General features: G+C 72.6%; 53 protein-coding genes and 1 tRNA gene (1 of these 54 running past the window's edge). 42 read left to right on the plus strand and 12 right to left on the minus strand.

Going from position 1 to position 56,852, the window contains the following annotated elements; all coding sequences use genetic code 11:
• Positions 1-122: 122 nt before the first annotated feature.
• From VK501_RS17950 to VK501_RS17960, 3 genes are all read right to left on the minus strand, one after another.
• Positions 123-195: transfer RNA gene (locus VK501_RS17950), tRNA-Ala, on the minus strand.
• Between the two features lie 29 nt (positions 196-224).
• Positions 225-1,019 (minus strand): hypothetical protein, encoded by a 795-nt coding sequence (locus tag VK501_RS17955; RefSeq protein ID WP_324339749.1) that lies wholly within the window; start codon positions 1,017-1,019, stop codon positions 225-227.
• Between the two features lie 101 nt (positions 1,020-1,120).
• Entirely contained in the window at positions 1,121-1,456 is a 336-nt protein-coding gene (locus VK501_RS17960; RefSeq protein ID WP_324339751.1) for a hypothetical protein, read from the minus strand.
• A gap of 77 nt (positions 1,457-1,533) precedes the next feature.
• Between VK501_RS17960 and leuS the strand changes: the two genes are divergently transcribed.
• Genes leuS through holA form a run of 5 tightly spaced genes read left to right on the plus strand, consistent with a single transcriptional unit; the run spans position 1,534 to position 8,560 of the window.
• The gene (leuS, locus tag VK501_RS17965; protein WP_324339752.1) at positions 1,534-4,008 is read left to right on the plus strand and encodes a leucine--tRNA ligase; all 2,475 of its coding nucleotides are present in this window, start codon (positions 1,534-1,536) and stop codon (positions 4,006-4,008) included.
• 7 nt (positions 4,009-4,015) lie between these two features.
• Entirely contained in the window at positions 4,016-4,483 is a 468-nt protein-coding gene (locus VK501_RS17970) for a TIGR00725 family protein (RefSeq protein WP_324339753.1), read from the plus strand.
• A gap of 45 nt (positions 4,484-4,528) precedes the next feature.
• On the plus strand, positions 4,529-5,203 hold the full coding sequence (locus VK501_RS17975) for a ComEA family DNA-binding protein (protein ID WP_324339754.1): 675 nt from the start codon (positions 4,529-4,531) through the stop codon (positions 5,201-5,203).
• 26 nt (positions 5,204-5,229) lie between these two features.
• Entirely contained in the window at positions 5,230-7,563 is a 2,334-nt protein-coding gene (locus VK501_RS17980) for a ComEC/Rec2 family competence protein (RefSeq protein WP_324339755.1), read from the plus strand.
• A 22-nt stretch (positions 7,564-7,585) separates the two neighbouring features.
• Complete coding sequence (gene holA / locus VK501_RS17985; protein WP_324339756.1) at positions 7,586-8,560, plus strand: DNA polymerase III subunit delta; 975 nt, start codon at positions 7,586-7,588, stop codon at positions 8,558-8,560.
• Positions 8,561-8,748: 188 nt separating this feature from the next.
• Here the strand turns inward: holA and rpsT are convergent, their stop codons facing one another.
• On the minus strand, positions 8,749-9,021 hold the full coding sequence (rpsT, locus tag VK501_RS17990) for a 30S ribosomal protein S20 (protein WP_324339757.1): 273 nt from the start codon (positions 9,019-9,021) through the stop codon (positions 8,749-8,751).
• An 82-nt stretch (positions 9,022-9,103) separates the two neighbouring features.
• Here rpsT and murJ point away from each other — a divergent pair, with 82 nt between their 5' ends.
• From murJ to VK501_RS18010, 4 genes are all read left to right on the plus strand, one after another.
• Positions 9,104-10,753 carry a murein biosynthesis integral membrane protein MurJ gene (gene murJ / locus VK501_RS17995; protein ID WP_324339759.1) on the plus strand — a complete coding sequence of 550 codons (1,650 nt, stop codon included), beginning with the start codon at positions 9,104-9,106 and terminating at the stop codon, positions 10,751-10,753.
• An 82-nt stretch (positions 10,754-10,835) separates the two neighbouring features.
• Positions 10,836-12,791: a hypothetical protein gene (locus tag VK501_RS18000; protein WP_324339761.1), complete on the plus strand. Its 1,956-nt coding sequence runs from the start codon at positions 10,836-10,838 to the stop codon at positions 12,789-12,791.
• Positions 12,792-12,836: 45 nt separating this feature from the next.
• Entirely contained in the window at positions 12,837-14,654 is a 1,818-nt protein-coding gene (lepA, locus tag VK501_RS18005; protein ID WP_324339763.1) for a translation elongation factor 4, read from the plus strand.
• Between the two features lie 96 nt (positions 14,655-14,750).
• Positions 14,751-15,533 carry an SDR family NAD(P)-dependent oxidoreductase gene (locus VK501_RS18010; protein WP_324339765.1) on the plus strand — a complete coding sequence of 261 codons (783 nt, stop codon included), beginning with the start codon at positions 14,751-14,753 and terminating at the stop codon, positions 15,531-15,533.
• A gap of 166 nt (positions 15,534-15,699) precedes the next feature.
• Here the strand turns inward: VK501_RS18010 and VK501_RS18015 are convergent, their stop codons facing one another.
• On the minus strand, positions 15,700-16,320 hold the full coding sequence (locus VK501_RS18015) for a hypothetical protein (RefSeq protein WP_324339767.1): 621 nt from the start codon (positions 16,318-16,320) through the stop codon (positions 15,700-15,702).
• Positions 16,321-16,324: 4 nt separating this feature from the next.
• The gene (locus VK501_RS18020; RefSeq protein ID WP_324339770.1) at positions 16,325-17,755 is read right to left on the minus strand and encodes a PLP-dependent aminotransferase family protein; all 1,431 of its coding nucleotides are present in this window, start codon (positions 17,753-17,755) and stop codon (positions 16,325-16,327) included.
• Between VK501_RS18020 and VK501_RS18025 the strand changes: the two genes are divergently transcribed.
• From VK501_RS18025 to VK501_RS18060, 8 genes are all read left to right on the plus strand, one after another.
• Positions 17,754-18,716, plus strand: coding sequence for a DMT family transporter (locus VK501_RS18025; RefSeq protein WP_324339772.1), 963 nt, complete (start codon positions 17,754-17,756; stop codon positions 18,714-18,716). The two genes, VK501_RS18020 and VK501_RS18025, sit on opposite strands and share 2 nt — an antisense overlap.
• Positions 18,717-18,806: 90 nt before the next feature.
• Entirely contained in the window at positions 18,807-19,247 is a 441-nt protein-coding gene (locus VK501_RS18030) for an FAS1-like dehydratase domain-containing protein (protein ID WP_324339774.1), read from the plus strand.
• 3 nt (positions 19,248-19,250) lie between these two features.
• A complete protein-coding gene (locus VK501_RS18035) occupies positions 19,251-19,640 on the plus strand; it encodes a MaoC/PaaZ C-terminal domain-containing protein (RefSeq protein WP_324339776.1) in 390 nt (129 codons plus the stop codon).
• 38 nt (positions 19,641-19,678) lie between these two features.
• Positions 19,679-20,701: a heat-inducible transcriptional repressor HrcA gene (gene hrcA / locus VK501_RS18040; protein WP_324339778.1), complete on the plus strand. Its 1,023-nt coding sequence runs from the start codon at positions 19,679-19,681 to the stop codon at positions 20,699-20,701.
• The gene (locus VK501_RS18045) at positions 20,698-21,837 is read left to right on the plus strand and encodes a J domain-containing protein (protein WP_324339780.1); all 1,140 of its coding nucleotides are present in this window, start codon (positions 20,698-20,700) and stop codon (positions 21,835-21,837) included. The genes hrcA and VK501_RS18045 overlap by 4 nt, the downstream gene beginning before the upstream one ends.
• A gap of 97 nt (positions 21,838-21,934) precedes the next feature.
• Positions 21,935-22,738, plus strand: coding sequence for a 50S ribosomal protein L11 methyltransferase (locus VK501_RS18050; RefSeq protein WP_324339783.1), 804 nt, complete (start codon positions 21,935-21,937; stop codon positions 22,736-22,738).
• Positions 22,739-22,785: 47 nt separating this feature from the next.
• On the plus strand, positions 22,786-25,005 hold the full coding sequence (locus VK501_RS18055; RefSeq protein WP_324339784.1) for a HAMP domain-containing methyl-accepting chemotaxis protein: 2,220 nt from the start codon (positions 22,786-22,788) through the stop codon (positions 25,003-25,005).
• 62 nt (positions 25,006-25,067) lie between these two features.
• Positions 25,068-26,423: an NAD(P)/FAD-dependent oxidoreductase gene (locus VK501_RS18060; protein WP_324339786.1), complete on the plus strand. Its 1,356-nt coding sequence runs from the start codon at positions 25,068-25,070 to the stop codon at positions 26,421-26,423.
• On the opposite strand, the gene VK501_RS18065 is transcribed toward VK501_RS18060, so the two are convergent.
• Positions 26,398-27,414: a C40 family peptidase gene (locus VK501_RS18065; protein WP_324339788.1), complete on the minus strand. Its 1,017-nt coding sequence runs from the start codon at positions 27,412-27,414 to the stop codon at positions 26,398-26,400. The genes VK501_RS18060 and VK501_RS18065 overlap by 26 nt on opposite strands.
• Positions 27,415-27,490: 76 nt before the next feature.
• Between VK501_RS18065 and VK501_RS18070 the strand changes: the two genes are divergently transcribed.
• The 5 genes from VK501_RS18070 to VK501_RS18090 all read left to right on the plus strand — a co-directional run bounded on the left by VK501_RS18070 (position 27,491) and on the right by VK501_RS18090 (position 31,020).
• Positions 27,491-27,919 (plus strand): GatB/YqeY domain-containing protein, encoded by a 429-nt coding sequence (locus VK501_RS18070; protein ID WP_324339790.1) that lies wholly within the window; start codon positions 27,491-27,493, stop codon positions 27,917-27,919.
• A 2-nt stretch (positions 27,920-27,921) separates the two neighbouring features.
• Positions 27,922-28,905, plus strand: coding sequence for a PhoH family protein (locus tag VK501_RS18075; protein WP_324339791.1), 984 nt, complete (start codon positions 27,922-27,924; stop codon positions 28,903-28,905).
• Positions 28,905-29,312, plus strand: coding sequence for an rRNA maturation RNase YbeY (gene ybeY / locus VK501_RS18080; RefSeq protein ID WP_324339792.1), 408 nt, complete (start codon positions 28,905-28,907; stop codon positions 29,310-29,312). Before VK501_RS18075 ends, ybeY begins: the two co-directional genes overlap by 1 nt.
• Positions 29,306-30,196, plus strand: a complete 891-nt coding sequence (gene era / locus VK501_RS18085) for a GTPase Era (RefSeq protein WP_324339794.1) — start codon at positions 29,306-29,308, stop codon at positions 30,194-30,196. The genes ybeY and era overlap by 7 nt, the downstream gene beginning before the upstream one ends.
• Before the next feature lie 485 nt (positions 30,197-30,681).
• Entirely contained in the window at positions 30,682-31,020 is a 339-nt protein-coding gene (locus VK501_RS18090; protein ID WP_324339796.1) for a hypothetical protein, read from the plus strand.
• Here the strand turns inward: VK501_RS18090 and VK501_RS18095 are convergent.
• The 3 genes from VK501_RS18095 to VK501_RS18105 form a co-directional block, all read right to left on the minus strand.
• Positions 31,017-31,823 carry an ABC transporter permease gene (locus VK501_RS18095; RefSeq protein WP_324339798.1) on the minus strand — a complete coding sequence of 269 codons (807 nt, stop codon included), beginning with the start codon at positions 31,821-31,823 and terminating at the stop codon, positions 31,017-31,019. The two genes, VK501_RS18090 and VK501_RS18095, sit on opposite strands and share 4 nt — an antisense overlap.
• The gene (locus VK501_RS18100; protein WP_324339800.1) at positions 31,823-32,725 is read right to left on the minus strand and encodes an ABC transporter ATP-binding protein; all 903 of its coding nucleotides are present in this window, start codon (positions 32,723-32,725) and stop codon (positions 31,823-31,825) included. Before VK501_RS18100 ends, VK501_RS18095 begins: the two co-directional genes overlap by 1 nt.
• Before the next feature lie 308 nt (positions 32,726-33,033).
• Entirely contained in the window at positions 33,034-33,951 is a 918-nt protein-coding gene (locus tag VK501_RS18105; protein ID WP_324339803.1) for an ArsA-related P-loop ATPase, read from the minus strand.
• An 81-nt stretch (positions 33,952-34,032) separates the two neighbouring features.
• Here VK501_RS18105 and VK501_RS18110 point away from each other — a divergent pair, with 81 nt between their 5' ends.
• From VK501_RS18110 to VK501_RS18205, 20 genes are all read left to right on the plus strand, one after another.
• The gene (locus VK501_RS18110) at positions 34,033-34,797 is read left to right on the plus strand and encodes a phytoene/squalene synthase family protein (protein WP_324339805.1); all 765 of its coding nucleotides are present in this window, start codon (positions 34,033-34,035) and stop codon (positions 34,795-34,797) included.
• Positions 34,794-35,966 (plus strand): NAD(P)/FAD-dependent oxidoreductase, encoded by a 1,173-nt coding sequence (locus VK501_RS18115; protein ID WP_324339807.1) that lies wholly within the window; start codon positions 34,794-34,796, stop codon positions 35,964-35,966. Before VK501_RS18110 ends, VK501_RS18115 begins: the two co-directional genes overlap by 4 nt.
• The gene (locus VK501_RS18120; RefSeq protein ID WP_324339809.1) at positions 35,929-38,436 is read left to right on the plus strand and encodes a sensor domain-containing protein; all 2,508 of its coding nucleotides are present in this window, start codon (positions 35,929-35,931) and stop codon (positions 38,434-38,436) included. Before VK501_RS18115 ends, VK501_RS18120 begins: the two co-directional genes overlap by 38 nt.
• 10 nt (positions 38,437-38,446) lie before the next feature.
• On the plus strand, positions 38,447-39,043 hold the full coding sequence (gene hisIE / locus VK501_RS18125) for a bifunctional phosphoribosyl-AMP cyclohydrolase/phosphoribosyl-ATP diphosphatase HisIE (RefSeq protein ID WP_324339811.1): 597 nt from the start codon (positions 38,447-38,449) through the stop codon (positions 39,041-39,043).
• On the plus strand, positions 39,027-40,505 hold the full coding sequence (locus tag VK501_RS18130; RefSeq protein WP_324339813.1) for an anthranilate synthase component I family protein: 1,479 nt from the start codon (positions 39,027-39,029) through the stop codon (positions 40,503-40,505). Before hisIE ends, VK501_RS18130 begins: the two co-directional genes overlap by 17 nt.
• Before the next feature lie 4 nt (positions 40,506-40,509).
• Positions 40,510-41,076, plus strand: coding sequence for an aminodeoxychorismate/anthranilate synthase component II (locus VK501_RS18135; RefSeq protein WP_324339815.1), 567 nt, complete (start codon positions 40,510-40,512; stop codon positions 41,074-41,076).
• A gap of 54 nt (positions 41,077-41,130) precedes the next feature.
• Complete coding sequence (locus VK501_RS18140) at positions 41,131-43,395, plus strand: SGNH/GDSL hydrolase family protein (protein WP_324339817.1); 2,265 nt, start codon at positions 41,131-41,133, stop codon at positions 43,393-43,395.
• A 33-nt stretch (positions 43,396-43,428) separates the two neighbouring features.
• On the plus strand, positions 43,429-44,466 hold the full coding sequence (gene trpD / locus VK501_RS18145) for an anthranilate phosphoribosyltransferase (RefSeq protein WP_324339819.1): 1,038 nt from the start codon (positions 43,429-43,431) through the stop codon (positions 44,464-44,466).
• A complete protein-coding gene (gene trpC, locus VK501_RS18150) occupies positions 44,463-45,272 on the plus strand; it encodes an indole-3-glycerol phosphate synthase TrpC (protein ID WP_324339821.1) in 810 nt (269 codons plus the stop codon). Before trpD ends, trpC begins: the two co-directional genes overlap by 4 nt.
• A gap of 92 nt (positions 45,273-45,364) precedes the next feature.
• Positions 45,365-46,594, plus strand: a complete 1,230-nt coding sequence (locus tag VK501_RS18155) for a S1C family serine protease (protein WP_324339823.1) — start codon at positions 45,365-45,367, stop codon at positions 46,592-46,594.
• Between the two features lie 97 nt (positions 46,595-46,691).
• A complete protein-coding gene (locus VK501_RS18160) occupies positions 46,692-47,456 on the plus strand; it encodes a phosphoribosylanthranilate isomerase (protein WP_324339825.1) in 765 nt (254 codons plus the stop codon).
• 148 nt (positions 47,457-47,604) lie between these two features.
• Positions 47,605-48,771, plus strand: coding sequence for a tryptophan synthase subunit beta (gene trpB, locus VK501_RS18165; RefSeq protein ID WP_324339827.1), 1,167 nt, complete (start codon positions 47,605-47,607; stop codon positions 48,769-48,771).
• 37 nt (positions 48,772-48,808) lie between these two features.
• The gene (trpA, locus tag VK501_RS18170) at positions 48,809-49,597 is read left to right on the plus strand and encodes a tryptophan synthase subunit alpha (protein ID WP_324339829.1); all 789 of its coding nucleotides are present in this window, start codon (positions 48,809-48,811) and stop codon (positions 49,595-49,597) included.
• A 13-nt stretch (positions 49,598-49,610) separates the two neighbouring features.
• The gene (locus VK501_RS18175) at positions 49,611-49,775 is read left to right on the plus strand and encodes a hypothetical protein (protein WP_324339831.1); all 165 of its coding nucleotides are present in this window, start codon (positions 49,611-49,613) and stop codon (positions 49,773-49,775) included.
• Between the two features lie 424 nt (positions 49,776-50,199).
• Entirely contained in the window at positions 50,200-51,327 is a 1,128-nt protein-coding gene (locus VK501_RS18180) for a branched-chain amino acid ABC transporter substrate-binding protein (RefSeq protein ID WP_324339833.1), read from the plus strand.
• A 75-nt stretch (positions 51,328-51,402) separates the two neighbouring features.
• The gene (locus tag VK501_RS18185; RefSeq protein WP_324339834.1) at positions 51,403-52,461 is read left to right on the plus strand and encodes a branched-chain amino acid ABC transporter permease; all 1,059 of its coding nucleotides are present in this window, start codon (positions 51,403-51,405) and stop codon (positions 52,459-52,461) included.
• Entirely contained in the window at positions 52,458-53,690 is a 1,233-nt protein-coding gene (locus tag VK501_RS18190) for a branched-chain amino acid ABC transporter permease (RefSeq protein ID WP_324339835.1), read from the plus strand. The genes VK501_RS18185 and VK501_RS18190 overlap by 4 nt, the downstream gene beginning before the upstream one ends.
• 65 nt (positions 53,691-53,755) lie before the next feature.
• Entirely contained in the window at positions 53,756-54,508 is a 753-nt protein-coding gene (locus VK501_RS18195; protein ID WP_349261032.1) for an ABC transporter ATP-binding protein, read from the plus strand.
• Positions 54,508-55,275 carry an ABC transporter ATP-binding protein gene (locus VK501_RS18200; protein ID WP_324339838.1) on the plus strand — a complete coding sequence of 256 codons (768 nt, stop codon included), beginning with the start codon at positions 54,508-54,510 and terminating at the stop codon, positions 55,273-55,275. Before VK501_RS18195 ends, VK501_RS18200 begins: the two co-directional genes overlap by 1 nt.
• A 1-nt stretch (position 55,276) precedes the next feature.
• Complete coding sequence (locus tag VK501_RS18205) at positions 55,277-55,531, plus strand: hypothetical protein (protein ID WP_324339840.1); 255 nt, start codon at positions 55,277-55,279, stop codon at positions 55,529-55,531.
• Between the two features lie 103 nt (positions 55,532-55,634).
• Here VK501_RS18205 and VK501_RS18210 read toward each other — a convergent pair whose 3' ends face one another.
• The gene (locus tag VK501_RS18210) at positions 55,635-56,540 is read right to left on the minus strand and encodes a TIGR01777 family oxidoreductase (protein ID WP_324339841.1); all 906 of its coding nucleotides are present in this window, start codon (positions 56,538-56,540) and stop codon (positions 55,635-55,637) included.
• Positions 56,541-56,673: 133 nt separating this feature from the next.
• Positions 56,674-56,852: the end of an NAD-dependent malic enzyme gene (locus tag VK501_RS18215; RefSeq protein WP_324339843.1), read on the minus strand. Its footprint extends 1,288 nt past the window's final position; the window shows 179 of its 1,467 coding nt (coding positions 1,289-1,467); its start codon lies off the right edge, out of view; its stop codon occupies positions 56,674-56,676.

A 56,852-nucleotide genomic window follows, 5' to 3' on the forward strand; every position in this document is an offset into this window, starting at 1 on the left:
ACCGATCGCTGCTGCGTGCGTACCCACGCGCGGTACACACCGGAACCCAGCCACCGGTTTTGGCGCCGGTTCACACCCTCCCGGACGACGAAAGGCCCGCAAATGCGGGCCTTCCGTACCGATGGAGCTAGTCGGGCTCGAACCGACGACCTCCTGCATGCCATGCAGGCGCTCTCCCAGCTGAGCTATAGCCCCAGGTCGAGACGCATCTTAACACTCATGGCTCAGCGACGACCTGGCAGGAACTCGGGGACCTCGAACGGGTCGTCCGGGCGGCGGCGGGGCGGGGTGGGCGGTGGGCTCTGCCCCGATGGTCCGCGGGAGGCGCGGGGCGCGGAATCGGCGGCGCCGGCGGGTGTGGCCTGGTCGAGGTCTGCGGTCAGGCGGGCGTGGGCGAGCTTGACGTCCTTGAGGAGGCGCTCGGCGTTGCGATTCAGCGAGTTGCTGAGCTCCTGGAGGTGGCCGGAGAGCGTCGAGCCCTCGTGCAGGACACCGCGGGCGGCGTCGTGGGCCTCGGCGATGATGTCGCGGGCGTCGGCCTTGGCGCTGCGCTTGGTGTCCTCGGCGTACGCGTCGGCGTCGGCCTTCACGCGCGTGGCCTCGTCCTCGGCCTCCTGGACGGCGGCGACCTTGCGACGCTCGCCCTCCTCGCGGGCCTGGCTCGCGCGCTCGTGGATCAGGCGCACCCCTTCCTTGGCCTCGGCCTCGGCGGCGGCGGCCTGGCGGCGGGCGGTGTCGAGGATCTCGCGAGCCTCCGACTCGGCGGCCTCGACGCGCAGGTCGGCGGCACGATCAGCCTCCGCGATGCGCTCGCGGGCCTTCTCCTCGGTCTTCAGCCGCAGGTCCTCGGCCGCGCGCTCGGCGGCCTCGACGATCGCAGCGACCTTCGCCGACGCCACCGAGATCTCGCTCATGGGCCGTGTGCCGAAGGACGACACCAGCTCGTCGAGCCCGTCGTCGGTCGTCGCGCCCGGCGCGAGATCCTCGTGGTAGAGGGGATCTTCTGGACGATCCTCCATGGGCCCATGGTAGGTCGCCAACGCAGGCCCATCCGCAAGAACGCAACCATCGTGGAGGGTGCCGCCGCCCCCGCTGAGGCACAGATCCCACCGCGTGTGAGTTACTCGACTTCGACGCGCAGGCGCGGCTCGGCGACGTCCTCGGGCCAGACGTCGTAGCCCTCGAGGTCACGCAGGTTGCGCAGCGCCTCCTCGAGCGTGTGACCGAGCTCCTCCTCGGCGACCTCGCGCGCGGGCCGGCCGGGCTCGCGCCAGACCAGGGAGTGGATGAACTCGTGGTCGTGGCCGTCGCCGACGGCGATCCGGACCTCGAACCACAGGGGCTGCCAGCCGCGGTCGGCCAGTCGACCTGACCCGGGGTTGCGCTCCAGGCCCTCGGTGACCTCAGCGGTGGTCGGATCGCGCAGCAGCGCATCGACGGAGACGGAGTCGCCCACGGGCCAGATCCTAGGGCCACTTGGCACGGCTCTCCCCGTCGATCGGCGATCCGAGCCGCCGCTGTAGCCTGCGGGTCGTGGCCGAGCATCGCTATGACCCGAAGGAGATCGAGCCTCGCTGGCAGCGGGTTTGGGCTGACGAGCACACGTGGCAGGTGTCGAACGACGAAGTCGCCGACGCCGGTGACAACTCCTACGTCCTCGAGATGCTGCCCTATCCGAGCGGCGAGCCGCACATCGGGCACCTCAAGGTCTACTCGGTCGGTGATGCGGTCGCGCACTTCCACCGTCGCACCGGCCGTCGCGTGCTGCATCCGATGGGCTACGACGCCTTCGGCCTGCCCGCCGAGAACCATGCCATCCGGACGGGCCAGCACCCGCGCGAGTCGACCGAGGAGGCCATCCGCTCGTTCCAGAAGCAGTTCCGCGAGTGGGGCATCTCCATCGACTGGTCGCGCGAGCTGTCGACTCATACGCCCGAGTACTACCGCTGGACGCAGTGGATCTTCCTGCAGCTCTTCGAGCGCGGGCTGGCCTACCGCAAGGACGCCGCCGTCAAGTGGTGTCCCAACGACGCGACGGTGCTCGCCAACGAGCAGGTCATCGACGGGCGCTGCGAGCGCTGCGGCCACGAGGTCGAGGTCCGGCAGCTCGAGCAGTGGTTCTTCCGCATCACCGACTACGCCGACCAGCTCGTCGAGGACCTCGACACGATCGCGTGGCCCGAGCACGTCAAGACCATGCAGCGCAACTGGATCGGGCGCTCCGAAGGCGCCGAGGTCACATTCCGCTGCGAGGACGTCGACCCCACCCACCCGATCGACTACCCCGTCTTCACGACCCGCCCGGACACGCTCTTCGGTGCCACCTTCTTCGTCATGGCGCCGGAGCATCCCGACATCGAGCGCTTGATCGCGGGCACCGGACGCGAGCAGCAGGTCCGCGACTACGTCAACCATGCGGCGGGCGAGTCGCTGGAGGAGCGCAGCGACGTCGACAAGCCCAAGACGGGTGTCTTCCTGGGCCGCCACGTCATCAACCCGGTCAACGGCGAGGCGCTGCCGATGTACGTCGCCGACTACGTCCTGATGGAGTACGGCACAGGCGCCATCATGGCGGTCCCGGCCCATGACGCGCGCGACTACGCGTTCGCCAAGGCCCATGACCTGGCGATCCGGCGGGTCGTGGCCGACCCCGAAGGCGGCGACGAGCTGCCGTACACGGGCGACGGGCCGCTGGTCAACTCCAACCCGGACTTCGACGGCCTGCACAACCGCGAGGCGCTGGACAGGATCGTCGACTGGCTGGACCGCGAGGGCAAGGGCCACCGCTCGGTCAACTACCGCCTGCGCGACTGGCTGGTCTCCCGCCAGCGCTACTGGGGCACGCCGATCCCGATCATCCACTGCGAGCGCGACGGCATGGTCCCGGTCCCCGACGACCAGCTGCCGGTCGTGCTGCCCGACATCACCGACTACAAGCCCAAGGGCAAGTCGCCCCTCGCCGCGGCCGAGGATTGGGTCAACGTCACCTGTCCCGTCTGCGGTGGCCCGGCCCGTCGCGAGACCGACACGATGGACACGTTCGTCGACTCGTCCTGGTACTTCCTGCGCTACACCGACGCGCACAACGACGAGCGCGCCTGGGATCCCGAGATCGCCGACCGCTGGATGCCCGTCGACCAGTACATCGGTGGCGTCGAGCACGCGATCCTGCACCTGCTCTACGCCCGGTTCTTCACCAAGGCGCTGGCGGACATGGGGTACCTCTCGGCGCGCGAGCCGTTCGAGCGGCTCTTCACGCAGGGGATGATCACCAAGGACGGGGCGAAGATGTCCAAGTCCAAGGGCAACGTCGTCTCGCCGGCGCCGCTCGTCGAGCGCTTCGGGGTCGACACCACACGCGCCTACGCGCTGTTCATCGGTCCGCCCGACCAGGACGCCGACTGGTCCGACACCGGGGTCGAGGGCATGCACCGCTTCCTGTCTCGTCTGTGGCGCTTCTCGGCGACGGCGGCCGACGAGCTGCCCGACGTGCCGGTTCCCGACGACCTCGGCGGCGACGCGCTGCGCATCGTGCGCAAGGCGCACTGGGCCATCGACAAGGTCACCAACGACATGGACCAGCGCTTCGCCTTCAACACGGCGATCTCCGCGGTCATGGAGTTGATCAACGAGGTACGCCCTGAACGTCGCGGCGAGGCCGACCCCGGCAGCGTGCGCTTCGCGCTGGCGACGGCCTCGTCGCTGCTGTTCCCGTTCGCACCGCACGTCGCCACCGACGCCTACCACCTGCTCACCCGCCGCCGCGTGTGGGAGGAGCCGTGGCCTGCGGCCGAGCCGCAGTTCCTCGAGGCGGACACCTTCGAGCTGGTCGTCCAGGTCAACGGCAAGCTGCGCGACCGCGTCCAGGCGCCGGCCGACGCGTCGCAGGACACGCTCTTGGACCTCGCCCGGTCGCTGCCCAACGTCCAGGCCCACGTCGACGGCCAGCAGGTCGTCAAGGAGATCGTGGTCCCGGGCAAGTTGGTCAACATCGTCGTCCGCGGCTAGCGCGCTCGTGCCCGCCACGCGATACGTCGCGGTCGTGGGCCCCGGCGCAGCCGACGAGCAGCAGAGGTGGCTGGCCGAGGAGGTCGGCGCAGCGCTCGCGGAGGCCGGCGCGGTCGTCGTGACCGGCGGGCTGGGCGGCGTGATGGAGGCGGCCTGCCGCGGCGCGAAGTCGCGCCGCGGGCGTACGCTGGGCCTGTTGCCCGGCGACGATCGAACGGCGGCCAACGGCTGGGTCGACATCGCCGTGGCGACCGGGCTCGGCGAGCTGCGCAACGGGCTGGTCGTGCGCTGCAGCGATGTGGTCATCGCCGTCGGCGGCGGCCACGGGACGCTGTCGGAGATCGCGCTGGCGTTGAAGGCGGGAACGCCGGTCGTGGGGCTGGGCGGGTGGGACATCGAGGGCATGGTGCAGGCGGCGGACCCCCGGGAGGCCGTGGCGCGCGCGATGCGTCACAGCTCCTCCGCAGGTTCGTAACGAAGCGCGCGTCCCGTGCAACACGCCTCGGCCTAGGTTGGCCGAGTGCCCGATCTCAGCCGCTCCGAGCTTGCCGCCTACGCGGCCTGCGCCGTGCTCGTTGCGCTGCTGGGCTGGCGCGCGCTGAAGTCCGACGGCGGCGCGGGCGGGACAGAGACCGCCGCGGCGTCGGGAGGCCGGACGGTCGCGAGCACCAGCACGAAGGGCAGCAGCGATCCGTCGTCGGTGACGGTCGGGGCGGCGGGTGGCGGTCTCGCGACCGTCCACGTCGTCGGCGCGGTCCGCCACCCGGGCGTCTATCGGCTGCGGGTCGGGCTGCGGGTGCAGGACGCGATCCGGCGGGCCGGCGGAGTGCGGTCGGGCGCCGATCTGCAGGCCATCAACCTCGCGGCGAAGCTCGCCGACGCGCAGCAGGTGGTGGTGCCGCGGCGGGTGACGAGCGCGGGAGCGAGCACGGCGGGTGCGGGCGCTGCGGTGGCGAGTGCCGGCGGCGTCGTGGGGAGCGCGGGCGCGCCAGGCGCGGCGGGGCCGCCCGTCAACCTCAACTCGGCGACCGCTGAGCAGCTCGACACGCTCGACGGCGTCGGCCCGGCCACGGCCCAGAAGATCCTCGAGTACCGCGCGCAGCACGGGGGTTTTCGCAGCGTTGAGGATCTCGGCCAGGTCTCCGGCATCGGGCCGAAGCGCCTGGAGGCGCTGCGTGCGCGGGTGGTGGTCTGACGGTGAGGGCTCCTGCTCGGTGGCGCATGGGCCTCGCGGAGGTCGCCGGCCGGCACGTCCGGCACGTGGTCCTCGCCACGATCGTGGCCGGGCTGGCCCTGGGTCCGTGGGCGCCCGCGTCGGTCATCGCCGTCGTGGCGTTGGGCGTGGCCGTGGGCGCCATCACCGTCCCGCTGGTGCGCTCGCCGGTGGTGGCCGTCGCGCTGGCGGCCGTGCTGATCGCGGCCGCGATGGCCGCCGAGGCGCGGACCGCAACGCTCGAGCGCACGGCGCTGACGCCGGACTTCGGGCACGCCGTGACGGGCGACGCGACGGTGCTGACCCCTTCCCGCGCGGAAGCGTTCGGCGGGCGCCGTGCGCTCGTGCGATGGCGAGGCGAGCCCGTGCTGCTGCGGATGCCCGCGTGGAGCGCGAGCGCGAGCGCGACGCCGGCCGTCGGCGAGGTCGTGCGCGTGCGCGGCTCGCTGCGGGCGCCCGATCCCACCGCCCGGATCGTCCACGCCCACGCGACCCTTCGGGCGACGCACGTCGTGGACACCGGACGGCGGCGGGGTGGGGCGCTGGGTGTGGTCGATGGCGTCCGTCGTCGCGCCGAGGCCTCGCTGCGAGGGCATCTGCCCGCGCCCGAAGCTGCGCTTCTGCGCGGCATGGTGCTGGGCGACGACTCGGCGCTGCCCGAGGACCTGCGCGACGCCTTCCAGGCGGCGTCGCTCACGCACCTGACGGCCGCCTCGGGCCAGAACATCATGCTCCTCGCGGCGCTCGCGCTCGGGCTGTCGATGGTCGTCGGCCTCGGTGTTCGCGCTCGCTGGCTGCTCGTGCTGGCGCTCATCGCGCTCTACGTTCCGCTCGCGGGCGGTGGACCCTCGATCCAGCGCGCTGGGATCATGGGGGCGGCGACGATCGCGGCCGCGCTCGCGGGGCGGCCGGCATCGCGCTGGTACGCGCTGCTCCTCGCGGCGGCCGTGACGCTGGCGCTCGACCCGCGCGCGCTCGCCGAGCCCGGCTGGCAGCTGAGCTTCGCGGCCGTCGTCGGCATCGTCGTGCTCGCCCCGGCGACGCGCGCGCGACTCGTGCGGGCGCGCATGCCGGCGCCGGTGGCCGAGGCCGTCGCGGTGACGCTCGCCGCAACGCTGGCGACGGCGCCGCTGATCGCCGCGCGCTTCGACCGCGCGTCGCTCGTCGCGCTGCCCGCCAACGTGCTCGCGACGCCCGCCGTCGCGCCCGTGATGTGGCTCGGCATGGCCGCGGCGGCGATCGGGCAGGTGGTGCCCGGCCTCGCGGGACCGCTCGTGATGGTCGCCGGTCTCCCGGTCGGCTACCTCGTCGCCCTCGGGCGCACGGCCGCCGCCTTCCCGGGCGCGCAGGTCGCGCTGCCGCTGGCGGTCGTCGTGATCCTCTCGGCCTTGGCCGCCGTGCTCGTGACCGCGCCGCCGGCGCGTGAGCGCCTGGCCGGACCGCGAAACGCACGTCGCCGCCGCCTCGGCGTCGTGGCCGCCACGGGGCTGGCGCTCGCCGCGGCGATCGGCCCGATGCTGATCGGACGCCGAGCCGTCGCGCCGCCGCCCGCGGGCGACCTGCGCATCACCGCGCTCAACGTCGGGCAGGGCGACGCCACCCTCCTCCAGGCCGGTGGGCGGGCGATCCTGGTGGACGCCGGCCCGGCCGGTGCGGGCGTCGTGCGGGAGTTGCGGGCCGCGGGCGTCTCACGGTTGGACGTGCTCGTGGTGACCCATCCCCAGGCCGACCACGACGGCGGCGCCCCTGCCGTGCTCTCGGCGCTTCCGGTGGACGTGCTGCTCGACGGTCGCGGCGAGGACCGGTCGCCGACCTCGGTCGCGCTGGACGCGCCGCTCCGACGCCGGGCGACGCGCGTGGTGGCGGCCGCCGCCGGTCAGGTGCTGCGCGTCGGACCGCTCACGCTGCGCGTGCTCTGGCCGCCGGCGGGCCCGGCCGCGCCCGGGGGCGATCCCAACGAGCGGGCGATCGTCGGGCTGGCCGGGGCCTATGGCGCCAGTGCCCTGCTCACGGCCGACGCCGAGTCGCCGCAGATCGCTCCGCTGGAGCTCGCGCCGGTCGACGTCCTGAAGGTGAGCCATCACGGCAGCGCCGACCCCGGACTGCCCGGGCTGCTGGAGCGGCTGCGGCCTCGGGTGGCGCTCGTGGAGGCCGGGCGCGGCAACACCTATGGCCATCCCGCACCCGAGACGATGGCAGTGCTCGCGGGGTCCGTGCCGGTGGTGCGGCGCACCGACCAGGATGGCGCCGTGCGGGTCGATGTGCGCGGCGGAGCGGCGACCGTCACCGCCGCCGGCGCCGGCCGGAACGCCGCCGGGGGAGGGCGGGGCGCCGGTGTCTGAGGGCGTGCCTACACTCCGCTCGATGGCGCAGTGGAAGCCGATGTACCTGATCCATGGCGACGACCATGGGCGCATCGCCGAGCGGCGGGCGAGCCTTCGCGCGCGCGCCGAGGCCGAGAGCGGCGCCAGCGGGTCGGAGGTCATCGAGGGCGATGCCTCGACGCCCGAGGCCGTCGGCCTGGCCCTGAGCGCCATGACGTTCGCGATGGGCCGGCGGTTCATCGTCGTCGATGGCGTCGAGCGGTGGAAGCCGGCCGACGTCGAGACGCACGTGTTGCCCGCGCTGAAGGGCCTCGCGCCCGACATGACGGTGGCGTTCTTCGCTCGCGAGGACGGCCGCGCCAAGGTCCCACCCGCGCTGGTCAAGGCCATCACCAAGGCCGGCGGCGACGTCGTGGAGCAGGCCACCTTCAAGGGTCGCGAGCTGCCGAAGTGGGCGATGGCCGAGGCGCGCCGGCTGGGCATCGAGCTCGAGCCCGCCGCGGCCCAGGCGCTCGTCGCCCAGGTCGGGGAGCGTCAGCAGCGGCTGTTGCGCGAGCTCGAGAAGCTCGCGCTGGAGCACGGCGCCGGCACTCGCCTGGGCGTGGAGGAGATCCAGGACGCGGCGGCCGACTCAGCCGAGATCCAGGTTTGGGGGCTGGTCGACGCGCTGGTCGCGCGCGACCGCCGCTCCGTCTTCCGCGCGTTCCTCGAGCTCCGTGAGCAGGGCGAGTCGCTGCAGCGCCTGATCCCGCTGATGGCCCGGCGGCTGCGTGAGGTGCTCGCGATCGCCGATCGGCTCGAGGCGGGCGAGTCCCCGGCGCAGGTCAAGTCCTCCATCAAGGGCAGCCCGTGGGCCCTGGACCGGCGGATCAAAGAGGCTCGCGCCACCGACACCGAGGCGCTGCGGAAGGCCCTCGAGACCCTCGCCGACCTCGAGCTCCAGACCCGCGGCATGGGCGACCTCTCCGAGGACACTTCCGCCGTCCGCGCACTCGGGCGGATGGCCGCGGCCTAGCCGCTGCGGGCCCGCCCGGCCCGCCCGCCCGGCCGGCGCGCCCGCCCGGCCGGCGCGCGGGCGCCGACCCGCCCGGCGCCTCGCCGGGGTGCGCGCCCCGCCGGCCCGGCGCCCCACAACGCAAAAACGGCCCCCAAACGGGAGCCGTTGGCACTGCGAACGCGCGGCTGGCGCCGCGCGCGGGACGACTAAGCGGCGGGCTGGCCGGTGCGGACGCGTGCGGCGCGGCTCTTCTTGCGAGAGCCCGTGTTGCGGTGGATCGCGCCGCGCTTGACGGCCTTGTCGATCGTCTGCACGAGCTCGCGGTGCTCGGCGTCGGCCTTCGCCTCGTCGCCGCCCTCCGCAACCGTGGCCTCGAGGCGACGGAAGTAGGTCTTGATGGTCGACGTGTAGCGACGATTCTCCAGGCGCTCACGTTCGGCCCGGAGGATGCGCTTCTTCTGCGAGTGGATGTTCGCCATGAGCGACGGACGATTCTAGCGACCCGAGGACGGCGGTGCGGTGCGGGCGTCCAGGCCGGTCCGCGCCGTAGCATCCGCCCGCGTGACGAGCGAGGCACCAACGGCCGAGGACCCGGCCGACCGGGGCCCGCGTCGGACCGGCGGAGCTCCGCCGTCTCCGCCGCGGCGCTCGTTCGCGCGCAACACCGCGATCTTCTCGATCCTCACTGGCCTCTCGCGCGTCGCGGGCCTGATGCGCGAGGTGCTGGCCTCGGCGTTCTTCGGCCTGACCCCCGCCTTCAGCGCGTTCACCTTCGCCTTCGCGATCCCGAACGTCGTGCGCTCGCTGTTTGCCGACTCGGCCCTCAGCGCCGCGTTCGTGCCGATCTTCACCGAGCTGCAGGAGGAGGGCAAGAAGCGCGAGGCGTTCCGGCTCGCCTCGACGCTCCTGATGGTGATCCTCGTGGTGCTCACGGCGATCACCCTCGTGTTCATCGCCACCGCGGGCTTCGTCGTCCCCGCGATCGCCCCCGGCAAGTTCTCCGACCACGCCACCGACCTCGCGGTCGGGTTCAGCCGCGTGCTCTTCCCGATCGTCCTGATCCTCGGCCTCAACGGCCTGGTCGTCGGGATCCTGCAGGCCTACGACCACTTCACCATCCCGGCGCTCTCGGCGCTCGTGTGGAACATCGTGATCATGGCGTTCCTGGTCGGCGCCCGCCCGTTCTTCCACGGCGACGACCAGTTGTACGCCTACGCCATCGGGATCCTCGTCGGCACCGCGGTGCAGTTCGCCATGGCGCTCCCCGTGCTCAGGACCGTGGGCTTCCACTTCGAGTGGTCGTTCGACTGGCGCGACCCGCGCGTCAAGCGCGTCTTCGTCCTGATGCTGCCCGTGACGCTCGGGCTCGGCCTCATCAACTTCAACGCGCTGGCCAACTACTACCTCGCCGGCTTCGTCTCCGAGGAGGGCCCGCGCGCGATCGAGGCCGCGTTCCGCCTGTACATGCTCCCGCAGGGCATGTTCAGCGTCGCGATCGCGACGGTCCTCTTCCCGCAGCTCTCGCGCCTCGCGGCCCGTCGCGACCTCCCCGGCCTCCGGGCCACGATCGGCAACGGCCTGCGCCTGATCTTCCTCATGCTGCTCCCGGCGGCCGCCGCGACCGCGGTCCTGGCGGAGCCGATGGTGCGGCTGGTCTACCAGCGTGGCGAGTTCACCGCGAGCGACACGCACCTCGTCGCGACGGCGCTGTTCTGGTTCTCCTTCAGCCTGCCGTTCAGCGGCGTGAACCTCCTCCTGACCCGCAGCTTCTTCAGCCTGCAGCGGCCGTGGACGGTCACCTACCTCTCGGTCGCCAACCTGGTCGTCAACATCGGCGTCTCGATCCTGCTGCTGCCGCTCGGCATCGGCGGTGTCGTGGCGGGCACCGCGATCGCCGACCTCGCGCTGGCGGCCGCGCAGTACGTCTACCTCAAGCGCGAGCTCGACGACCAGCTCGAGCTGCGCGACACGATCGAGGCGACGATCGGCATGCTCATCGCCGCGCTCTGGTTCGGCATCGTGACATGGGTTGTCTGGTTCGGCCTGGACTGGACGTTCGGACGGAGCCTGATCGCGCAGGTCATCTCAGTCGGCGGCGGCCTCACGGCGGGCGCCGTGACCTACGCCTACGTCGTGCTGGCGATGCGCCTGCACGAGGCCGAGCAGCTGCGGCGTCTCATCATGGGCCGGCTGCGCCCCGCCCGCGGCTGAGACCAGGTTGGATCCGTGAAACCACGGACTCCCGGCCCGGAGCCCTTGTCAGGCACCGACGCCCGGACCACAATCGCCGCCCATGGCCCACCCGGTTCGCCGTCTCCCGCTTGCCGGGCTCGTCCCGCTGCTCGTGCTGTCGCTTGCGCCCGCCGGCGCGGAGGCCGCCAAGAAGCAGGCCACGAAGAAGAGCTGCCCGCCGGGACTGCTCCCCGTCCTCAAGGGCAAGGGCAAGCAGGCCAAGGTCGTCCGCGACCGCACCGGACGGCTGAAGTGCGTCGTCCCCGCGCGGCCGTCCGCCAAGGCGCTGCCGCGACCGGCGGCGCCGACCTCCACCGCCCAGCTGGGCGTGGTGGCCGACGAGCTGGAATCGGTCCTCACCGTCCAGCCCGACGCGTTGAAGGCGGTCGAGCGCAAGGTCGGAGCGAAGCGGGCCGGGAAGATGCTGTCGATCGCGCTGGACTCCTGGCGCCGCCGGGCGGTCGCAGCGTCCGTCATCCGCCGCCCGCGGGCCCACGCGGCGGAGACCAGGACCGAGACCTACACGCCGGTCGCCGGCGCCGAGGTGAAGTTCGCCGGCGAGTTCACCCAGGTCGACGACGGCTCCACGGCGGGCTACCGCGGGAAGGCCAGCGTCGCGGGCGAGTTCACGCGCGACGGCCTCCAGGGCCTGGCCGACAAGGCCGACGTCAAGCTCCCGCCGGGGATCGACAAGGGCGCGTTCAAGCTCGAGCTCGAGTTCGCCGACCTCCCGCGGGTCTGTCCCGACGCCAACGGCAAGGTCAAGGGCACGCTCAAGGCCGGCGGCCGGATCACGCTCGCCGTGGGCGGGGCCTCCGTGACGCTCGCGGCCAACATCGATGTGTCCTATTCCCTGCAGGTCGGCGAGGACGCCCGCTGGAAGACGATCGAGGACGTGGACGTCAAGACCGAGCTGTCGATCGGCGGCACCGGGCGGAGCACCGAGACGTGGCGCGGCCGCCGCGTGGGATCCGGCTTCGGGCCGGAGGGCATCCTCGACAGCAGCGACGGCGGCGCGGCCTTCGTCCGGGACTGGGGCCACATCGATCCCGACCAGGGCGGGGTGTTCGGGCCGCGCGGCGGCGTCAACTTCGCCACCGGCAAGGGCACCCTGCTCGACATCCACTCGATCGACAACTTCAAGAAGATGATGGCCACCAACTACGCCACGCAGCTGATCACGCTGGCGGCGGTGGAGTACGTGCGCAAGGTCGCGGCCGACCGGGTCCAGAAGGTCTGGTACGACCAGGAGAAGTGCCTGACGCTCGACGGAGCGGCGGCCAAGGACCGGCTGCGCGCGGGCGGGACGACGACGGTCACCGCCAAGAACGCCAAGGCCGCCAACGGCGCGCCCGTGTCCACCAACCTCACCGCCACCGGCGTCGCCTCGTTGACGCCCGGCAGCGCGCAGATGCCGGCCTCGGCGAGCAAGGACTTCACCTTGACGGCGCCGCCGACCAACCCGGCGAAGTCCTCGTGGAAGGTCGTCGCCCTCAGCCGCGCCGGCAAGAAGACGGTCTCCGGCGACCTCGGCGAGGCGCTGGGTCCGTACACGGTCACGCTCGACGATCGCGAGACGGGTCGCTTCGCCACGCACGACGCCACCGGGCACCTCACGGGCACGCTGACGACCGCCGCGGTCGAGGGCAGCAATCCGCAGCAGTGGACGGCGAGCGCGCCGGTGACCTGGACGGACGTGACGGCCACGCCGAAGCTCGACTGCTCGTACGTCGATCCGCAGTATGGCGGCGCCTGGACGGCCACCATCACGGCCGTCGGCGACGACCGGATCCAGGTGGAGCTCGATTTCACGGCCCAGACGCTGGTCCTCTGGACCGTCGTCTGCGAGAAGGCCTCGGTCCCCGGGCAGGCCGGCACGAGCCCGCTCGGGATGGCGCCGCGGACCTTCGAGCTGCCCGCGGGCGGCGGCACCCAGACGCTCGGCGGCTCCGTGGAGAGCGGCGGCGACGGGTTCTTCACCAACGGCACGCTGACCGTCACGCCGACCACCGCCTGACCTTGACCGAGACGGCGGCGGCCGACCTCTATCCTGGGCGGCCGTTTGTCCGATCAGAGCCTCATCCGCAACTTCTCGATCATCGCCCACATCGACCACGGCAAGTCGACGCTGGCGGATCGCATCCTCGAGATGACCAAGACCGTGGCCTCGCGCGACATGCGCGAGCAGCTGCTGGACTCCATGGACCTGGAGCGCGAGCGGGGGATCACGATCAAGTCGCAGGCCGTCCGCGTCTACTACGAGGCCAAGGACGGCAAGACCTACCAGCTGCACCTCATCGACACGCCCGGGCACGTCGACTTCACCTACGAGGTGTCGCGCAGCCTCAACGCGTGCGAGGGCGCGCTGCTGGTCGTGGACGCCTCGCAGGGCGTCGAGGCCCAGACCGTCGCCAACACGTACCTCGCGGTCGAGGCCGGCCTCGAGCTCATTCCCTGCCTGAACAAGATCGACCTGCCGGGCGCCGAGCCCGAGCGCGTCGCGGGCGAGGTGTCCGAGCTGATCGGCGAGGACCCCGAGTCGATCCTCATCATCTCCGGCAAGACCGGCGAGGGCGTCACCGAGGTGCTCGAGCAGCTCGTCAAGCAGGTCCCGCCGCCCGGCGGAGACCGCAGCGCCCCGCCGCGTGCGCTGATCTTCGACTCCGAGTTCGACCAGTACCGCGGCGTCATCGCCTACATCAGGGTCGTGGACGGCGTCTTCCGCAAGGGCGAGGCGATCCGCGCGATGGCGGCCGGCACCGAGTCAGACATCGACGACATCGGCTTCTTCACGCCGGCGATGACGCCGGTCGCCGAGCTCGCCGCCGGCGAGGTGGGCTACCTCATCACCGGCATCAAGGACGTCACCAAGCTGCGCGTCGGCGACACGCTGACCAGCAAGCACCACGGCGCCGCGGAGGCGCTGCCCGGCTACCGCGAGGTCAAGCCGATGGTGTTCTGCGGGCTGTTCCCGATCGAGAACGACGACTACGCCGACTTCCGCGACGCGCTGGAGAAGCTGTCGCTCAACGACGCCGCGCTGTCGTGGGAGCCGGAGACCTCCGACGCGCTCGGCTTCGGCTTCCGCTGCGGGTTCCTCGGCCTGCTGCACATGGACATCGTGCGCGAGCGGCTCGAGCGCGAGTACGACCTCGAGCTGATGGCAACGATGCCGTCGGTGAGCTTCGAGGTCACGCTGACCAACGGCGAGATCGTCGAGGTCCACAACCCGTCCGACATGCCGGATCCCGCGCGGATCCAGGAGATCCGCGAGCCCTACATCAAGGCCTCGATCCTGATGCCCAAGGAGTACGTGGGCGTCGTGATGGAGCTCTGCCAGGAGCGCCGCGGCGAGCACGCCGGCATGAACTACCTGTCGGCCGACCGCGTGCAGATGCACTACGACCTGCCGCTCGCCGAGATCGTCCTGGACTTCTTCGACCAGCTGAAGTCGCGCACGCGCGGCTACGCGTCGCTGGACTACGAGGTGCTGGGCCTGCGCCCCTCGAACCTCGCCAAGCTCGACGTGCTGCTCGCCGGCGATCCGGTCGACGCGCTGTCCATGGTGGTGCACAAGGACAAGGCCTACGAGATCGGCCGCAACCTCACCGAGAAGCTGCGCAAGAAGATCCCGCGCCAGCAGTTCGACGTGCCGATCCAGGCGGCGATCGGCTCGGCGATCGTGGCGCGCGAGACGGTCAAGGCTTACCGCAAGGACGTCACGGCCAAGTGCTACGGCGGCGACATCAGCCGCAAGCGCAAGCTGCTCGAGCGCCAGAAGGAAGGCAAGAAGCGTATGAAGCAGGTCGGCCGCATCGAGGTCCCGCAGGAGGCGTTCCTGGCGGTGCTCGAGCTCGGCGACGACCGTCCGAACAAATGAGGACGACCACGGGCGCTGTCGGTCGTCGTCGCGGCGACGACCGCCCGGACAAGTAGGCCGTCCTACAGCGCGCGGTCCGCGCGCTAGGTTCGGGACATGGACCTCGGACTGCGCGACAAGGTGTGCGTCGTGACCGGCGCGAGCCGGGGCATCGGCCTCGCGATCAGCCGCCGGCTGGTGGCCGAGGGCGCCGGGGTGCTCATGGTCGCCCGCGGCGAGGCGCGGCTGCAGGCCGCGGCGCAGGAGATCGGCGCGGAATGGCTGGCCGCCGACGTCACCGATCCGGACTGCGCGCAGCGCATCGTCGCGACCGCGGTCGAGCAGCTCGGTGGCCTGCACGTGCTGGTCAACAACGCCGGCACGTCGGCCAACAAGCCGCTGACGGCGCTGACCGACGAGGACTGGCGCGACCAGTTCGAGCTCAACGTGATGGCCTCGATCCGGCTGATGCGCCTGGCCGCGCCCCGCATGGCCGAGCGGGGGTGGGGGCGGATCGTCAACGTCTCGTCGTCGTCGGGCAAGCGCCCGTCGGCGTCGAACGCCGCCTACTCGGTCGCCAAGGCGGCGCAGCTCTCCGCGTCGCGGGCCTTCGCCGACGCCTACGCGGCGCAGGGCGTCCTGGTCAACGCGATCACGCCCGGCCCGGTGGAGACGGAGCTGTGGCTGGACGACGGCGGCCTGGCCGACCAGGCCGCGAAGGTCGCCGGCGTATCGCGCGAGGAGGCGCTCGCCGCGGCGAAGGCCAAGGTCCCGCTGAAGCGCTTCGGCACACCGGAGGAGATCGCCGACGTCGCGGTGTTCCTGTGCTCGGAGCGATCAGCGAACGTGACTGGTGCGGCGTGGTCCGTGGACGGAGGCACGGTCCCGATCATCCTGTAGGTGTCGGCCCCGACGGCGGTCGCCGGGCACAGTGCGGCACGGTCCCGATCATCCTGTAGGTGTCGGCCCCGACGGCGGTCGCCGGGCACCGTGCGGCACGGTCCCGATCATCGTGTAGGTGTCGGCCCCGACGGCGGTCGCCGGGCACAGTGCGGCACCGTGCCGATCATCGTCTGAGCAGCAGCTCGACGGGGCCGCCGGCACCGAGGCGCTCGCCCTCGGCGGCGGCGTGGTCGGCGAGGCGCTCGAGCTCGGCGCCGTAGGCCGACGAGGCCGCCAGCTTGGCCGCGAGGTGGTCGTCGCCGGCGGGCACCGCGACGACCTCCCCGGCACCCAGCGGCGCGCCGGGGGTGCGGCGCAGCGCGTAGGGGAGGTCGACCCAGCGCAGGCGCGGCAGGTCGAGGTCGTCGAGCGCCCGCTCGATGACGAGGTGGTCGACGTGGCCGGTGAGGCCGAGCGGCGCGAGCACGAGGTCGGGCTCGAGGCGGCCGAGGGCGATGGCCAGGACCGAGGCGGCGACCTTGGGCGCGTCGTCGCCGGCGCGGAGCCCGTCGTGCTCGGCGTTGACGCCGTCGTAGCCGCGCTGCGACGCCGGGTCGACGGCGAGGTGCACCACGCCGGCGAGGCCGAGCGCCTCGGCCGCGGCGATGTCGGCCGGATCGTCGTCGCGCGTGAAGACGCTCACGACCACGACCGGGTGGCCCTCGGCGGCGTGCCGCGCGAGCGTCGCCCCGGCGGACTGGACCGCGTCCGACAGCGACGGGGCGACGGCGACGATGGTGGTCACGCGCTCATGCTCGCACGGCGGCGGCGGCCGCCAGCCGGCGTACGCCTTCGGCCAGCTCCGGCGGGGCGGCGCCGGCGTAGGTCAGGCGCAGATGAGATGCGGGCGGCTCCGATGCGAACCAGGGGCGCCCGGGGCTGACGACGACACCGGCGGCCGCGGCGCGCGCGGTCAGCGCCACGTCGTCGAGGTCGTCGGGCAGGCGGACCCACACGTGCAGCCCGCCCGCCGGCACGCCGGCGATCCTCCAGGCGGGGAGGTGCTCGCCCACCGCGGCGACCAGCGCGTCGCGCCGCTGCGCCAGCGCGGCGCGCAGCGTGCGCTGGTGGCGGCGCCAGGCGGGCGAGGACACGAGCTCCAGCGTCGCGTGCTGCAGCGGCCCCGAGACGAAGAAGTCGTCGATGATGCGCGCGGCCTTCAGGCGCGCGCCGGCCACGCCGCGAGCGGTGACCGCGGCGACGCGCAGCCCGGGCGCCGCCGACTTCGTCAGCGACCGCAGGTGGACGACGTGCCCGTCGGGATCGTCGGCCGCCAGGGGCGGTGGCGCGTCGCCGTCGATGCGCAGGTCGCGTGCCCAGTCGTCCTCGATCAGGAACGCTCCCGCCGCGGCGACCGCCTCCAGGACGGCGGCACGGCGGTCGACGGCCAGCGTCGCGCCCGTCGGGTTGGCGTGCAGCGGCTGGCAGTAGAAGACGCGCGCGCCGGTCAGCGCGAACGCGCTCGCCAGCAGCTCCGGCCGCACGCCGTGCTCGTCGGCGGGCACCGGCACGGCGCGCAGGCCGGCGGCGCGGATCGCGGCGATCGCGCCGAGGTAGGTCGGCGACTCCACGAGCACGGGCTCGCCCGGCGCGGAGAAGGCGCGGAAGGTCGTCGCCAGCGCAGGCTGGCCACCGGGGCACACGACGACGTCGTGGGCGCGGGCGTGGCCGCCGGCCTCGCGGGCGAACCAGGCCCGGAGCGGCTCGAGGCCCTCGACGGGCAGGCGGCCCCACGCCTCGGGGCGCCGCGCCGCGCGGGCCAGCGCGCTGCCGAGCGCGGCCAGCGGCTGGAGGTCGGCGTGCAGGTACCCGCCGCTGAGCGCGATCGCGTCGGGCGTCGGGACCGCGAGCAGCTGGTCCAGCGACGCGGCCGGCAGCGGCGGGCGATCGGCGAGCGCGACCTCCTGCCAGCCGAGGTCGGGGGCGCGGGGCGGCTCGCCGGGCGCGATGACGCCGGAGCGGGGCGCGGGACGCTCGGCCACGAACGTCCCGCGGCCGGGCCGCGGGACGACGAGCCCCTCGCCCGCCAGCTGCGCGAGCGCGCGCTGGACGGTGACCGGCGACGCGCGGTGGCGGGCCATGAGCTCGCGGACGGACGGCAAGCGGCTGCCCGGGGGGAGGGCACGGGCAGCAGCTCGCACGTCCTCGATAACACGATTGGATGTGTTACCGTCAACCATGAAGTCTGAGAGTAACGTTACAGCACGAGCCGGGGTAACGCAACGTGCCCGCGCCGCCGTTCCGGCGCTGCCGCCCGGCCTCGTCCTGGGAGCGCTCGGCGTCCTGGCGTTCTCGTTCTCGCTTCCCGCGACGCGCCTCGCGGTCGCCGACCTCGACCCCTGGCTGGTCGCGTTCGGGCGCGCGGTCGTCGCCGGGCTGCTCGCCGCCGCCGTCCTCGCGGCCACACGCGCACCGCGTCCGACGCCCGCGCAGTGGCGCGCGCTGACCCTCGTCGCGCTCGGCGTTGTCGTCGGGTTCCCGCTCTTCACGTCGCTGGCGCTCCATCGCCTGCCCGCGTCCCACGGCGCGGTGTTCGTCGGCATGCTGCCCGCCGCCACGGCGGTCGCCGCGGTCCTGCGCGCCGGCGAGCGCCCGACCCGCCGCTTCTGGGCCGCCAGCGGCGCCGGGCTGCTCGCGGTCCTGGCGTTCGCGCTGAGCCGCGGCGGCGGCGAGCTCGGGACGGCCGACCTCGAGCTGCTGATCGCCGTCCTGCTCTGCGCGCTGGGCTACGCCGAGGGCGGCCGCCTCAGCCGTGACCTCGGCGGCGCCCGGACCATCTGCTGGGCGCTTGTGCTGAGCCTGCCCGTCACGATTCCGGTCGCCGCGACGGCCGTGGCCACCCAGGGCGCCCACGCCGCCGCGACCGCGTGGCTGGGGTTCGCCTACGTGTCGGTCATCTCGATGTTCCTGGGGTTCTTCGCCTGGTACGCCGGGCTGGCCCGCGGGGGCGTCGCCAAGATCGGCCAGGTGCAGCTCGCCCAGCCGGTGCTCGGCCTCGTCTGGGCGGCGCTGATCCTCGACGAGTCCGTCGGTCCCGGCACGATCGCCGCGGCCGTGGCGGTCCTGGCCTGTGTCGTGGCGACCCAGCGCACGCGCGTGGCGTCCGCGGCCGGCGCCCCGCGGGCGTCGAGGGACGAATGAATCTCGTACAGCGAGATCGAATCGTCCCTCGACGTCCCCGCAGTGCACCGACGCCCGGGGGAGGAGGCGGGACGCGTAGGATCAGCGCCGATGGGAGTCAACGTGGAGGCCGTCGGCAAGTCCTACCCGCCCACGCTGTACGCGGTGGGCCGGGAGAAGGTCAAGGAGTACGCGCTCGCCACCGGCGAGACCAACCCGCTGCACCTCGACCACGAGGCCGCGCGCGCCGCCGGCTACGCCGATGTCGTCGCGCCCCCGATGTTCGCCGTCGTCTACTGCGGCGCCGCCATCGGCCAGGCGTACTTCGACCCCGACAACGGCATCGACTTCGCCCGGCTGGTCCACGGCGGCCAGGAGTTCAAGTGGGGCCCGCTGGTCGTCGCGGGCGACGAGATCGAGACCACCGTGTCGGTCACGTCGGTGCAGGAGCGCGCCGGCAACGGCTTCTACGTCTTCGAATCCGTGTCCAAGAACCAGGACGGGCACACCGTCTGCGTGGGCACCTGGTCCAACGTCGTGCGAGGCGCCTGAGCCATGGCCACGTTCGAGCCGGGGACCGAGCTGCCCGAGCTGAGGGTCACGCCCGACCGCTACGTCACCGTCCGCTACGCGGGCGCCTCGGGCGACTTCAACCCGATCCACATCGACGAGGAGTTCGCCAAGCAGGTCGGCCTGCCCGGGCGGATCCTGCACGGCCTGTGGACGATGGCGCAGGTCGCCCGCGCCGAGACCGAGGCCGCCGGCGGCCCGCACGCCCTGCGCCGCCTCAGCGTCACGTTCCGGGGCATGGGCGTCCTGGAGGAGGAGATCACGGTGAAGTCGACCGTCCGCTCCGTCGAGGACGGCGTGGCGCACGTCGACACCGAGGCCTGGCAGGCCGGCACGGCCCTCGTGCGCCGCGGCGACGCAGACCTCCAGGTCTGACCGCCGAGTCCGGGAACACGCGTTCTAGACTGCGGTGCGTGCTCTCGCCGCGCCAAGAGCTGATCCTGCGCAAGGTCGTCGAGACCTATGCGCACACCGGCCTGCCCGTCGGCAGCAAGACGCTCGCCCTCGACCCTGACATGGGCGCGGGCCCGTCGACGATCCGCCACGAGCTCTCGATGCTCGAGGAGCGCGGTCTGCTGGCGCACCCGCACACCTCCGCCGGCCGCGTGCCCACCGACTCGGGCCACCGCTGGTACGTCGACCAGCTGAGCACCGGCAACCTCCTGCCGGCCAACGCCCGCCCGCTCGGCCTGCAGCTGATCCGCCGCGAGGTCGACGAGGCGATGCGCATCACCAGCGAGACGCTGTCGCAGGTGACGAACCTCCTGGCGATCGTCTCCGCGCCGCCCGTCGACACCGCCACGATCCGCCACGTCGAGGTCCTGCTGCTCCAGCCGCAGGTCCTCATGGTCGTCGTCATCACCTCGACCGGCGGCGTCACCAAGCGCGTCTTCACCTTCGACCGCCCCGTCGACTCCGGCCTCGCCCAATGGGCTGGGGAGTTCCTCGACGAGCGCCTGGCCGGTGTCGGCCTCGGCGCTCGGATGCTGCACCTGCGCCTGTCGGACACCAGCCTGTCGGCCACCGAGCGCGAGTTCCTGGAGCAGCTCTCGCCCGCCTTCACCGAGCTGGCCGAGACGGCCGAGGACACCCTGTACGTCGACGGCGCCGCGCGCCTCATCGGCGAGCACCGCGTCCAGGACCTCGCGCAGATCAACGAGCTGATGCACATGCTCGAGCGCCGCGCGACCCTGCTCGGCCTGCTGCGGGCCGCTCTTCAGGAGCCCGACGTGCTGGTGCGCATCGGCTCCGAGAACGAGACCCCTGCGCTCCAGTCCCTGGCGGTCGTCGGCGCCGGCTACGGCCTGCCGGCCCGCAAGCTCGGCACCGTGTCGGTCATCGGCCCGGTCCGCATGGACTACGCGAGCACCATCCGATCCGTTCGCGAGGCCGCCCACGAGCTGTCGCGCTTCATCGAGGACGTCTACACCCCGTGAGCTCCACCGTGCCCCGCGATCCCTACGAGGTGCTCGGCCTGGGCCGAGACGCCGACGAGTCCGCCATCAAGAAGGCGTTCCGCAAGCTCGCGCGCGAGCTGCATCCCGACGTCAACAAGCACGACCCCGACGCCGAGGACAAGTTCAAGGAGGCCGCTGAGGCCTACGAGATCCTCAGCGACGCCGACCGTCGCGCGACCTTCGACCGCTACGGTCACGACGGCCTGCGCTCCGGCGGCCAGGCCCCGAACTTCGACGGCTTCGGCTCGGTCAGCGACCTCTTCGACGCCTTCTTCGGCGGCGCGTTCGGCGGGTCCTTCGGCGGTGGGGCCCGCACCGGGCCGCGCCAGGGCGACGACATCGCCGTCGCGGTCGACATCGATCTCGAGCAGGCCTACCGCGGCGACAAGGTGCCCATCGGCTTCGAGGCGATCGATCGCTGCGAGCACTGCCACGGCAACGGCGCCGAGCCGGGAACGCCGATCGAGACGTGCGAGCGCTGCGGCGGCCAGGGCGTGCTCCAGGCCGTGACGCGGTCGCCGTTCGGGCAGGTCGTGCGCCAGGTCGCGTGCGACGTCTGCCACGGCGACGGCCGCATCCCCAAGGAGCCGTGCGACGTGTGCGACGGCCGCGGGCTGGTCGTCGGCCACCGCGAGCTGGACGTCGACGTCCCTGCCGGCATCGCCGACGGTCAGCGCATCCGCATCTCGGGCCGCGGCCACGCCGGCGACCACGGCGGCCCGCCCGGCGACCTCTACGTCGTCGTGCAGGTCGCGCTCGGCGACCGATGGCTGCGCGACGCCGACGACCTGGTGACCGTCGCCGACCTCGCCGCGCCGCTCGCCGCGCTGGGCACGACGGTCGAGATCGACCATCCCGACGGCATCGTCGCGGTCGACGTGCCGGCCGGCACGCAGCCGGGCGCCGTGATCACCGTCAAGGGCAAGGGCATGCCGGCGCTGCGGCGGTCGGGCCGCTTCGGCGACCTGCGGGTCGTCGCCAACGTGGTCATCCCGCGCCGCCTGACCGGCGACCAGCGCGAGCTGCTGGAGCGCCTCGCCGCCTCCGTCGAGCCCGACCAGCTGCGCGACGACGAGTCGATGGTCGGCAAGCTGCGCCGGCTGTTTCACCGGTAGTGGCGAAGCCTCGCCCAGAGGGCTCGTTTCGCGGCGGGTGCTCGCCTAGAGGCTCGCACCCGCGGCCGGGAGCACGTTCGGAGTGATTCGCCTTGCGGTGCGCGTCCGGCGCGAGGACGCAGACGTCGTGCTCGCCGAGCTGCTGGAGCTCGCGCCCGGCGGCGTGGAGGAGGCCGACGTCGGCGGCGACGTCGTCGAGTACGCGGTCTACGGCGCGCCGGGCGAGCTGCCCGACCTGCCCGCGGTCCACGCGGCCGCCGGCGGCGCGCTCGTCGAGGTGGTCACGACCGAGGTCGCCGACGACTGGGCCGACCGCTGGCGCCAGTTCCACCGGCCGATCGCGATCGGCGACCGCCTCTACGTGCGCCCGCCGTGGGAGCCCGCGCACGCGACCCTGCTCGACCTCGTCATCGACCCGGGCCAGGCGTTCGGCACGGGCGCGCACCACACGACGCGGCTCTGCCTGGAGCTGCTCGCGGAGCGGGAGCCCGATGGCGCGGTCATGGACCTCGGATGCGGCTCGGGCGTGCTGGCGATCGCCGCCGCCAAGCTCGGCTGGGGCCCCGTCGCGGGCGTCGACCACGAGCTCGAGTCGGTCCGGGCGACCGCCGAGAACGCGCAGGCCAACGAGGTGGAGGTCGCGGCGTCGCGCTTCGACCTGATCCGCGGCGGCCCGGCGCCGACCGCGCCGCTCGTGCTCGCCAACCTGCTGCGCCCGCTGCTGCTGTGCGTCGCGCGCGCCGGGTTCGACGGCGAGCCGCCGCAGCTCCTGATCGCCTCGGGGCTGCTGAGCCACGAGGCCGACGAGGTCGCCGCCGCGTTCGCGCCCCACGGCCTGCAGGAGACCGACCGGCGCCAGAGCGCCGAGTGGTCCGCGCTGGCCCTGCGCCGCCCCGTGTAGGCGCGCCGGCGCTCAAGGAATCGGCCGATCGTCCGACCCGACCGGACATGGTGGTCCATGCGCTGGATCGGTTGGGAACGCTGCTCGCCCGCCTCCGGGTGTCGCGCCAGCTTGCCCTGCTCGGGATCGTCCTGCTGGTCCCCGCGGTGCTCGCGGGGCGCGCCTATCACCAGGCCCAGTCGTCGCAGATCGCCTTCAGCACGCAGGAGCGCACCGGCGTCCGGGCGCTCGGTCCGGCCAACGACCTCGTGATCGCCGTCGTGCGGGCACGCTCCGCCGCGGTGCGCGCCGCGCTGGCCCACCGGCCCGCTCCACCCGGCGCGCTGTCGGCCGTCCGCGCCGCCGTCGGCCGCAACGACGCGGTCGACCGTCAGGTCGGCGCCGACCTCGGCGCCGGCGCCGCGTGGCGCAAGGCCCGCGGTGCGATCGACGCGGTGCTCACGGCCCGGCCCACCTCGGCCACCGAGACGCTCAGCCGCTACACCGATGCCGTCGATGCCGCCTCGGGCTGGGTCGTCGAGGTGGGCAACGCCTCCAACCTGATCCTCGATCCCGACCTCGACTCCTACTACGTGATGGACGCGCTGGTCACCAAGGCGCCGGCCGTCGCGGCCGCCGCGGGGCTCGGCGCCGACCGCCAGCTCGCGCTCGCCGACCTGCCGGGCGGCGGCACGCTGAGCGACCACATCGAGCTGGCCGCCCAGTCAGGAGCCGTGCGCACGAACGTCGACGCGCTTCTGGCCGGGCTGAAGACCACCTACGCGTCGACCAAGGACCCCGAGCTGCGCGCGCGGGTCCAGGCCCCGGCCGCGGCCATGGGCCACGCCTCCGGCGCCCTGGGCGCCGATCTGGCGCGCGCGGCCCGCACCACCGGCGCCACGACGCCGGTGGGCGCCGCCGAGACCGTCGACGCCGTCGCCGCCTTCGAGCGCGCCGCCACGCCGCGGCTGGACGCGCTGCTGACCGCGCGCATCGACCGCCTCGGCGCCGCCGAGCGCCGCGTCGCGATCCTCTGCGCCGTCGCCCTCGCGCTGGCCCTGCTGCTCTTCGCCGCCCTCTGGCGCGGCCTGGTGCGCTCGCTGCACCGCCTGACCGTCGTCGCCCGCGCGGCCGCCGAGGGCGACCTCTCCAAGGACGCGCGCCTGAACCGCCGCGACGAGCTGGGCGACCTCGGCCGCGCGTTCGTCGCCATGGGCGAGCACCAGCGCGAGATGGTCGCGACCGCCGAGCGCGTGGCCGCGGGCGACCTCACGACGCCGGTCCGGCCCGCCTCCGAGCACGACGCGCTCGGCCTCGCGCTGCGCGACATGACCGCCGGGCTCACCGAGGTCGTCGGCCGGCTGACCTCCACCTCCGGACGCCTGTCGCAGTCCGCCGGCGAGCTGGCCGAGGGCTCGGCCCAGACCGGCCGCGCGATGGACGAGATCGCCCGCGCGACCGAGGACGTCGCCGTCGGCGCCGAGCGCCAGGTGCGCGCCGTGGGTGCCACCAGCGCGGCGACCGCCGCGATGAGCGAGGCCGCCACGGCCGGCGCCGAGGGGGCCCGCGCCGCCACCGACGCCGCCGGCGCCGCCCAGGACACCGCCCGCCGCGGCTCCGTCGTCGTCGCCGAGGCGACCGGGGCGATGACCGCGATCGGGGAGGCGTCCGAGCGCGTCGCCGAGGCCGTCGAGCGCCTGGCGGTCAAGTCCGATCGCGTCACCGGCATCGTCGAGACCATCTCCGAGATCGCCGACCAGACCAACCTGCTGGCGTTGAACGCCGCGATCGAGGCGGCACGCGCCGGCGAGGACGGCCGCGGCTTCGCCGTCGTCGCCGAGGAGGTCCGACGCCTCGCCGAGCAGACCGCGACGGCCGCGGGCCAGGTCGGCGCGCTCGTCACCGAGATCCACGGCGACACGCAGGCCGCCACCGCCGAGGCCCGCGAGGGCCGCGAGCGCACGAGCGCGGGCGCCGAGCGCATCCTGCAGGCCGAGGAGGCCTTCGCCGCGATCGACCGGTCGATGTCCGAGCTGGCCGATCGCATCGGCATCGTCGCCGTCCGCAGCGACGAGGTCGCCGCAGGCGCCCGGCGCGCCCGCGACGAGGTCGCCCAGGTCGCCGAGATCGCCGAGCGCACCTCGTCGGCGACCGAGCAGGTCTCCAGCACCGCGCAGCAGACGACGGCCTCCGGGCAGGAGATCGCCGCCGCGGCCGCGGGCCTCGCCGGCATCGCCGCCGAGCTCGACGAGCTCGTCGGCCGCTTCACCGTCGCGTCGGTCGCCTGACCGGGCAGCAGGCCGACATCGTGCGCTTGGTCTCACGGCGCGTCAGCCAATAGCCTCGGGCCATGGCTTGGCATGTCGTGATCGCCGGCGGCGGGTTCGGGGGGTTCTACGCCGCCCGGGCCCTGGAACGCGCGCTCCCGCCCCAGGCGGCGCGCATCACGCTGGTCAACGACGTCAACTTCATGCTCTACACGCCGCTGCTGCCCGGCGCGGCGGCCGGCACGCTGGAGCCGCGCCACGTCGTGGTGCCGCTGCGCGAGGAGCTCAAGCGCACGCACCTGCGCCTCGGCACCGTCGTGGGCGGGACGCCGGAGCGCAACGCGATCCAGGTCCGCACGCTGAAGGGGAGCGTCGAGGACCTCGGCTACGACCACCTCGTCGTCGCGCTCGGCTCGGTCTCGCGCACGCTGCCGATCCCCGGCCTGGCCGAGCACGGCATCGGCTTCAAGTCGCTGCCCGAGGCCATCGAGCTGCGCAACCACGTGCTGCGGACGCTCGAGGTCGCCGAGACGCTCGAGGATCCCGAGGAGCGCCGCAAGTGGCTGACCTACGTCTTCGTGGGCGCGGGCTACGCGGGCCTCGAGGGACTCGCCGAGCTGCAGGACTTCGCCGCCGACGTCATCGACCTCTACCCGCGCTGCCGCACGCAGGGCATGCGCTGGATCCTCGTCGAGGCGCGCGACCGCGTCATGCCGGAGATCCCGCCGGACCTCGCGGACTTCGCGACGCGCGAGCTGCGCGGCCGCGGCATCGCGATCCGGACGAGCACGACGCTGGATCGGGTCACCGCCGAGGACGTCGTCCTGTCGGGCGGGGAGCTGATCCCGACGCGGACGCTCGTGTGGACCGCCGGCGTCAAGCCGAACCCGGTGATCGCGCGCATGGGCCTGCCGCTCGACGGCCAGGGGCGGGTCCAGGTCGACACCACGCTGCGCGTCGACGGCCACGAGACGATCTGGGCGCTCGGCGACGCCGCCGCCGTGCCCGACCCGGCCAAGAAGGGCCAGTCGCCGACGCCGCCGACCGCCCAGCACGCGATCCGCCAGGGCAAGCTCGCCGGCGCGAACGTGGCGGCGTCGATCGGCAACGGCCGCATCCGGCCGTTCCGGTTCAAGACCAAGGGCGTGTTCGTCGACATGGGCCAGGGCCAGGCCGTCGCGACGACGCTCGGCATCAAGTGGCGCGGCCTCGCCGCGTGGTGGCTGGCCCGCAGCTACCACCTCGCGATGCTCCCGGGCACCAAGCGCAAGTGGCGGCTGCTGATCGACTGGAACATCCAGGTGCTGTTCGGCCGCGACGCCTCGGAGCTGGGCGGCCTGGGCCGCGCGCCCGGGCTGGGGCACGATCCGACCGGCGCCGAGACGCCGGCCGGCACCGCGGAGGCGACCGGCGCTACAGAACCCGTCGCGCCCAGCTGAACCGCTTCGCCCGCGACTCCTCGAACAGCGGCGAGACGTAGACGCCCTGGGCGGAGGCGTGGATCATGAAGTCCTTCGACAGCGCGATGCCCTCGTGCGTGATCCGGCGCTCGGTGACCTTCTGCCAGAACCGGCCGGGGCCGAAGAAGACGAGGTCGCCGGCCCGGACGTCGGCCAGCGCGACGCGCGCGGAGCTCCTGATCTCGCCGGCCTGCGACGCCGCGGTGCGCCCGCGGATCTGCCGCCCCCACGAGAAGCCCGAGCGCTTGAAGACGCGCCAGACGAAGCCCGAGCAGTCATAGCCGCCGTGCTCCTGGCCGCCGAACCACGAGCCGGCGCCGTCGGTCTCGCCGCCCCAGATGTAGGGCATGCCGATCTTCGCGACGGCCAGCCGCAGCACGCGCTTCTGCGCCGCGGAGTAGCGGGGCAGGGTGAAGCGGGCGAACGTGTCGCGGGCCCACTGGGCGCCGCCGGCGCCGAGCTGCAGCGCGACCGCGAAGGAGTGGGCGGCCTGGGCGCGCGTGACGGCCTCGGTCGGGTAGCGCTCGAGCTCCTCCTGCGGGAACGGGTGGTTCTCGCGCAGACCGAGGAACCGGGCGACGACCTCGGTGCCGAAGCTCGGCGGCGGGTCGAGGCCGGCGCGCCAGGCCTCGTGCTGGACGGAGGCCGCGACGTCGCCCGCGCCGAGCTGCGCCACCAGCAGCCGGTCGAAGGTCAGCGCGGAGACCGTGCTCGGCGGGGCGGAGACCGGCGCGACGCCCAGGCGCTGTGCGAATGCCGCGAGCGCCTCGGGGAGCTGGCGCCCACTGACGGGGCGCTCGCCGTGGAAGGCCGCGTCGTCGAGGTTGTGCATGACCGCGGCCTGCCGGACGGCGCGTTGCTCGCCGAGGTTCCAGGTGCCGGCCGTCGCACCGTGCGCGGCGGGCGCGGAGGCCGCCGCGACGGACGCGGCGAGGAGGTGCAGGACGCAGGCGAGCAGGCGACGGGACATACCGGGCTTGCCATCGGCGTCCGTGGGGACCGTCTTGAGCGGGCCCGTCCGCTCGCGCGGCCTACAATCGAGGGGGATGAGCCTCGCCGACAGCGTCAAGCAGGATCTCACCACCGCGATGAAGGCGGGGGAGAAGGCGCGCGTCGGCGCGTTGCGACTCGTGCTGAGCGAGCTGCAGAAGGCCGCCAAGGACGGCAACGACGACGAGCTGGCCGTCCTGCGCCGCGAGCGCAAGCGCCGCCTGGAGTCCGCCGAGGCGTTCCGCAACGCCGGCCGCGTCGAGCTCGCCGAGGGCGAGGAGTCCGAGGCGGCCGTCATCCAGGCCTACCTGCCGGCCGAGCTGGGCGACGACGAGCTGCGCGCGATCGTCACGCAGGCCATCGCCGACACCGGCGCGACGACCCCCAAGGACCTCGGCGGCGTCATGAAGGTGGCGATGGAGCGCACCGGAGGCCGGGCCGACGGCAAGCGGGTGTCGGCGGCCGCCCGAGAGGCGTTGGGCTGATCGTGCGCCGTCAGATCGAGTTGAGCAACGAGGTCGCCGCCGCGCTGAGCGGGACCCACGACGCGGTGCTGCGCCAGCTGGAGTCGCACGTCGAGTGCGAGCTCTACCTGCGCGGCAACGTCGTGACGCTCGAGGGCGACGCCGAGGCGGTGGCCAACGCGTCGGTCATGGTCCACGAGCTGGCCGAGCTGATCGAGGGCGGCCACGAGATCGCCCCCGGCACCATCGACGCGGTGACCAACGCTCTGGACCAGCACGAGTCGCCGGCCAAGGTGCTCGAGGACGTCGTCTGGCGCCATCGCTCGGCGAAGGTCGCGCCGAAGTCGGTCAACCAGAAGCGGTACGTCGACTCGATCCGCACCAAGACCGTGACGTTCGGCATCGGGCCGGCCGGCACCGGCAAGACCTTCCTGGCCGTGGCAATGGCCGCCGCCGCGCTCTCGCGCCGCGAGGTCAACCGCATCATCCTGACCCGCCCGGCCGTCGAGGCCGGCGAGCGCCTGGGCTTCCTGCCCGGCGACCTGATGGCCAAGATCGACCCGTACCTGCGGCCGCTGTTCGACGCGCTCAACGACATGATGGATCCGGAGAAGGTCGCGACCTTCCTGGAGAAGGGCGTCATCGAGGTCGCGCCGCTGGCCTTCATGCGCGGGCGCACGCTCAACGACTCGTTCGTGATCCTCGACGAGGCGCAGAACACCACGCCCGAGCAGATGAAGATGTTCCTGACGCGGCTGGGGTTCGGCTCCAAGATGGTCATCACCGGCGACATCACGCAGGTCGACCTGCCCCGCAACGAGAAGTCCGGCCTGATCGTCGTCGGCGACATCCTGTCCGAGGTCGACGGGGTGGACTTCGTGCGCTTCGGCGGCGGCGACGTGGTGCGTCACCGCCTCGTGCAGCGCATCGTCGAGGCCTACGACTCGCACGATCAGGCCCAGGCGCCCGAGCTGCGCACCGCGCCCGCCGAGCGCAAGCGCGCTTGATGAGCCTGGAGGTCGAGGTGGTCGACGCCGAGCTGGCGAGCGGGCGTGACGACCTGCCCTCGGAAGAGGAGATCGTTCGCCTGGTCGGGCTCGCGGTCGCGACCGCCGGCGTGCGCGACGGCCACGTGGCGATCGCGTTCGTCGACGCCGAGCGGATCGCCGAGCTGAACGCTGAGCACCGTGGCAAGGAGGGGCCGACCGACGTGCTGTCGTTCCCGATCGACGAGGCGGAGGACCTCCCGGGCCCGCCCGGCCTCCGCGAGCTGGGCGACGTCGTGATCTGCCCGCCGCACACCGAGAACATCCGCGAGGCGATCGTGCACGGCGCGCTGCACCTCGTCGGCATGGACCACGAGACCGACGAGGGTGAGATGCTGACCGTTCAGGCGGAGATCCTCACATGGTGACCACGCGGGCAGGACTGATCGCCCTCGCCGGTCGGCCGAACGTGGGCAAGTCGACGCTCGTCAACGCGATCGTCGGCTCCAAGGTCGCGATCGTCTCCGACAAGCCGCAGACGACGCGCCGCGCGATCCGCGGCGTCGTGTCGCGGCCCGACGCCCAGCTCGTGCTGACCGACCTGCCCGGCGTGCAGAAGCCGCTGGACAGCCTGACCGAGCGCATGCAGCGCCGCGTGGAGCGCGAGCTGGCCGAGACCGACGTCGCGCTGATGGTGCTCAACGCCGAGCAGGGCGTCGGCCCGGGCGACCGCTGGATCGCCAACGCGCTGAAGAACGCTCCGTGCCCGGTCGTCATCGCGGTCAACAAGGTCGACCGGCTGGACCGCGCGCACATCGTGGCCGCGCTGGAGGCCGCCGGAGAGCTCGGCGTCGCCGACGAGATCTTCCCGATCTCCGCACGCAAGGGCACCGGCGTCGAGGCGCTGGCCGACCACCTCTTCAGCCTCATGCCGGACTCGCCGTTCCTGTTCGACGCGAGCGAGTCCAGCGACCTGTCGCCCTACGTCCACCTCGCCGAGCTGGTGCGCGAGCAGATCCTCCGCCGCACCTTCCAGGAGGTGCCGCACGCGGTGGAGGTGGTCGTCGAGGAGGTCGAGGACGACCGCGAGGACCTGACGGTCGTCCACGCCCGCGCCTGGGTGGAGACCGAGTCGCAGAAGGGCATCCTCGTCGGCGCCGGCGGCAAGATGATCCGCGCGATCGGCACCGGCGCGCGCAAGGAGCTCGAACGCGAGCTCGGCACCAAGGTGCACCTCGACCTCATCGTCCGGGTCAGGCGCGGATGGAGAGGCGACGAGGGTTTGCTGGATCGGCTGGGGTTCGACAACTAGCGGGGCGGCGCGTGGGGGCGTTCCGTTCGGGCGTCGGTTGCGGTGCGGGGCGTGGTTCGGGGGCGATGACGGGGAGGTTGTTCGAGGGCGCCGTTGCCGTCGGTCCTCCGCGGGCGCCGGGGTCGTCGAGGGACGACTGAACCACGCTATACGTGGTTGAGTCGTCCCTCGACGCGTGGGGCGCCCGCGCGATGGCGGTCCGGGCGCGGGTCGCGATTCGGGCGCCGGAGTCGTCGAGGGACGAATGAATCTCGTAGAGCGAGATTCATTCGTCCCTCGACGCGGTGGCGCCGGCGGACGACACCGGGCGCCCAGGTCGTCGGATGCGCGCTCGTCGGTGCCGACAGATCGCGCTCCGCACTCACGACCAGCGTACCGAGCGGAACGCCACCGGCGCCGGGGTTATCGAGGGACGAATGAATCTCGTAGAGCGAGATTCATTCGTCCCTCGACGCCGCGCGTGTGGGGGGCGCTACGGTCCCCGCATGGCCCGCCGCGAACAGGCCCCCGAGACCCTCGCGGCGTTCGGCGTCGTCCTCGACGAGCTCGCCGTCCACGCCGGGGTCGAGCGGGCGGTGTGGTTCGGCGCTCCGGCGGCGAAGGTCGAGGGCAAGATCTTCCTCGCCGTCTTCGACGGCACGCTGGTGGCGCGCGTCGGCGCCGAGGAGTGCGACGACCGCGTCCTCTCCGGCCACGGGGAGCGGTTCGATCCGTCCGGCAAGGGCCGTTCGATGAAGGACTGGCTGCAGACGAGCCTGGAGCCCGCCGACTGGCCGGAGCTCGCGCAGGCGGCGCTGGCCTTCAGCGCCCCGCGCTACCCCTAGGTGATCAGCCGCTTCTCCATGCGGTTGATCGCCAGGCGCCACGCGACCAGGCCGAAGACGACCATGAACCCGAGGTGCCAGAGGTCGATGGCGCTGAGGCCGAAGACGGCGTCGCGCACCAGCTGCACGCAGTGATAGAGCGGGTTGACGTTGGCCAGGATCCGCGCCCACTCCGGCAGCCCCGAGATCGGGAAGAACGTGCCGGCGACCAGGAACAGCGGCGTGATGACCGTCGAGGTCACGTAGCTGAAGTTGTCGATGGACTTCATCACCGCGGAGATGAGGATCCCGAACGACGCCCAGCCGAAGCCCGCGACGAACGCGATGAACGGCACGAGCAGCATGCCCCAGGACGGGTCGAGCCCGAAGACGATGGCCACCAACATCGGCACGCACCCGAAGACGCCGGCGCGCGCGGAGATCCACAGCGCCTCGGCGGTCACGAGCTCCTCGGTGTCGACCGGCGCGGCGAGGATCGCGTCGTAGGTCTTCTGGTAGGTGTACTTGACGAACGTGCCGAACATCGCCGGGAAGACCGACGAGAACAGCACGGCGGTGGCCACGGTGCCGGTGCCCACGAACTGCACGTAGTCCAGGCCGTTGACCTTCGAAACCAGGGAGCCGAAGCCGAAGCCGAACGCGATGAGGTAGATCGTCGGCTCGACGGTCGACGAGAACGCCGACGCGCGCCAGTAGGACCCGAAGTTGACGATCTCGCGCACCAGCACGCCGGTCAGGGCGGCGCGGTCCAGGCGCCCGGGCCGGCCGGGACGCGTCGGGCGGGTGGTGGGGACGGCGGACATCAGGCGATCTCCTCGCCGGTCAACAGCACGAACACGTCTTCCAGGTTGGCCACGCGGCGCTCGCCCTCGGGCGCCTCGCCGTCGAGGTCCTCGGCGCGCAGGATCGTCACCGAGGTGCCCGTGCGGCGCGTCGGCCAGCCGCGCATCTGGGCGACCTCCTCGACCTCGCGCAGGCGCGCCGGCGGCCCGTAGACCTCCAGCGCCTCGGCGCCGGCGTGCTCGGCGACGAGGTCGCTCGGGCGCCCGACCGCCACGGCCTGGCCCTTGGAGACCACCACGACGGTGTCGGCCAGCCGCTGCGCCTCCTCGATGTAGTGCGTGGACATCAGGATCGACGCGCCCTCGGTGCGCAGCCGGTCGATCAGCGCCCACAGCTCCTGGCGCACCTGCGGGTCCAGGCCGACCGTGGGCTCGTCGAGCAGCACGAGCCGCGGCTGGTGCACGAGCGCCCGCGCGATCAGCAGTCTGCGGCGCATGCCGCCCGACAGCTCGTCGACCCGCGCGCCGCGGCGCTCGCGCAGGTTCGCGATGTCCAGCGCGCGGTCGATCGCCGCCTTGCGCTCGCTGCGCGGGATCCGGTACAGGTGCGAGAAGACGAGGAGGTTCTGCTCGACGGTGAGCGTCACGTCGAGGTTGTCGAGCTGCGGGACGACGCCCATTTGCGCTCGCGCGGGCTTGGAGTCCGCGGGCAGCGTGTGCCCGAGCACCTCGATCTCGCCCTCGTCGGCGATCGCCTGGGCGGTCAGCATCTTGATGGTGGTGGACTTGCCGGCGCCGTTGGGCCCGAGCAGGCCGACGCAGGTGCCCTCGGGCACGGTGAGGTCGAGGCCGTCGACGGCGGTGACGGCGCCGTAGCGCTTCACCACGCCGCGAAGGCGGATGGCGGGGGAGGGGTCGGACACGAACCCCGACGCTACACGCCTCGCTCGCCAAGTGATTGGAGAAACGAAAACGGCCCCCGAGCAACCGTCGTCGCTCGGGGGCCGCATCCGTGGATGTCCCCTCCGGTGGGAGGCGTATAGGTGGCGAAAGGTCGACTCGCGATCCTTGGCGGTCCCGATGCGACAGGCGCCGCGCTCCCTCCAGAAGCGACGCTCAGTCCAGGGCCGACCCGTCCGTGGGTCGTATTCGCCTGTTGTCTTCCCTCCTAGTGTCGACCCGGCCGACGCCGGCTGGAGGGCCGTTCCTCCCCGAACGGACGTCTGTCCGATCAGACCTCCGCAAGCCTTGCGGAAAAGCGGTGCATCTGCTCACTCTCCAGCATGCCGGTGAACACGAACGGCAGCGTGTGGACGCGCGCGTGCGCGTCGCGGCGCAGCCGGGCCAGCTGCGCCTGCTGCGTGCGGACCCGCTCGCTGCCGGCGCGCGCCGCACGCCGGAGGGCGGCGCTGAGCGCTCCGTCGGCCTCAGCGACCCGTGTTGCATCGGCCCCGCTGATCCGCCGCGGCCACACGCTGTTGACGACGATCGCGTTCAGCCCGCGGCCCACCCGTTCGGCGATCCAGCGCTCGAGCTCCAGCGTCTCGCTCACCACCAGCTCGCCGGGCAGGGCCACGGCGACGACCGCGCTGCGCGCCGGGTTGGTCAGCGCGGCGTCGACCGCGCGCGCGGTTCCCGCGATCGGCCCGATGCGCGCGATGTCGGCGAACGTGCGCGGCGTGCGCATCAGCCCGAGGCCGTGGCCGGAGGCGGGCGCGTCGAGGATCACGGTGTCGTACGGCGCGGCGCCGTGGCGCCAGCGGCGCTGCTCGCCCAGCTCCCAGGCCTTGGCGATCGTGACCAGCTCGCGGGCGCCGGGCGCGGCGGCGACGAACCCGCCGAACGCGCCGGACCGCGCCAGCGGCCCGATGAGCCGCCGCGGGAGCTGGTGCGCCAGCCACTCCTCCAGCGCCGTGTGCGGCTCGATGGTCGTGGCCCAGAGCCCGTCGGCGACCGGCGTCTCGACGCCGGGCGCGACGGACCGGGCCGATCTCCGCGCCCCGAGCAGGGCGGGCACGCGCGCCTGCCCGGCGACCTCGCAGACGATCGTCCGGCGACCCTCGGCGGCGGCCGCCAGCCCGAGGGCGGCGGCGACCGTCGTGCGGCCGGTGCCGCCCTTGCCCGTGACGATCACGAGCGCGGTGTCCACAATGCGTCTCAGGACGCCTCGTCCTCCAATGTGCCGTCATCCATCAGTTCGTGGTGTACGTAGCCCGTCGAAGCGAGGAACATGCCAGGTACGGACATCGAAGCGGCATATCTGCGGTGCGCGGCGCTCCAGCGCCTCCACGATCCGACGTTCCACTGGGCCACCCGGGCGCTCGGTCGCGACGTGCGCCCGGCCGTCCACGCGCTGTACGGCTTCCTGCGCGGCGCAGACGAGTTGGTCGACGGGCCGCACCGGCCGCCGACGGCCCAGGGCCGCCGCGCGGCGCTCGACGCCTGGCAGCGCGCGCTGACCGACGGCGTCGCGCGCGGGCGCTCGGACCATCCGGTCATCGCCGCGCTGGTCGACTCCGGCACCCGCCACGACCTGCCCCTCGGCCAGCTGACCGTCTACATGGACTCGATGCGCGTCGACTGCGACGGCCGCGTGCGGCTGCGCAGCCGCGAGGAGCTCGATCGCTACATGGCCGGCAGCGCCGCCGCCGTCGGCCGCGTGATGGCGCCGCTGATCGGCGTGCGCGACGAGCGCGCGGAGGCCGTCGCGCGCCTCGGCCTGGCCTTCCAGCTGACGAACTTCCTGCGCGACGTGCGCGAGGACTACGCGATGGACCGGGTCTACCTCCCCGGCCTGGACGAGGACGCCCTGGCCGCCGGCGGCCCGGCGCGCGTGCCGGCCGAGGAGGTCCACCGCGCCCGCGAGCTCTTCGGCTCCGCCCGCGCCGTGCTGCGCTCGTGCACCCCACGCGCCCGGCCGGGGATCGCCATGGCCTGCGCCGTCTACCGCGCCTATCTGGGACGGATCGAGCGGCGCGACATGGTCACCGCGTGACGGTCCGCGCCACGGCCCGCGGGGCGCAGCGCACCTCGCTGGACGGCGAGCGTGCCGACGTGATCGTCTGCGGCGCGAGCTTCGCCGGGCTGGCGGTCGCGCGCGAGCTGGCGCGGTCCGGCGTCGACGCCGACGTCCTCGTGCTCGACCGCTACGAGCTCGGCGAGCGCGCCACGTCGGCCTGCGCGATCCCGACGCCGTGGCTGGCCGCGATGGGCGTGCAGGATTCGCGGCGTCAGGAGCTGCCCGGCATGTCGTTCACCACGCCGCACGGCCGGGCGCGGTACCGCCTGCCCTGGACGTGGTCGAGCTTCGACTACCGCGAGCTGTGCGCGCTGCTGTGGGCGCAGTGCGGCACCGCGCGCTTCGCCACCGCCGTCGTCTCCGGCCGCACCGGCGACACCGTCCACACCGACCGCGGGGACCTCACCGCGCCGCTGGTCGTCGACGCCTGCGGCTGGAAGCGTGTGCTCGGCGATCCGCCGCTGCAGCCGCCCGAGGCGCCGCTGAGCCGCGGCCTGGAGGTGCACCCGCACGACGCGGGCGGCACCGACCTCGACGTCTACCTCGAGCGCGACCTCGTGCGCCGCGGCTACGGGTGGAGCGTCCCGGCCGCCGGCGAGCGGCGCGTCGGTGCCCTGTCCTACGACCCGCACGACCACGTCAAGGAGCCGACGCGCTCGCTGGCCGGCCGCCTCGACGTCGAGGCCGTTCGCTATCAGGGCAACTGGTTCCCGCACCGCCTGCGCGCGGCAACCGGCGGCGGCGCGTTCTTCGTCGGCGACAGCGCCGGGCACTGCTTCCCGCTCTCGGGCGAGGGCATCCGCACCGCGTTCTACTTCGGGATCGCCTGCGGGCGCGAGCTGGCCGCGGTGGTCGACGGCCGCCAGACGCGCGACGCGGCGCTGGCGGGCTATGCCGCCTTCCACGAGGCCCACCGGCCGGCATTCCGGCGCGCGGCCCGCCTGCAGCGCCTGATCCCCGCGCTGCCGCCGCGCCTGCTGGCACTCTTGTTGTGGTCGATGAACGTCCAGTTCCTGGTGGATCGGGCGTTCGGCTGGTATCTCCGACAGGCGCACCCGTCGTTCGCCGACCGCGACGGTGCGCCCAAGCAGGACCCGCGCGCACCCGATGGCCGATCATCCGACCACTCCCTCCGCCGCCGGTGAGCCCGGGCGCGAGCCGTCGCTGGCCCGCGCGCTGGAGGTGGCCACCAGCGGCATCCTGGTCTGCGACGCCGTCCCCGGCCGGCCCATCCTGTACGTCAACCGCGCGTTCGAGCAGCTGTTCGGCCGCGCGCGCGACGAGCTCGTCGGCCGCAACCCCGACCTGCTGGTCGGCGAGGCCGCCGAGATCGAGGACCGCCGGGCGCTGGCCTTCGCGCTCAACGACGGCGTCGCGCACGAGGCCACGATCACGCTCCGCCGCCGCGACGGCAGCGCCTTCCGCGCCGAGATGCGCATCACGCCGGTCCGCGACGCCGGCGGCCGGCTGACCGAGTGGATCGCGGTCGTCGACGACGTGACCGAGCGCGCCGAGGCGCTCGACCGCCTGGCGCTCGCCGAGGCGCGCTATCGCGGCCTGGTCGAGCACGTCCCGGCCGTCACCTACGTCGCCGCCTGGGACGAGCACGCGACGCTGACCTACGTCAGCCCGCAGATCGAGACGCTGCTCGGCTGGCCGCCCGACGCGTTCCTGGCCGACCAGGATCTCTGGTACCGCTGCGTCCACCCGGACGACCTCGGGCGCGTGCGGGCGATCGAGGTCGCCTCCTTCGCGTCGGGCGAGCGCATCGACACCGAGTTCCGCATGCGCACGCGCGACGGCCGCGAGCTGTGGGTGCGCGACAAGGAGGCGGTGATCCGCGGCGCCGACGGCAAGCCGCTCTTCAGCCAGGGCGTCCTGGTGGACGTCACGCCCGTCCGCCAGACCGAGACCGCGCTGCAGGACGAGCGTCACCGCGCGCAGCGCTACCTCGACATCGCCGGCGCGATCATCGTGGTGCTGGACCCCGACGCCAAGATCACGCTGCTCAACCGCGCCGGCGCCGAGCTGCTGGGCTACGCCGAGGGCGAGCTGGTCGGCCGGGACTGGTACGACGTCGCCGTCCCCGAGGACGCCCGCGAGGCCGGCCGGGCCGCCTACCTCGAGCAGCTGCAGGCCGACCGCGACGACGCGGTGCACGAGAGCCGTGTGCTCACGCGCGACGGCCAGGAGCGGGTGATCGCCTGGCGCGACACCGCGGTGCGCGACGCCGACGGCGCGTTCACGGCGATGATGAGCTCGGGCGTCGACCTCACCGAGCGCCGCGCGGCCGAGGAGCAGATCGCCTACCTCGCCTACCACGATCCCCTCACCGGGCTGCCCAACCGCGCGCTGCTGCAGGAGCACCTCGAGCTGGCGCTGGCCCGCGCGCGCCGGCAGGGCCAGGGGGTCGGGCTGCTCTACCTGGACCTCGACGGCTTCAAGCTCGTCAACGACTCGCTCGGCCATCCCGCCGGCGACGAGCTGCTCTGCCACGTCACCATGCGCCTGAGCGAGCGGCGCCGCGGCATGGACCTGCTCGCCCGCCAGGGCGGCGACGAGTTCCTCCTGCTGCTCGCCGACCTGGACCGCGACGGGGCCGACAAGGGCGCCCGCGGCGTGGCCGAGGACCTGCTGCGCGCGCTGGCCGACCCGTTCTCGATCTCCGGCGCGGAGTTCCACATCGGCGCGTCGATCGGCATCTCGCTCTACCCGCGCGACGCCGCCGACGCCGACGAGCTGCTGCGCCACGCCGACGCCGCCATGTACTCCGCCAAGGCCGCGGGGCGCAACGGCGTGACGGTCTACACCGGCGACCCGCACGAGCCGCTGGAGCGCCTGTCGATGACCAGCCGCCTGCGCAAGGCGCTGGACCGCGACGAGTTCGTCCTGCACTGGCAGCCGATCGTCGACCCGCGCGACGGCGCGCTGCGCAAGCTCGAGGCGCTCATCCGCTGGCAGGACCCGTTCCGCGGCCTGGTGATGCCAGACGACTTCATCGGGTTCGCCGAGGAGACGGGCTTCATCGATCGCGTCGGCGACTGGGTCGTCGCCACGGTGCGCGATCAGGTGCTCGCCTGGGAGCGGGCCGGCTACGCGCCGCCGCGCACGACGGTCAACGTCTCGCCGCGCCAGCTGCGCCGTCCCGACTTCGGCCAGCGCCTGCTCGCGCTCATCGCCCAGGAGGGCGTGGCCGAGCGTCTCACGGTCGAGATCACCGAGTCCGCCGCGATGGCCGACCCGCTGCGCACCGACCCCGTCCTGACCGAGCTGGCGGGCTCGGGCGTCGAGATCGCCGTCGACGACTTCGGCGCCGGCTACTCGTCGCTGTCGCGGCTGCGCACGATGCCCGTGCACGTCCTCAAGATCGACAAGACCTTCCTGGAGGCCGTCCCCGGCGACCCCGAGGCGACGGCGATCGTCACCGCGATCATCGAGCTGGCGGCCGCGCTGGGCATGGAGGCGGTGGCCGAGGGCGTCGAGAACGAGGAGCAGCGGCGCTTCCTCGTGGACGCGGGCTGCCCGCTGGCGCAGGGGTACCTGCTGGGCCGTCCGGTGCCCGCGGAGGAGATCGAGCCGCTGCTGGCGCGGGCCGGCAGCACCAGCGCTTCGTAGACTCCGCCCGGTGGAGATCAACTACGACGCCCAGGGGCTCGTGCCCGTCGTCATCCAGGACTGGAACACGGGCGAGGTCCTGACGCTGGCCTACGCCAACGCCGAAGCCGTCGCGCGCACGCGCGAGACCGGCGAGCTCCACCTCTGGTCGCGCTCGCGCAACGAGCTGTGGCACAAGGGCGCGACCTCCGGCAACACGCAGGCGGTCAAGGCCCTGCGCGTCGACTGCGACGGCGACTCGCTGCTGGCGCTCGTCGAGCCGGCCGGCCCCGCGTGCCACACGGGCGCGCGCACCTGCTTCTTCACCGGCGACCTCGAGCCACCCGCGCCGCATGAGGTGCTGCCCGCGCTGGAGCGCACGCTGCATGCCCGCCAGGCGCAGCGCCCCGAGGGCTCCTACACCGTCGCGCTGCTCGACGACCCGGGCCACATCGGCGAGAAGGTGCAGGAGGAGGCCGAGGAGGTCGCCCGCGCGGCGCGCGAGGAGACCGACGACCGCGTGGACAGCGAGGCCGCCGACGTCCTCTACCACCTGCTCGTCCTGCTGCGCTCGCGCGACCGCTCGCTGGCCGACGCGACGGGGGTGCTCCGTGAGCGTCGCCGCTGAGGCCGCCGACTCGCTCAGCGTCGAGCCGTCGCTCGACGAGATCCGCGAGCTGGCGCGCGACCACGACCTGATCCCGCTGCGCCACACGTTCATCGACGACTGCGAGACGCCGGTCTCGGCGTTCCTGAAGCTGCGCGGCGGCCGGGTGGGTGGGGCCGAATCCCCGGGCTTCCTGCTGGAGTCCGCCGAGCAGGGCCAGCGCGTCGGCCGCTACTCGTTCATCGGCGTGCGCCCGCGCGAGGTCGTGCGCTGGTCGCTGGGCGACGACGGCGACCCGTACGCCATCGCCGAGAAGGCCGCCGCGCTGCGGCAGGCGACGTTCCCGGACGCCCCGCCGTTCTCCGGCGGCGCGGTCGGGTTCTTCGGCTACGACCTCGTGCGCACGGTGGAGACCACGCTGGGCGAGCCCAACCCCGACGTGCTGGGCCTGCCCGACATGGCGCTGATGCTCTCCGACGTGCTGGTGATCTTCGACCACCTCAAGCACACGGTGACGATCATGGTCAACGTCACCGCCGACGACCTCGACGCCTCCTACGCCGACGCGGTCGCCACCATCGCCAAGGCGCGGCGGCTGCTCGACGGTCCGGTCCCCAAGCCCGAGGCCGACCGCCCGCCCCGGCCCGTGCCGTCGTTTGAGTCCAACATGCCCCGCGAGCAGTTCGAGGGCATGGTCTCGCGCATCGTCGAGTACGTGCACGCGGGCGACGCGTTCCAGGTCGTCCCATCGCAGCGTTGGAGCGCGCCGCTGGAGGGCGTCGACCCGTTCTCGGTCTACCGCGGGCTGCGCGTGGTCAACCCGTCGCCGTACATGTACTTCCTGGACTTCCTCGACTTCCAGGTCGCCGGCGCCTCGCCCGAGCCGCTGCTGACGGTGAGTGGCCCGCCCCCCCGCCGCGCCTCGACGCGGCCGATCGCCGGCACGCGGCCGATCGACGCCGACCCGGCCGAGCTGCTCGGCGACGAGAAGGAGCGCGCCGAGCACGTGATGCTCGTGGACCTCGGGCGCAACGACCTCGGGCGCGTCTGCGAGTACGGCAGCGTCAACGTCGACACGTTCATGGCGATCGAGCAGTACTCGCACGTCATGCACATCGTCTCGTCGGTGTCGGGCACGCTGCGCGAGGGCATCGGCCCGATGGACGCGCTGCGCTCCATGCTGCCGGCCGGCACGCTGAGCGGCGCGCCGAAGGTCAGGGCGATGGAGATCATCGACGAGCTCGAGCCGGTCAAGCGCGGCGGCTACGGCGGGGCGATCGGCTACCTCAGCTACTCCGGCGACCTCGACACCTGCATCCACATCCGGACCGTCGTCATCAAGGACGGCACCGCGCACATCCAGGCCGGCGGCGGCACCGTCGCCGACGCCAAGCCGGAGTATGAGTTCGAGGAGTCGGTCAACAAGGCCAAGGCCGTCAAGGGCGCGATCGAGCTGGCCGCCCGCCAGCCGGACTGGGCCTGACGCCATGAACGTCCTGATCATCGACAACTACGACTCGTTCACCTACAACCTGTTTCAGTACCTGGGCGAGCTGGGGGCGAACGTGGACGTCGTGCGCAACGACGTCGCCACGATCGACGAGCTGCTGGAGCGCGATCCCGACCGCGTCGTGGTCTCGCCCGGACCGGGCACGCCGAGCGAGGCGGGCGTGTCGGTCGACGTGATGCGCCGCTTTCCCGAGGCCGGTATCCCGGCGCTCGGCGTCTGCCTCGGCCACCAGTCGCTGGCCCAGGCGTTCGGCGGCACCGTCGTCCGGCACGAGCCGATCCACGGCAAGACGACGGCGATCGAGCACGACGGCCTCGGCGTGTACCGCGGCCTGCGCGGCGCGCTGACCGTGGGCCGCTACCACTCGCTCGTCGTCGCCGAGGAGGACCTGCCCGAGGAGTTCACGGTCACCGCCCGCGGCGGCGGCGTCCTGATGGGCATCCGCCATCGCGAGCTGCCGGCCGAGGGCGTGCAGTTCCACCCTGAGTCGGTCCTGACCGAACGGGGCAAGGACATGCTGCGCAACTTCCTGTCCGACGCCTGAGCGCGGCGCGGCCTATCGGCGCGAGGCCATCACGGGTACGGTCATCGCCCGCCCATGGTCACCACCGCACAGCGAACGCGCAGGCTCACCGGACTTGCCCTCGCGGCGGCCTGCCTGGCGCTGACGCCCGCCGCCGCGCGCGCCGCCGAGCTGCACGGACCGCTCACCGCGCTCGGGGACTCGTTCTCGGCAGGCGAAGGCGCGCCGCCCTACGATCCCGCGAGCAAGGGCTGCGACCTCAGCGACGACGCATGGGGCATCGTGCTGGCCGACTTCCGGCAGTGGGATCACCGCCACGTCGCGTGCAGCGGCGCCGTGATCGCCGACGTCCTCCAGGACGACCTGGCCCGCGGCCGGCGCAGCCAGATCTCGCACCTCGTCGACGACCCGCCCGGCGTGGTCACGCTGACCGTGGGCGGCAACGACGCCGGGTTCAAGGACGTGCTCATCCGGTGCGGGATCGTCACGGCGTGCCAAAGCAGCTACCGGATCGGCGGCGTCGATCAGCTCGACCAGGACATCGGCGACGTCGAGGCGCGGCTGCCGGCCGTCTACCAAGCCATCCACGCGGCCGCCCCGCAGGCCGCGCTGGTCGTCACCGGCTATCCGCGGCTGTTCCCGGCCAGGCCGACGCGCCCGGTCGGCACGAGCGCCCTGGGCATCACGCCCGACGAGATGGTCTACCTCAACCAGAAGACCCAGCGCCTCAACGCCGCCATCCAGCGGGTCGCCACGACCATGGGTGCGATCTACACCGACGTGGGCGAGACCTTCGACGGCCACGAGGTCACGACGCGCGACCACTGGATCAACGTCCCCACGGGCCTCGACGACAACGAGTCCTGGCAGACGGTGTTCCGCAACCCGACGACCGCGTTCCATCCGACGGCCGCCGGCTACCGCCAGCTCGCGCGCGCCGTGAAGCGGACGCTCGACGCCGGCACCGGCTCGGGCACCGGCGGCGCCCCGAGCGCCCGCGTGGTCGACCAGCTCGCGCGCCGCTTCCAGCCCGTGCTCCTCTTGGACACGCACGAGCGCTGGCGGCCGCTCGACGTGGAGCGCATGCTCGAGGAGGGCTGGCACCGCGCGTGCCGGCCCGGACACGACACCGGCTGCCCGCACGTCCTGGACGCCCCCTGGCTGAGCCGGCTCAAGCTCGTTTCCGGCGAGCAGTCGCGGTTCCTGCAGATCGACGGCCGGCGCGACCTGGACCGAGCCCGCTTCACGAGCGCCGATCGCAGCTGCGGCGAGACCGAGTGCGCGCCGCAGCGGATCTACGTCCACGTCAGCCAGGACCCGGACGACATCTACCTCGACTACTGGTGGTACTTCCGCTTCAACGACGCCGACGCGGGGACCTGGGACCACCAGTCCGATTGGGAGGGCGTCACGGTCGCCGTCGACCGCAAGGACCTGACGACCTTCGACTGGGTCGCCTTCGCCCAGCACACGGGCGTGCAGCGCTACCTACGAGCGACGCTGACCTGCGACGGCGTGGAGCTGCGCGGCAACTGCGGGACGGAGTCCAGCCGCCACGGCCGGCACGTCAACGTCTTCGTGGCCGACGGGACCCATGCCACCTATCCGACGTCCTGCAACCGGCGCGGCGGCAACCCCGACCTCCTGATCCCGACGTGCCTGCAGCAGTCGTCGATGAGGCCGGAGCGCGACCACGACGGCCGGCTGCGGTGGGGCGGCAACGGCCGGCCCGGGAGCGTCGACACCGTCGGACGGTGGGCCTGGTGGCCGGGCGTGTGGGATCCGGGCCGCCACGTCCAGAGCCCCGGCGCGCAGAGCCGCTTCCGCAACCCGCGGTGGGTACAGGACGTGTCGTGCAGCCGAGCCAGCTGCGCCGCCGGATCCACCGGCGGGTTCGAAGGCGCCTGCGCGCAGTGGTTCGGCGTCAACGTCACCGCGGCCGCGTGCGACGGCGACGTCATCGACACCGGCGATGACGGCCTGACCAGGCTGCGTCTGGAGCGTGGGCTGCGCGGCCTCACGTCGGCGCTGGGCGACCCGACCGACGAGTTGGCCGGATCGAGCACGCCGGGGGTGGCGCAGCTCCTCGGCGCCTCGCTGAGATCAGGTGAGGTGCTGGGCGTGGCCGGAACCGCGGGGACCGACGCCGAGCTCTACCTGCGCACCGGCGAGGGCCCCTCCGCCTACGACGCCCGCTTCACCGGACTGGGTCTCGAGCAGGGCGGTCGGGCGACCGTGACGGTCGGGCCCGCGGGGGCGGGCGGGACGCCCGTGCTGGTGCTCCGGCGCCCCGACGGCACGCGCGGTGGTCCGCGCGCAGTCGTCGCCGTGGGGACCTGACGCCTCGGCAGCCTCTAGGCTTCCGCACTTTCCATGTCCAACGACGTCCTCACGGCAGCGATCGACGCGCTGGCCTCCCGCCGCGACCTCAGCCAGCAGCAGGCCGGGGACGTGCTCGCCGAGATCATGGCCGGCAACGCGAGCGAGCCCGAGATCGCCGGCTTCCTCATCGCCTTGCGCACGAAGGGGGAGAGCGTCGACGAGATCGCCGGGCTCGCCGCCACCATGCGCTCGCTCGCCGTCAGCGTGCCGGCGCGCCGCCACGACCTCCTGGACACGGCGGGCACGGGCGGCGGACGGCGGACGTTCAACGTCTCGACGACCGCTGCGCTGGTCGCCGCGGGAGCGGGCTGCGCCGTCGCCAAGCACGGCAACCGCTCGGCGACCGGCCTGTCGGGCTCGGCCGACGTGCTCGAGGCGCTCGGCGCGCGCATCGACCTGGCGCCCGCCGCGGTCGGCCGCTGCATCGACGAGATCGGCTTCGGCTTCATGTTCGCGCCCGCCCATCACGCGGCCACGCGCTGGGTCATCCCGGTGCGCAAGGAGCTGGCCGTGCGCACGATCTTCAACTTCCTCGGCCCGCTGACCAACCCGGCCGGGGCGCGCCGGCAGCTCATCGGCGTCTCGGACGTCACCTACCTCGACGCGCTCGCCGGCGCCCTGGCCCGCCTGGGCTGCGACCGGGCGCTGGTAGTGTCCTCAGCAGATGGCCTGGACGAGATGAGCACGTCCGCACCGACGCACGTCGTGGAGGTCAACGGCGAGGAGCTGACCCGCTACGACGTCGCGGTGGCCGACGTGGGGCTGCCCGAGGCGTCCCCGGACGCGATCGGCGGCGGCGACCCGGCCGCCAACGCGGCGACCACGGTGGCGATCTTCGAAGGACGGGCAGGCCCCGACGCGGACCTCGTGCTGCTCAACGCGGGCGCGGCCATCTACGCTGCGGGTGCCGTGGACGATCTGCGGGCCGGCGTGGAGCTGGCACGGGAGACCATCGCCTCGGGCGCAGCGGCCCGCACGCTCGAGGAGTACGTCCGCATCAGCGGGGAACTGGCACCGAAGGCAGCATGACCAACGTCCTGGAACGCATCGTCGACGTCACACGTGACGAGGTCCGCCGCCGCCGGCGGGAGATCCCGCTGGCGCAGCTCGAGGCGCGGCTGCAGCCACACCGGGAGGGGCGGCCGTTCTCCGAGGCGCTCGTGCGCCCCGGCGTGTCGATCATCGCCGAGCACAAGCGGCGCTCGCCGTCTGCGGGCGAGATCCGCGCGGGCGCGACGGTCACCGAGATCGCCCAGGCCTACGAGCGCGGCGGCGCCGCCGCGCTGTCGGTGCTGACCGAGGGCCCGCACTTCGGCGGCACGCTCGCCGACCTGGAGGAGGCGCGCGGGGCGACCGCGCTGCCGATCCTGCGCAAGGACTTCATGGTCGACGCCTACCAGGTCTACGAGTCGGCGGTGGCCGGCGCGGACGCGATCCTGCTGATCGTCGCGGCGCTGGAGCCCGACGACCTGGCCGCGCTGCACCACGAGGCGCTGGCGCTGGACCTCGACGTGCTCGTGGAGGTCCACGACGAGGCCGAGCTGAGCGCGGCGCTCGAGATCGTCGATGCGGACGTCATCGGCATCAACAACCGCAATCTCACCGACTTCTCCGTGGACGTCGAGCGCACCTACGAGTTGCTGAGCGACGTGCCGGCCGGCAAGACCGTGGTGTCGGAGTCGGGCTTCCACACGCGCGCGCAGATCGAGGAGCTCGAGCGGGTCGGCGTCGACGCCGTCCTCATCGGCGAGACGCTGATGCGCGCGCCCGAGCCCGAGACCGCTCTGCGCGATCTCGCCGGGCACGGCGGACACGCCGCCGAAGACGCGCTCTGATGCGCCGTCCGTCCAGCGTCGCCCGGCGGCTTTAGCAAGATTTAGAACCACTTCAGCATTGCTTCAGCGATGCTGAGGAGCCTGAGCCCCGTATGAGCCAGCCGCCCGCCCCCAACTCGAAGTCCATCGTCGTGCCGCTCGTCGTCGCCGCCCTGCTGGGCGGAGGGGTCGCCGCCGGGGTGACGACCTTCGTCGCCGGCGGCGACAAGCACACGACGACGGTGATCCGCCAGCCGGCCATCGCGTCGGCCGGCGCCAACGCCACCAGCCGCTCCAACGTCGACGAGGGCCTGACCGCCGCCGACATCTACCAGCGCTACGCGCCGGGCGTCGTGTTCGTCCGCTCGGAGATCACGCAGCAGACCGACAACCCGTTCGATCCGTTCGGCGGGACGCAGAAGAGCGAGGCCACCGGCTCGGGCTTCGTCATCGACAACAGCGGCGACATCCTCACCAACAACCATGTCATCGACGGCGCGACCGACGGCTCGGTCACCGTCCAGTTCGCCGACAAGAAGACGGTGACCGCCAAGGTCGTCGGCAAGGACCCCTCGACCGATCTCGCGCTGCTGAAGGTCGATCCCGAGGGCCTGGATCTCAAGGCGCTGCCGCTCGGGTCGTCCAGGGACGTGCACGTCGGCGACCCGACGATCGCCATCGGCAACCCGTTCGGCCTGGATCGCACGCTGACCACTGGCGTCGTCAGCGCCCTGCAGCGCCAGATCCAGGCGCCCAACGGCTTCGCGATCAAGGACGTCATCCAGACCGACGCCGCGATCAACCCCGGCAACTCGGGTGGCCCGCTGATCGACGCCGCCGGCCGCGTCATCGGCATCAACTCGCAGATCGAGACCGGCGGCAACGGCTCGCAGGGCAACGTCGGCATCGGCTTCGCGGTGCCGATCGACACCGCCAAGCAGATCCTCGACAGCCTCAAGAACGGCAAGACCGTCCAGCGGGCCTACCTCGGCGTGACGTCGCTGACCATCGACGGCCAGCTCGACGCGCTCGACCTCCCGGTGAACCACGGCGCGCTCGTCCAAAGCGTCGAGCAGGGCAGCCCGGCCGAGCAGGCGGGCCTCCAGGCCGGCAACCTGCAGGCCCAGCTCCAGGGCCAGAGCTCCAGCGACACCGTCGTGCTCGGCGGCGACATCATCACCAAGGTCGACGGCAAGGACATCACGTCCAGCGACCAGCTCGCCCAGCTCGTCGCGGGCCACAAGCCGGGCGACAAGGTCAAGATGCAGATCATTCGCAAGAAGGCCACCAAGACGGTGACCGTCACGCTGGGCAAGCGCCCGGCGACGCTGCAGACCGGGTAGTCGCGGAACGCTCGCCCAGAGGGCGAGGTTCCGGGCGCGAGGCTCGCCCAGGGGCTCGCTCGCGCGGTCGCGCACTCCTTCAACCTAAGATGGACGTGTGGCCTATCGCGTTCCCCGCATCAAGTTCTGCGGCATCACCAGCCTGTCCGACGCCGAGCTGGCCGTCGAGAACGACGCCTGGGCGATCGGCCTGATCCTGTGGCCCGAGTCGCAGCGCGCCGCCGACCCGGCCGAGGGCGCGCGCATCGCGCGGCAGCTGCGCCGCCAGGTCGAGATCGCCGGCGTGTTCGTCAACCAGTCGCTCGACGAGGTCGAGCGCCTGGCCGACACGATCGGCCTCAGCCTCATCCAGCTGCACGGCGACGAGGGTCCGGCCTACGCCAACGAGGTCGCGCGTCGCACCGGCGCCAAGGTCGTCAAGGCGCAGTCGGTGCGCCTGGCGTCCGACGTCGTGGCGATCCAGGCGTTCCGCACCGACTTCCATCTCCTCGACACGCATCGCGACGGCCTGCGCGGCGGCACGGGGGAGACGTTCGACTGGGACATGGTCAGCCGCCGCTACTCGAAGGTGCCGCTGATCCTCAGCGGCGGCCTCACGCCCGAGAACGTGGTGCAGGCCATCGAGAAGGTCCATCCGTTCGCGGTCGACGTCGCCAGCGGCGTCGAGGCCTCGCCGGGCGTCAAGGACCCTGACAAGGTCGCGGCCTTCGCCGCGGCCGTGCGCTCGACGGCCGCCGAGGGCGAGGAGCCGCCGCCCGCCGCCCGGCGTCCCTCCGAGGCCGCCGCCGCGCCGCCCGCGCCGCCCGCCGGCCGCGGCAGCCCCGTCCGGCCGCCGGCGCGCAGCGAGGCGCCGACCGCATGACCACGTCGCTTCGCGATCGAGAAGGGAACCGCAGGTGACGACGTCGCTTCGCGATGGAGAAGGGAACCGCACATGACCACGTCGCTTCGCGATCGAGACGGGAACCGCAGGTGACGACGTCGCTTCGCGATGGAGAAGGGAACCGCACGTGACCACCGGCCTGGAGATCCGCTTCGGGCCCTACGGCGGCCAGTACGTCCCCGAGACGCTGATGCCGGCGCTGGGCGACCTGCAGCGCGTCTGGCTCGACGCCTGGTCGGATCCCGCGTTCCGCGCCGAGCTCGAGCACCTGCAGCGCACCTACGTCGGTCGCCCGTCGCCGCTGTACCTCGCGGCGCGCCTCTCCGAGGTCGCCGGCCGCTCGATCTACCTCAAGCGCGAGGACCTCAACCACACCGGCGCGCACAAGATCAACAACGCGCTCGGCCAGGCGCTGCTCGCCAAGCGCATGGGCAAGCCGCGCGTCGTCGCCGAGACTGGCGCCGGCTCGCACGGCACCGCGACCGCGACCGCCTGCGCGCTGCTCGACCTCGAGTGCGTGGTCTACATGGGCGAGATCGACATCGAGCGCCAGAAGCCCAACGTGGAGCGGATGCAGCTGCTCGGCGCGTCCGTGGTCCCCGTGGCGGCGGGCTCGCGCACCCTCAAGGAGGCGACCTCGGAGGCGATCCGCGACTGGGTCACCAACGTCGACACCACGCACTACGTGCTCGGCACGGTCGCCGGGCCGGCGCCCTACCCGGCGATGGTGCGCGAGCTGCAGCGGATCATCGGCGACGAGGCGCGCTCCCAGCTGCTGGAGGTCGAGGGCCGGCTGCCCGACCGCGTGCTGGCGTGCGTCGGCGGCGGCTCCAACGCCATGGGCATCTTCGCGGCCTTCATCCCCGACGAGCGCGTCGAGCTGGTGGGCGTCGAGGCCGGGGGCGAGGGGCTCGACGGCCGCCACGGAGCGCCGCTGACCGCCGGTGGCCGGCCCGGGATCCTGCACGGATCGCTCAGCGCGATCCTCCAGGACGACGAGGGCCAGGTGCTCGAGGCCCACTCGATCTCGGCCGGCCTGGACTACCCCGGCGTCGGCCCCGAGCACGCGCATCTGCGCGACACCGGGCGCGCCAGGTACGTCGCGGTCACCGACGACCAGGCGGTCGAGGCCTTCAAGGAGGTCACGCGCCTGGAGGGCATCATCCCGGCGCTGGAGACCAGCCACGCGCTGTACTACGCGCTGCACGAGCCCTCCGAGTCCGAGCTCGACGTCCTGTGCCTCAGCGGGCGCGGCGACAAGGACCTCGCGCAGGTCCTCGCGCGCCCGGCCTAGGGCTCCGGACCCGACCGCGTAGGCTTCGCCGCCGATCATGGACGGACCCCAGCGCATCGCCGACGCCTTCGCCAACGCCAAGGGGCGCGCGGCGCTCATGCCCTACCTCATGGGCGGCTTCCCGACGATGGAGGAGTCGCTGCGGATCGGCGAGGCCTACGTCGACGGCGGCGCCGACGTCCTCGAGCTCGGCGTGCCGTTCTCCGACCCGCTGGCCGACGGCCCCGTCATCCACGCGGCCGGGACCGAGGCGCTGCGCGCCGGCGCCACCGTCGCGGGCGTCCTGGAGCTCTGCGCCGCGCTGTCGCAGCGCGTGCCGATCGTCGTGATGCTCTACGCCAACCTCGTCTTCGCCCGCGGCCCCGAGGGCTTCGCCGCGGCGCTGGCGGAGGCGGGCGCCAGCGGCCTGATCGTCCCCGACCTGCCGATGGAGGAGTCGGGCGCGCTGCTGAGCGCGTGCGACGCCGCGGGCATCGCGCTCGTCCCGCTGGTCGCGCCCACGACGCCCGACGAGCGGCTCGCCGCGATCGGCGCCCGCGCCCGCGGCTTCGTCTACACCGTCTCGGTCGTCGGCACGACCGGCGAGCGCGCGGCGCTCTCCGACCAGTTCGGCGCGGTCATCGAGCGCACCAAGGCCCACACCGACGTGCCCGTCGCGCTCGGGTTCGGCATCGCCTCGCCGGAGCAGGCGGCGCAGGCCGCCGACGCCGGCGCCGACGGCGTGATCGTCGGCAGCCGGCTCGTGCGCGCGGCCGCGGAATCCGACGATCCGGCGGCGGCGGTCGGCGAGCTGGTCTCCGGGTTCTCCGCCGCGCTCGCGCGCTAGGATCCCGCTTCTCATGTCACTCGCCTACGCAATCGTCGCCGCGCTCGCCCTCTGGATCGTCGGCTGGGCGCTCGGCGCGAAGGCCCTCGACTCCTTCCTGGTCGCCGGACTGATCATGGTCGTCGCCGTGACGATCTCCATGCTGGGCCGCTTCTCGCCCGGCAAGCGCCAGCGCTAGGGGTGCCGTAGGCGGCCAGCGAGGCCGAGGCCCACGACGGCCAGCCGTCGCCGCCGGAGGTGGGTCCCCAGTCGCGATAGCGACACGGTCTCCTGCCGCTCCTCACGCATCCTTCGCGGGAGCGTAACCGGGGGTACGAATCGCCCCTGAGGGCGCGGTTCGGCACGCCTTTACGGTGGTCAAGCCACATTTCCATCTTGTGGTGTGGAGGGGTGACCATTGCGCTGCGTCCATGACCCTGTTTAGACTCGCGCTCTCTCCGGAATCGATCCCTTGAGGAGGGGACACGTTGCGCGTACGTCATGTGGCAGCTTCGGGCTGCTTGTTGGCCGCGCTGTCGTTCGGAGTCGCTGCCTGTGGCAGCGACAACAAGAGCGACAGCAGCGGCGGGAGCTCCGGTAGCGGGGATACCGGCTCCACCCAGTTGACCATCTATTCGAGCCTCCCGCTTCAGGGTGACTCGCGGCCGCAGTCCGTCTCGGTGAACAACGGCGAGCAACTCGCCCTCGAGAAGGCCGGCGGCAAGGTGGGCAAGTTCACGATCAACTACAAGAAGATGGACGACGCCACGGCGGCGGCCGGCAAGTGGGACCCGGGCGCCACGTCGGGCGATGCCCGCAAGGCGGCTCAGGACAAGTCCACGATCGCCTACCTGGGTGAGTTCAACTCAGGCGCCTCGGCGATCTCGATCCCGATCCTCAACGAGGCCGGGATCCTGCAGGTCTCTCCGTCGAACACGGCCGTCGGCCTGACGCGCTCCAAGGGCGCCGACAAGGGCGAGCCGGACAAGTACTACCCGTCCGGCAAGCGGACCTACGGGCGCGTCGTGCCCGCCGACCACATCCAGGCGGCGGCGCAGGTCACGTACCAGAAGGACAACGGCTGCACGAAGCTGTACATCCTGAACGACAAGGAGGTCTACGGCAAGGGTCTGGCCGATCAGGTCGTCCCGCTCGCGAAGGCCGCCGGCCTGACCGTGCTGGGCAACGACGGCATCGACCCCAAGGCCGCGAACTACCGCGCGCTGGCCGGCACCATCAAGTCGAAGGGTGCTGACTGCATCTTCTTCGGCGGCATCACGCAGAACAACGCGGTGCAGCTGTGGAAGGACCTCAACGCGTCGCTGCCGTCGGCCAAGCTGTTCGGCCCCGACGGCGTCGCGGAGTCGGCGTTCAGCGAGAAGATCGGAGCGAAGGCGGAGAAGGCGACGTTCATCACCAACCCGACCCTCGATCCGAAGCTCTACCCGCAGTCGGGCCAGGACTTCTTCAAGGAGTACAAGGCCAAGTACGGCGCCGATCCGGAGCCGTACGCGATCTACGGGTACGAGGCCATGAGCATCGCGCTCCAGGCCATCAAGGACGCCGGTGACAAGGGCAACGACCGCCAGGCGGTCATCGACGCGTTCTACAAGATCAAGAACCGCGAGTCGGTCCTCGGTACCTACTCGATCGACGAGAACGGCGACACGACGCTCTCGGATTACGGTGGAAACCGGATCGAAGGCGGCAAGCTCACCTTCGACAAGGTGATCAAGGCAGCCACGAGCTAGGCCATGCGGCACCGCCGGCCGGGGCGCTGAGTCCCGGCCGGCACCGCCGCATCGTGCCCCTGCGACCCCCACACCATGGAAGCCGCATCCATCACAGAGACCGCCTCCGCGCCGCCTCCGGCGCGCAAGGTCGGCGACGTGCTCAACGCCTACGCGCTGCCGCTGCTCCTGTTCGGAGCGTTGCTGGCGCAGTTCATCTACGACCCCACCGGCACCCTCGAGAACGTCAAGACGGGCCTGTCGAACGGCATGGTGTGGGCGCTGATCGCGCTCGGCTACACGCTGGTCTACGGCATCGTCGAGCTCATCAACTTCGCCCACGGCGAGGTCTTCATGATCGGCGCGTTCGTCTCGCTGTCGCTCTGGCAGACCTTCGGCGTGACCGAGCAGACGGGCCTCGCGCTGATCGTCGTCTCGATCGTCGCGTTCCTCTTCCTCTCGATGACGGCCAGCGCCACCCTGAACGTGCTGATCGAGCGCGCGGCCTACCGGCCGCTGCGCAACGCGCCCAAGCTGGCGCCGCTGATCACCGCGATCGGGATGAGCTTCATCCTGCAGAACGTCGGCCTCCTCTGGCGCCCGACGCCCGACCAGGTGCCGGACCTCATCGGGTCGCACTCGGTCTACTTCACGATCTTCGACGTCGACGTGCTGCACTCCGACGTCTTCGCGGTCGTCATCACCGTGCCGCTGCTGATCGGCCTGCTCTGGTTCGTCGGGTCGACCAAGTACGGCAAGGCGATGCGCGCCACCGCACAGGACCCCGACGCCGCGCGCCTGATGGGCATCGACGTCGACCGCACCATCAGCCTGACCTTCCTGCTCGGCGGCCTGATGGCCGGCGCCGCCGGCCTGATCTACGCGCTGTACAACCTGACGGTCCGCTTCAACATGGGCTTCACCGCGGGGCTGATCGCCTTCACGGCGGCGGTCATGGGCGGCATCGGCAACCTCAAGGGCGCCGTCGTCGGCGGCCTGATCATCGGCGTCATCCAGGCGGTGTCGGACGGGGGCGACTTCCTCGGCCTGCCGCTCGGCGAGGCCTGGACCCCGGCCGTCGTGTTCGGGATCCTGATCCTGGTGATGGTGTTCCGACCGCAGGGACTCTTCGGCGAGGAGACGCGAGAGGGATGAGCGCAGCACTGGCATCTCTACGCAGTGGCCGTGACGCGATCACCGGCCTGGTACCGGGCTGGCTGTTCGCCGCCGTCCTGCTGGCCGCCGCGGTCGTGTTCCCGTACCTGGTCGGCTCCGGCTCGTTCCTGGACGCCTCGACGCAGACCCTGGCCTACGTGATCATGGCCCTGGGCCTGAACATCGTCGTCGGCTTCGCCGGCCTGCTCGACCTCGGCTACGTGGCGTTCTACGCCATCGGCGCGTTCGTCATCGGGTGGTTCGGATCGCAGCAGTTCCCCGACGTCAACGGGGGCAAGGGCATCCACATCCTCGCCAGCGACCGCGCGACGTTCCAGCCCAAGCTGAGCGGCGGCAAGCTCGACATCGCCGGCATCCACATCAACTTCTTCATCGTGATCTTCATCGCGATGGCGATCACCGCGATGTGGGGCGTGCTGCTCGGCGCCCCGACGCTGCGGCTGCGCGGCGACTACCTGGCGATCGTGACGCTCGCGTTCGGCGAGATCGTCCCGCGCGTGTTCGAGAACAGCACCAGCGGCCTGTTCGGGATCGGCTCGACCGACTTCTCGCACGGCCGCCAGGGCATCACGCCGATCGACAAGATCAACCTGCCCTGGTCGCACGACCTGCTCTATTCGGACGCGAACCTCAAACCCGCGTACTGGGTGGCCCTCGGCATGGTGCTGTTCACGATCTTCGTGAACCGGCGGCTGCGCGACTCGCGCCTGGGCCGGGCCTGGATCGCCGTCCGCGAGGACGAGGTCGCGGCCGCGTCCATGGGCATCAACCTCGTGCGGACGAAGCTGTGGGCCTATGCGATCGGCGCCGCGTTCGGCGGCTTCGCCGGTGTGTTCCTGGGCACCTACAACAACACCGTCAACGTCGACCAGTTCGAGTTCGGCTTCTCGGTGTTCATCCTCGCGATGGTGATCGTCGGAGGCATGGGCAACATCTGGGGCGTGATCGTCGGCGCGGTCGCGCTGTCGATGATGAACCGGTACGGGCTGCCGCAGCTCAACAACCTGTCCGAGCCGCTGGGCTTCGACGTGACCGCGATCTCGTTCGGGATCTTCGGATTCTTCCTGCTGATCATGATGGTGCTGAGGCCCGAGGGCCTGATCCCGTCCGGGCGGCGGAGACTCGAGTTCCACGAGGCGGAGATCGAGGGCGCCGAAGACACCGGCGCCGTCGGCGACATGTCCCAGATGTACGAGGTGCGCCGGTGAGCGACCAGCAGCAGTCCGGCGGCACCGCCGCCATCGCCTCCTCGCCGCCCGTCGGCGAGACGCTGATGGACGTCACGGGCGTCTCGAAGGTGTTCGGTGGCCTCGTGGCGGTCAACGACGTGAACTTCGTCGTGCCGCACAAGGCCATCGTGTCGCTCATCGGTCCCAACGGCGCCGGGAAGACGACGTTCTTCAACTGCCTGACCGGGCTCTACCGCCCGACGACGGGCCGGGTGAACTTCGACGGCTCCGACATCACCGCCAAGCGGCCCGACCTCGTCACGCAGGCCGGCATCGCCCGCACGTTCCAGAACATCAAGCTGTTCCGCACCATGACGGCCACCGAGAACGTCCAGGTCGGGATGCACCCGCGCCTGCGCTCGCGCGTGACCGGGATGATCCTGCGCACCCCGTTCGTGCGCAAGGAGGAGAAGGCCGCGCGCGAGCGGGCACGGGAGATCCTCAAGTTCGTCGGGCTCAAGCGCATGGACGAGCTGGCGATGAACCTGCCCTACGGCGATCAGCGCCGGCTCGAGATCGCCCGCGCGCTGGCGTCCGATCCCAAGCTCCTGCTCCTCGACGAGCCGACGGCGGGCATGAACCCGCAGGAGTCCGAGGAGCTCCGGACGCTCATGGAGCGCCTGCGGACCGAGCAGGACATCTCGATCCTGCTCATCGAGCACGACATGAAGGTCGTCATGAACGTCTCGGACCACATCACCGTCCTCGACCACGGCGAGAAGATCGCCGAGGGCACCCCGCAGCAGGTTCGCCAGAACCCGCGGGTCATCGAGGCCTACCTCGGGAGCCAGGCCTGATGAACACGACTCCTGAGGTGCCCGTGGCCGAGCCCGCCGGGGAGGGCGGCGGCAGGACGCCGGTCCTCCACGTCGAGGACATCCACACGTACTACGGTGCGATCGAGGCGCTCAAGGGCATCACGCTCGAGGTGTTCGAGGGCGAGATCGTCACGCTCATCGGCTCCAACGGCGCCGGCAAGACCACCACGCTGCGCTCGATCTCCGGGATCGTGCCGCCGCGCGAGGGCAGCATCTACTACCAGGGCCGCGACATCACGGGCATCGCCGGGCACACGGTCGCCGGCATGGGCATCGCCCACTCGCCGGAGGGCCGGCGGATCTTCCCGCGCATGACGGTGCTCGAGAACCTCGAGATGGGCGCCTTCACCCGCAAGGACGGCGCCGCCATCAAGACCGACATCGACCGCGTCTACGACATGTTCCCGCGGCTGAAGGAGCGCGAGAAGCAGAAGGCCGGCACGATGTCGGGCGGCGAGCAGCAGATGCTCGCGATGGGGCGGGCGCTCATGGCGCAGCCCCAGCTGCTGCTCCTCGACGAGCCGTCGCTGGGCCTCGCCCCGGTGATCGTGGACAAGATCTACGAGATCATCCGGGAGATCAACGAGCAGGGCGTCACGATCCTGCTCGTGGAGCAGAACGCGAACTACGCGCTCGACGTCTCCACCCGCGGCTACGTCCTGGAGACCGGGACCGTCGCACTCACCGACAAGTCGGCCGCGCTGCGCAACGACGAGCGCGTCAAGGCCGCATACCTGGGCACCTGACATGACCGCATCGCTCTTCATCACCGCCGCGCTCGGGTCCAAGGCCTTCTGGCTGCTCTACCTCTGGCTCGGGTCCGCCTGGGCCGCGAGCGCACTGTCGAACCGCAAGGGCTACGGCGAGAAGGTCGGGCTCGGCAGCGGCCTGCTCCTCAGCGTCATCGGCGTGATCATCTGGCTGATCGTCCCGGCGAAGGCCACCTCGATCGCCTCCCAGCGCAAGGCGCGCGAGGAGCAGTCGGCGGGTCCGACGGCCTGAGGGCCTGCGGGGCTGCGGGGCCCGGCCGCGGGCCCTGACTGCGGGCGTCGAGGGACGACTCAACCGCGCTATGCGCGGTTCAGTCGTCCCTCGACGCCCGCCCCTACCGCAGCGTGTCCGCCAGCGCCTCGGCGAGGTCGGGGTGCTGGAAGGCGTAGCCGCCGGCGAGCGCTCGCTCGGGCACGGCGCGCTGGCCTTCGGTGACGATGTCGGCCATGTCGCCATAGCGCAGGCGCAGGGCGAAGGCGGGCACGGGGGCGATCGCCGGGCGGTGCAGCGCGTGGCCCAGCGCCCGGCTGAACTCCTTGTTGGTGACCGGCTCGGGCGCGCTGCCGTTGTAGGCGCCCGACCAGCTCGGGTCGTCCAGCGCCGTCAGGTATAGGCCGACGAGGTCGTCGACGTGGATCCACGGCAGGTACTGGCGTCCACCGGCGACCGGGCCTCCGACGCCCATCCTGAACGGCGGCAGCATGGTCTTCAGCGCGCCGCCGGACGCGTCGAGCACCACGCCGGTGCGGATCGTCACGGTCCGGACGCCCAGCTCGGAGGCGCGCTGCGCCTCGCGCTCCCACACCACGCAGACCCCGGCCAGGAAGTCGTCGCCGGCCGGCATGGACTCGGGCACCGGCTCGTCGCCGTGCCTGCCGTAGTAGCCGACGGCCGAGCTGGAGACCAGCACCGCGGGCCCGCCGGCGCCCACCGCGCGCAGGCCCTCGACGAGGTTGCGTGTCCCCGTCTCGCGGCTGTCGCGGATCGCCTGCTTGACCTCGGCGTTCCAGCGCTGGGCGACGGGCTCGCCGGCGAGGTGCACGACGGCGTCGCGACCGGCCAGCGCCGCGGCCGGCGCCGGGCCGGCCAGCGGGTCCCAGGCCACCGCGTCGACGCCGAGCGCCGCGCCGGCCTTGTCCGGTGAGCGCGACAGGACGGTGACGGCGTCGCCGCGGTCGCGCAGCGCGCGCACGAGCTTGGTGCCGATCAGGCCGGTGGCGCCGGTGAGCGTGACGTTCATCGTCACAAGCTACGGCTCCTGCGCGCCGGCGGATCAGCGGCGCGCGACGCGGCGCGGCGCGACGCGGCGCGACGGCCGCCGCCTAGCTACGCAGCTGCTCGATGTCCAACGCGGCAGAAGCTGGGCTTCGCCTCTAGCTACGCAGCTGCTCGATGTCCAACGCGGCGAAGCCGATCGTGTCGCCGGCGCGGTCGTCGCCGGCGGCGCGCGCCTCGGCGGCCACTGCGGCGGCCACGGCGGGCGCCACGTCGCGGTTGAAGACCGAGGGGATGATGTAGTCCTCGCGCAGCTCGGACTCCGGGACGATGTCGG

The organism is Baekduia sp. (genome assembly GCF_035318805.1).
GTDB lineage: Bacteria > Actinomycetota > Thermoleophilia > Solirubrobacterales > Solirubrobacteraceae > Baekduia.

Excerpts from the sequence above, each read along its gene's own strand:
- VK501_RS18210 (WP_324339841.1), bottom strand. The coding sequence starts at position 56,540 with ATGAACGTCACGCTCACCGGCGCCACCGGCCTGATCGGCACCAAGCTC.
- VK501_RS18025 (WP_324339772.1), top strand. The coding sequence starts at position 17,754 with ATGAAGTCTGAGAGTAACGTTACAGCACGAGCCGGGGTAACGCAACGT.
- VK501_RS18055 (WP_324339784.1), top strand. The coding sequence starts at position 22,786 with ATGGTGGTCCATGCGCTGGATCGGTTGGGAACGCTGCTCGCCCGCCTC.
- VK501_RS18070 (WP_324339790.1), top strand. The coding sequence starts at position 27,491 with ATGAGCCTCGCCGACAGCGTCAAGCAGGATCTCACCACCGCGATGAAG.
- trpC (WP_324339821.1), top strand. The coding sequence starts at position 44,463 with ATGACCAACGTCCTGGAACGCATCGTCGACGTCACACGTGACGAGGTC.
- VK501_RS17955 (WP_324339749.1), bottom strand. The coding sequence starts at position 1,019 with ATGGAGGATCGTCCAGAAGATCCCCTCTACCACGAGGATCTCGCGCCG.
- VK501_RS18185 (WP_324339834.1), top strand. The coding sequence starts at position 51,403 with ATGGAAGCCGCATCCATCACAGAGACCGCCTCCGCGCCGCCTCCGGCG.
- ybeY (WP_324339792.1), top strand. The coding sequence starts at position 28,905 with ATGAGCCTGGAGGTCGAGGTGGTCGACGCCGAGCTGGCGAGCGGGCGT.
- VK501_RS18065 (WP_324339788.1), bottom strand. The coding sequence starts at position 27,414 with ATGTCCCGTCGCCTGCTCGCCTGCGTCCTGCACCTCCTCGCCGCGTCC.
- VK501_RS18155 (WP_324339823.1), top strand. The coding sequence starts at position 45,365 with ATGAGCCAGCCGCCCGCCCCCAACTCGAAGTCCATCGTCGTGCCGCTC.
- holA (WP_324339756.1), top strand. The coding sequence starts at position 7,586 with ATGGCGCAGTGGAAGCCGATGTACCTGATCCATGGCGACGACCATGGG.
- VK501_RS18090 (WP_324339796.1), top strand. The coding sequence starts at position 30,682 with ATGGCCCGCCGCGAACAGGCCCCCGAGACCCTCGCGGCGTTCGGCGTC.
- VK501_RS18195 (WP_349261032.1), top strand. The coding sequence starts at position 53,756 with ATGGACGTCACGGGCGTCTCGAAGGTGTTCGGTGGCCTCGTGGCGGTC.
- VK501_RS17980 (WP_324339755.1), top strand. The coding sequence starts at position 5,230 with ATGGGCCTCGCGGAGGTCGCCGGCCGGCACGTCCGGCACGTGGTCCTC.
- trpD (WP_324339819.1), top strand. The coding sequence starts at position 43,429 with ATGTCCAACGACGTCCTCACGGCAGCGATCGACGCGCTGGCCTCCCGC.
- rpsT (WP_324339757.1), bottom strand. The coding sequence starts at position 9,021 with ATGGCGAACATCCACTCGCAGAAGAAGCGCATCCTCCGGGCCGAACGT.
- VK501_RS18135 (WP_324339815.1), top strand. The coding sequence starts at position 40,510 with ATGAACGTCCTGATCATCGACAACTACGACTCGTTCACCTACAACCTG.
- VK501_RS18140 (WP_324339817.1), top strand. The coding sequence starts at position 41,131 with ATGGTCACCACCGCACAGCGAACGCGCAGGCTCACCGGACTTGCCCTC.
- VK501_RS18190 (WP_324339835.1), top strand. The coding sequence starts at position 52,458 with ATGAGCGCAGCACTGGCATCTCTACGCAGTGGCCGTGACGCGATCACC.
- VK501_RS18035 (WP_324339776.1), top strand. The coding sequence starts at position 19,251 with ATGGCCACGTTCGAGCCGGGGACCGAGCTGCCCGAGCTGAGGGTCACG.
- VK501_RS18205 (WP_324339840.1), top strand. The coding sequence starts at position 55,277 with ATGACCGCATCGCTCTTCATCACCGCCGCGCTCGGGTCCAAGGCCTTC.
- VK501_RS18030 (WP_324339774.1), top strand. The coding sequence starts at position 18,807 with ATGGGAGTCAACGTGGAGGCCGTCGGCAAGTCCTACCCGCCCACGCTG.
- VK501_RS18000 (WP_324339761.1), top strand. The coding sequence starts at position 10,836 with ATGGCCCACCCGGTTCGCCGTCTCCCGCTTGCCGGGCTCGTCCCGCTG.
- VK501_RS18200 (WP_324339838.1), top strand. The coding sequence starts at position 54,508 with ATGAACACGACTCCTGAGGTGCCCGTGGCCGAGCCCGCCGGGGAGGGC.
- trpA (WP_324339829.1), top strand. The coding sequence starts at position 48,809 with ATGGACGGACCCCAGCGCATCGCCGACGCCTTCGCCAACGCCAAGGGG.
- VK501_RS18020 (WP_324339770.1), bottom strand. The coding sequence starts at position 17,755 with ATGGTTGACGGTAACACATCCAATCGTGTTATCGAGGACGTGCGAGCT.
- VK501_RS18010 (WP_324339765.1), top strand. The coding sequence starts at position 14,751 with ATGGACCTCGGACTGCGCGACAAGGTGTGCGTCGTGACCGGCGCGAGC.
- VK501_RS18110 (WP_324339805.1), top strand. The coding sequence starts at position 34,033 with ATGCCAGGTACGGACATCGAAGCGGCATATCTGCGGTGCGCGGCGCTC.
- VK501_RS18060 (WP_324339786.1), top strand. The coding sequence starts at position 25,068 with ATGGCTTGGCATGTCGTGATCGCCGGCGGCGGGTTCGGGGGGTTCTAC.
- era (WP_324339794.1), top strand. The coding sequence starts at position 29,306 with ATGGTGACCACGCGGGCAGGACTGATCGCCCTCGCCGGTCGGCCGAAC.
- VK501_RS18120 (WP_324339809.1), top strand. The coding sequence starts at position 35,929 with ATGGCCGATCATCCGACCACTCCCTCCGCCGCCGGTGAGCCCGGGCGC.
- VK501_RS18175 (WP_324339831.1), top strand. The coding sequence starts at position 49,611 with ATGTCACTCGCCTACGCAATCGTCGCCGCGCTCGCCCTCTGGATCGTC.
- VK501_RS18095 (WP_324339798.1), bottom strand. The coding sequence starts at position 31,823 with ATGTCCGCCGTCCCCACCACCCGCCCGACGCGTCCCGGCCGGCCCGGG.